This window comes from Streptomyces sp. NPDC036984, assembly GCF_055607665.1.
On sequence record NZ_JBVJRL010000003.1, the window covers coordinates 458530 to 515124 of the forward strand.

Here is a 56595-nt window from a genome sequence, read left to right on the forward strand (position 1 = left end):
CCGCCGGTCCCGGCGTTCACCGGGCACCTCCGCCGGCGGGCGGCTGGACGTCCCCGGGCCAGGACGTCCGCCCGTCCTCGCGCCGGCCGCGCCCGGCCAGCCGGCCCGCCAGCCGGCCCAGGGCGCCCGGCCGGTTCCACGCCCGGTAGGCGTCCAGCCGGCCCCGGCCCGTGCGCCCCAGCGCCTCCTCGACCGCGGCCCGGTCCCCGGCGGGCAGCGCCCGCACCACCGGCCGCAGCACCTTGGCCAGCAGCGCCGTGCGCGTCGCCTCCCAGTGGGGGTGGGTGTCCGGGTACGCGGTCCAGTCGCAGAAGCGGGCGGCCACGTACGCCGGCGCCGTACGCAGCCGTTCGGCCACCGTGGCACCGCGCGCCGCCCGCTCGTAGGCCGCCAGCATGACCGCGTCGCCCGAGCGGGCCAGCGCGTACAGCTCGCTCTCCGGCACCGGCACGGTCAGCAGCCGCCGGGCGAGCGCGTCGTACACCCGCCGGGTCACCTGCTCGGGCACGGGCTCGACCGCGCCGTCCCGCAGCGCCCGTACCCGCTCCACCCAGTTCTCCCCCTCGGCGTCGGTGCCGAGCAGCCCCGCGAACTCCAGCAGGAGAAGCGGCGCCCGGTGCGCCGGGTCCAGCTCCGTGGTGAAGCGGCGCAGCAGGTCGACGGCGAGCAGCGGGACGGCGGCGTCCTCGGCCGGGGCCGCGAGCGCGGCTCCCACCAGCAGGTCGCGGGTGCCGGCCAGCCGGTGCGCGTCCGAGCCCAGCTCGTTCAGCAGCAGGCTCGCCTCCTCGCCGGTGGGCAGGTCGTCGCGCCACACCAGCCGGACCGCCGTGTGCAGGACGGCCGGTTCGGCGTGCGGGGAGACCCCGGCTGTGCCCAGCACCGCGCGCAGCCGGCCGCGCCGGTCGCCGCCGGACCGGCCGGCCGGGTCGCCGAGGACGCACATCCGCAGATGCGGGACGCCGGGAGCCGACGCCACCGGCAGCCCGGATCCGGCGAGCCGCTCGGCGACGGCGACCGGCTGAGCCGCCGCGAGCGCGTTCAGCGCCCCGAACAGGGCGGCGCGCAGGGCGGGGTGGGCGTGCACGGCGTCGAGGAGCGCGGCACCCTGCGCATCGCTCACGGGCTCGTCGCTCACCAGTTCCCGGGCGGTCCGGCCCGCGAACTCCGGCAGCAGGTCCGTGCAGTCGACGTCGAGCAGGTCGGCGACGTGCAGCAGCTCCAGGGGCCGGCCGGTCGCCGGCTCGGCCGCGTCGGCGATGCCGTGCCGCAGGGCCGGCGCGAGATCCCGGGCCAGCGCGGCCCGCACCTCGGGGGTCAGCGACCCCGCGCTCAGCGCGGGCACCCGCCCCCGCCTCCGCCCCCGTACCGCCATGGTCAGTACCCGCGCGGCGAGCGGGGCAGACACGACCGTGGGCACCTGTCCGTCCAGCCGTGCCAACAGGCCGGCCAGCGCGCCCGCTTCGTCGTGCACGGCGCCTTCGTCGGCCGTGCCGTCGGCCTCCCGTGCCAACGCATCGAGCAGCGCCGTCAGGTGCGGCTCGGGCAGGCCGGCGGCGTGCTCCGCGGCCCAGCGGGCCGCCGCCGCGCGGGCGGCCGGGTTGAGGGCGATGCCCGCGGCGAGCGCGGCCGCGGCGAGCGCCCCGACATCGCCGACGGTGTCACCGGCGTCCCGGGAGGGGTCGCGGAACAGCTCCGGCCGTCCGGCCGCCCAGATCCGCGCGCACACGTCGGCCCAGTCGTCCGCCACGGGCTCCCCGGCCGCCCGGCCGGTGCAGTCGTGCACCCGGAACCGGTGGTCGTGCCCCACCGGCTCCGAGGAGGGCAGCGCCCCGACGATCTGCTGGCGCGCCTGCTGCGGCCGCCGGGTGTACGTCGTGAAGGTCAGCCGGTGTGCCTGCGCGCGCGGCAGGACCGTGCAGGCCAGGGCGATCCACTGGGCCACGTCCGCGCTGTCCCGCTCGACGAGGACGATCTGCCGGACGTCGCTGCCCTCGGCCAGTGTGCGCAGGTCGGCGAAGAACGCGGCGAGCCGGTCCGCACGGGACCGGGCGAATGCCACGAGCCCGTCCCGGCGCAGCAGCCCCGACGGCTCGAACCGGTCGATCGGCTGCGGCCGCCCGTCCGGGGGAGTCGCGTCCGCCCAGCGCGGCGACTCCCACGCCGTGATCGGCAGCGCCCCGTCCGGCAGCCGGGTTCCGGGCGGCAGATGCACGGCGTGGACGTGGAAGTTGCCCCACCGCCCGCTGTAGTCCGCCCCGGTGTACACGGACCGGCTCAGCAGGCGCCCGCCGTCGGACAGTTCGGTGCAGGTGAACGCCTTCGGGAAGGACTTCAGCTGCTCGGTGTCCGGCCGGTCGGGCAGATCGCGCGGTGGCTCGTACCCGATGAGCTGTTCGGCCTCCCGCAGCACGGTGGCCGGTACGCCGGGGCTGACGGCGGTGAAGCGGAAGCCGGATCCGTCCGGGCCGGGCGGGGCCGAGGTGTAATGCAGCTGTGCGAGGCTCACCGGACCCGCTCCTTTCCGGCCTTCGCCTTCACGGCCGTGCGCACGGGCAGCAGCCCGCGCAGGGACAGCAGCCACAGCAGCGGATCCTCCACCCGCACCGGCTGCGGCCCCGACTTCGGTACGTCCGCCGGCGCGTTCGCGGGCGGCGGCGCGCCCAGTGCCGACAGCCCGAACAGCGACAACTCGGCGAAATCGTGCTCCAGTTGGCGCAGCAGCGCGCCCGAGTCCCAGTCCGTCAGCAGGGCGCGCAGCTCCTCGTGTACGGCGAGCCGGTCCTCGGCGTCGTACGTGCCGCCCGGGTGCGGGGCGTTGCGCAGCAGCGGGGAGTGCGGGTCGAGCAGGGGTCTGAGCATGTCCGTCTTGGTGACGGCCACCGCGATCGGGGTGGTCACCCGGCCGCCCGCCCTGCCCTTGCCGTGGGCGCGCAGCTGTGTCGCGAGGTCGGCGGCGATCTGCCGGGGCGAGGTCTCCACCACGGGCAGCGGCGGGCCGTCGTGCACCGGCAACCGGTCGCGGACGGAGCCGAGCTGGAGCGGATCGACCAGCAGGATGATGCCGTCGGCGGCGCTCAGATAGCGGGTGTAGCGGTCCATGGCCTCGGCGTCCGCGAGGTCCTCGCCGGCCGCGTCGAAGAAGACCAGGGTGGTGTGCCGGCTGCCGGAGCCGCCCAGCAGGCTGCGTCTGGGCAGGCTGAGCCGGTACAGCAGCGGGTCGTTGAAGCCGAGCGCGGCCGGCCGGGTGGCGGCGGGCAGCCGCAGCCGCTCGTAGAGGTCCTCGGCCATCTCCTTGTCCCGCGCCTGCGTGTGCTGCCCCATCGCCGCCAGCGAGGCGTGGTACGCCTGCCCCACCCTGTGGTCCAGCTCGTTGCGCAGCACGGCCACGTAGGTGCTCTTGCCGGTGGCCTTGGCGCCGACCAGGGCGATGATCCGGCTGTCCTGGTCGCAGTAGTCGCTGGGCAGATCGCTGTGGCAGGTCCCGCACACCCGCACCGGCGTGGGCACCCCGCACGCGGGGCAGGTCACGCTGCTGCCGGCGCCGCCCGGCCCGCCGCGAGCGCTGAGCCCACCGCGAGCGCTGAGCCCGCCGAGCCTGCGCGCCGGGGTGAACACCGGGCCGCGCATCCGGGCCGCCGGAGGCACGCCGGGACCCATGAACGCGGCCCATATGTCGTCGGGTTCGGGCCCGCAGGGCGTGCCGCCCCGCACCCCGCTCGGGGTCATCAGGCAGCGGTACGGCAGTCTGGCCGCCGACGCGCGGGCGAAGCAGTAGGGGCAGATCACGGTCGTCATGGCTCAGCGCACCACCAGGCTGGCGAGAGAGGGTTCTTCGAGGCGGACCGAGGCGGCGTGCTCCCCGAGCAGGAAGCCGCGCAGGGTGTAGGGGGCCGGGCACGGGGCGGCCGGCAGTTCCCGTTCGAGGCTGCCGTGCCGGGCCAGTTCGGGTCCGGGGATCCGCAGGAGGGTCGTCCCGTCGGTGGCGTTCCGGGGGCGGAGGGTGCCGCCGCGTGCGACGCACACGAACTCCGGGACGTCCGCGAACCCGCCGGGCGCGGCGAGCGTGACGCGCAGCAGGGTACGGGCCCGCCCGAGCAAGCGCCGTGGAGCCCGCACCAGTTGGTAGGAGACGGCCGCGTCCGGCGGCACCCGCACCTCGGCCGCGTCGGGCACCACGACCACCGCGCCGGGCACCCGGGGCACCGACGCGGCCCGCACCCGGGCGGCCCCAGGGCCGACGGGCAGCCGGAGCCCGCCGCGCCGGTAGGCGTGCGCCGTGACCGTGCGTTCCCCGCCGCCGCCCGTGACGCCGTCCGGGGCCCAGCCGACCACGAGCTGCGGAACGTCCGCGGGCCAGTCCAGGACGATCCGCGCCTGCCCGTCCGGGAGCCGGTGCGCGGTCAGCCCGGGCACGGGTCGTACGGCCTCCACGCCCACCGTGGGCCCCGCGAGCGCCCGGGCGCCCCGCACGGCGACGGCGGTGACCTCGGCGTAGGTGCCGGGCGGCGGGCGCAGGGCGCCCGCCGGTCCGGGCCAGTCCAGCGGGGGCGGCAGCGCGTCGGTGCGCAGCTCGGCGCCCGGCTCCGGCGCCCCACCGGGCCACACCACCAGCCGGACCTCGGCGTCCCCGGCCCCCGTCCAGGCGAACCGTACGGCCCCGCCCTCGGACCGCGCGGTCAGCGTGCGTACGGGTTCCGGCCACGGGTGCACGGTGGCGGTGGTCCGGACGCCGGGGGAGGAGACGGTACGGCCGTCGGTCGTCCGGTAGTGACAGACGATACGGAAGGCGTGACGGCCGGCCGGCAGGCCGGTGACGGTGAACCGGCCGGAGCGCGCGGCGACTTGGCCGGTCCGGCCGTCGGGACCGGTGTGCTCGACGGTGACGTCGGTGGCGCCGGCCGGCCGCTGGAAGGAGCAGTCGATCCGCTCCGGCCCGTCCGTGAGCACCGGGCGCTCGACCTCGGGGGCGACGAGCAGCCGCCGGGACACCAGCGGGGGGCCGTCCGCCCGTCCGTCGCGCAGGGGCAGGGCCGCGTACCGGACCGTGCTGCCCGGCTCGGCCCCCGTGTCCCGGACCGTGCCGGCCGTGGTGGAGTCGAGCACGGTGCGTACGGCGGGCTTTCCCCGCCCGTCCCGGTACAGCCGGAGCAGCCGCCACTCACCGGGCGGGTCCCGGTCGTCCATCCAGACCAACTCGGTGTGCTCGGCGTGCAGTTCGGCGCCGAGCGCGGGGTGGCGGCCGTGCACGCGGACCAGTCCGCCGAGTGCCCGGCGGTCGTCGGCGGCCTCGCGCAGCGCCCGCAGGTACGCGGTGCTCGCCACCTCCCCGTCGCCCCGCTCCTCGGCCCGCCGCCCGGCCCCCAGGGCGTCCTCGGTGAGGCGCAGCCGCTCGGCCGTCTCGTCCCGCAGGGCTGTCAGCGCCGGGTCGGTGCCGCCCGCGGGAAGCCGGTCGAGGAGGGCGCGCAGCCGGTGCAGCCGGCCCTGTGCCCGGGCGTCGCTCAAGGACTCGGCGGCGTCCCGCTGCCGCCGGTCCAGCCGGGGGCGCAGCCGGGCCGCCGCCAGCAGCCCCGCCGCCTCCTCGCGGCGCACGCCCAACTCCGCCGCTGCCCGCGCGCGTTGGTCCCCGGGGTGATCCTGGAGGAGGTTGATCAGCTGGTAGAGGACGATCCGGCGCGGAGCCTGCGGGTCGGCGCGGTGCAGTGCGGCCAGGCGGGCGGCGAGCGGAGCCACGGCGGGACCCGAGGACTGGGCCAGCCCTTCCAGCAGCGGCGCGTCCACCCGGCGCCGACCGCGCGGCCCCGCGGGCACGTACAGCCCGTCCAGCACCCCTAATCCGCCGGGACCGGCCCCCAGCACCTCGCCGAGGTGGCGTAAGCCCGCCGCGTGCTGGGCGGCGGCTAGGGTGCCGTAGCCGGGCACGAGCGGGCTGAGCGGCAGACCCGACAGCGCCCTGGGCAGCCCCAGGTGATGCCCGAACTCCCGACCGGCCACTGAACCGCTCTCCCCCGATAGTGCTCAGGGGTCCATCCCAGCAGATCCGGACGTGACCAGGAAGGGTTTTCGGGGAAACCGAGCAGGTCGGAGCCTGCCGGGACGACCTGGCACCGCCCGGCCCCCCGAGCCCCTCCGGATGCGACCCGGCGGTCATGCGCCGAGCCCTCCCGGTGGAAGCCGTCGCAGCGAATGCCGAGCCCCTCCGGAGCAAGCCGGCACAGCCGTCCGCGGAGCTCTCTTGGAGCAAGCCGGCACAGCCGACCGCGGAGCCCTCCTGGAGCAAGCCGTCACAGCCGAGTACCCGCAAGGCCGCGCCCGGTGGTCACCCGCCGAGTACCGCAAGGCCGCGCCCGGCGGTCACGCGCCCAGCGCGGTCAGTGCCGGTCGCCGGGCCGCGTCGTATCGCTCCAGCAGCACCCGGGCCACCTCCGGCGCCGGGCCCAGCACGTCGGCCAGGACGTCCGCCCCGGCCGCGCCGCGCGCGATGCGGTCGGGCAGGAAGCCGGGGGCCAGGACGTACGGCGCCACGGCCACCCGCTCGCAGCCGAGCCGCCGCAACTCGCGCACCGCGTCCTCGGTGCGCGGAAGAGATGCGGAGGCGAACGCAGGCCGCACGGCGCACCAACCGGTGCGCCACCACTCCCGCGCGATGTCGGCGATCACTGCGATCGCCTCCGGGTCGGAGGATCCCGCCGAGGCCAGCACGACCCCGGTCGAGGACTTGTCGGCGGGTGTCAGCCCCGCCTCGTACAGGCGCCGTTCCAGCGCGGACAGCAGCAGCGGGGAGGGGCCGAGCACGTCCGCCTGCCGGATCCGCAGCCGGGCCGGCGCCTCCCGCAGCACGGCCGGGATGTCGGCCTTGGCGTGGAACGCGCGGGTGAGCAGCAGGGGCAGGGCGACGACGTCCCGTACTCCCTCCCGTCGCCCGCCACCACCCGTGCAACGAGGTGCTTCGCGCCGCACCTCCTCTGCCAGCGACTCCAGTACCCCGCTCACCGAAGGGACGTTGAAGTCCAGGAAGCCGGTCTCCACGCGCAGGCCCGGCCGCAGCGACCGTACCCGCTCCACGAGGGCGTGCACGGTCGCGGCGTGCCGGGGATCACGGCTGCCGTGGGCGATGACGAGGAGGACCGGCTCGCTGTGCATGAGACGTCAGCTCTTCACCAGAAGGCCGCGGCTGCGCAGCACCCGCCGCTCCAGGGGACTGAAGATCAGCAGGTCGATGGCGATGCCGACGAACAGGATGAGCAGGATGGCCTCGAAGATCATGGGCATGGAGCTGGCATTGCGGCCGTTCTCCAGCAGGGCGCCCAGCCCGATGCCCAGATCCGGCGAGGAGGCGATGATCTCCGCGGCCATCAGCGAGCGCCAGGAGAAGGCCCAGCCCTGCTTCAGGCCGGCCAGATAGCCCGGCAGCGAGGCAGGCAGGACGATGTGCAGGGCACCGCGCAGACCGGTCGCTCCCATGGTGCGGCCCGCCCGCAGGTACAGCGGGGGCACCTGGTCGATGCCGGAGACCAGCCCGTTGGCGATGGACGGTACGGCGCCGAGCAGGATCACCGCGTACATCATCGAGTTGTTCAGGCCCAGCCAGAGCACCGCCGGCGGAACCCACGCCACCGAGGGCAGCGACTGGAGCCCGGACAGCACCGGGCCGATGGCGGCGCGCACGAACTTCACCCGGGCCACCAGCAGACCGAGCGGGGTGCCGATGGCCAGTGCGAACAGGAAGCCCAGCAGACCGCGCGAGACGCTGGTCCAGATGTAACCCAGCAGCTTGCCCTCGAGCCAGGCGCGCTTGAACTCGTTGCCGACGTCGGCGGGGGACGGCAGTTTCGTCGGATCGTCGACGATCTTGAAGGAGATCAGTGCCTGCCACGCGATCAGCACCACCACGGTGGCGACGACCGGCGGCAGGATCTTGTTGACGAAGGTCTGCCGGAACGGCGTACGGCCGGTGGCGGAGGTCTCCAGGGCGTCCAGACCCGCCTCGACGCTTCCCGCGTCCGTGACGGTCGTCGTCCCAGTGGTCTCAGTGCTGGCCATGACGCCGGATCTCCCCACGCAGTACTTCGGTGATCTCTAGGGACAGTTCGGCGACCGGCGCGTCCTCGATGCGCCGCGGCTGCGGAATGTCCACCTGCCATTCGCGGGCCACCCGGCCCGGCCGGGAGGACAGCAGCACCACCCGCTGGGCGAGCCGCACCGCCTCGCGCACGTTGTGCGTGACGAACAGGACGGACAGGCCCGTCTCCGCCCAGATCCGGGTCAGCTCGTCGTGCAGCAGGTCACGGGTGATCGCGTCCAGCGCCGCGAACGGCTCGTCCATCAGAAGCAGCTGGCTGTCCTGCGCGAGCGCCCGGGCCATCGCCACGCGCTGCCGCATGCCGCCGGACAGCTCGTGCACCCGCTTGCCGTACGAGCCCTGGAGCCGCACCAGTTCGAGCAGCTGCTCGGCCCGCTCACGGCGGTCGGTCTTGGGAACTCCCCTGAGCTTCAGGGCGAGTTCGATGTTCTTGCCCGCGGTCAGCCACGGGAACAGGGCGTGCTCCTGGAACATCAGGGCCGGGCGCCCGCCTGTCGTGATGCTGCCGGCGGAGGGCCGGTCCAGCCCCGCCACCAGGTTCAGCAGCGTCGACTTGCCGCAGCCCGAGGCCCCCAGGAGGGTGACGAACTCGCCGGGTGCGACATCGAGGCTGATGTCGTCCAGGACGAGCTGCTGCCCGCCCGGTGTCGCGAAGGACTTCGAGACGTGCTCGATACGCGCCGCGTGCTCGACCGACTCGGCGGCCTTGGCGAAGGTCGTGGCCATGGTCGTCACCTCCTGGGAACTCATCGGCTGGCGAACTTACTTGGCGCCGAGTCCGGCGTCGCTGACGGTCGGCTCGCCCTCGGCCGCGAGGACCTTGTTCAGGAGGGTGAGGTCATAGATGCCGTGCAGCTTCGGGTCCTCCAGCAGACCGGCCTTGACGGCGTGCTGCGCCTCGGCGTCGAGGGTCGCGGCCAGCGGGTCGTCGGTGAGCTGGATGGACTTCCACGCCGGGTCCAGGACGTCGGCCGGCAGCTCCTTGCCGGAGTCGAGGCCCAGCCGCTTGTTCGCGGCGGCCTTCGCCTGGTCCGGGTTGGCCTGGATCCACTTGTTGGTCTCGACCGACGCCCTCAGGACCGCCTCGACGGCCTTCGGGTGCTCCTTCAGGAACTTCTGCGACACGATGATGTTCGTGATCACGAACTTCTTGTCGGGCCACAGGGAGGACTCGTCCAGCAGCACCTTGGCGCCCTCGGCGACCAGCTTGGACGCGGTCGGCTCCGGTACCCAGGCGCCGTCGATGGAGCCGGACTTGTACGCGTCCGGGGTCACCTTGTTGTCCGTGCGGACGACGGACACGTCACCCTTGCCGCTCTCCGCGTCGACCTTCCAGCCCTGATCCGCCACCCAGTTGAGGAACGCCACGTCCTGCGTGTTGCCCAGCTGAGGGGTGGCGATCTTCTTGCCCTTGACGTCCTTCAGGGACTTGATCTTCTTCGGGTCGACGACCAGTTTCACACCGCCGGACGCCGAACCGCCGATGATGCGCAGGTTCTTGCCGCCGGACTTGGTGTAGCCGTTGATCGCCGGGGAAGGGCCGATCCAGCCGATGTCGATGGAGCCCGAGTTCAGCGCCTCGATCTCGGACGGTCCGGCGTTGAAGATCTGGTAGTCGGCCTTGGTGGCGCCCAGCTCCTTCTGGAAGAAGCCCTTCTGATTGCCGACCAGCGCGGTCGCGTGGGTCAGGTTGCCGAAGTAGCCGATCTTGACGGAGTCCAGCCCGTCGATCTTCTTGGCGCCGGCGGCGACCTTGACGGTGTTGTCGTCCTTGGCCTCGGAGCCGTAGCCGCAGGCGGCCAACGTGAGAAGGGGGAGGGCGGCTATGACCGCGAAGGTACGGCGAAGAGCGGATGTAGCAGGCACGGGAGGTGTTCCTCTCGGAGGCCCGGCGGTCACGGTCTCTCAGGCCGTGGCCGGGAAGTCGGCAGGTCTTCGTCTACGGCGGTGGGGGGTGTGGGCGCGCGAGCAGTGCGCGTACGTCAGCACACACATCGCGCGACCCCACCCTGCCCGCTGCCGAGGGCGCCGCTGCCCACGCGGCCGCCCTCCTTCGCGAACATCGAGTAGGCGTCGGGGGATTTCATGCTCAGAAGTCCCAACCGTCTTCGTCGGCCGCGTCCTTGACCGGCTCGGGCGACGCGAACGACTCGCCGACCATGCCCGCGGTGAGCGTGGTGCCGTCGGCGGGATCGATCAGGATGAAGGAGCCCGTGCGGCGCGAGTCGGCGTAGGAGTCGACCGGCAGCGGCTCGGCGGTACGGATCTTCACCCGGCCGATGTCGTTGGCGACGAGCTGTCCCGGGTGCGGGTGCAGGGACAGGTCGTCGAGCGTGAGCCGGGACGGGATGTCCTTGACGATGGCCTTCACCGTGCGCGTGCCGTGCTTGAGCAGCACCCGGTGGCCCACGGTCAGCGGGGCGTCGGCGACATGGCAGACGGTCGCCTCCACGTCCTGCGTGGTGGCCGGCGCGTCCTTCGTCGGCACGATCAGATCACCGCGCGAGACGTCGATGTCGTCCTCGAGCAGCACCGTCACCGACTGCGTCGTCCAGGCCACGTCCACCGGCTCGCCCAGCAGGTCGATGCCCGAGATCTTCGTCGTACGGCCGGAGGGGAGGACGGTCACCTGCTCGCCGACCCGGAAGGTGCCGGCCGCGATCTGGCCCGCGTAGCCCCGGTAGTCCGGGTGCTCGGCGGTCTGCGGCCGGATCACGTACTGCACGGGCAGCCGCGCGTGGCAGTGCGCCAGGTCGTGGGTGACCGGCACGGTCTCCAGGTGCTCCAGCACGGTGGGGCCGCCGTACCAGTCCATGTTCGCGGACGGCTCCACCACGTTGTCGCCGGCCAGCGCCGAGATCGGGATCGCGGTGACCTCGGGGACGCCCAGATCGGTCGCGTACGCCGTGAACTCCTCGGCGATCGCCGCGAAGACGTGCTCCTCGTACCCGACGAGGTCCATCTTGTTGACGGCGAGGACGGCGTGCGGGACGCGCAGCAGGGCGGCGATGGCCGCGTGCCGGCGGGTCTGCTCGACCACGCCGTTGCGGGCGTCCACGAGGATGACGGTCAGCTCGGCGGTGGAGGCCCCGGTGACCATGTTCCGGGTGTACTGCACATGCCCCGGGGTGTCGGCGAGGATGAACCGGCGGCGCGGAGTCGCGAAGTAGCGGTAGGCGACGTCGATGGTGATGCCCTGCTCCCGCTCGGCGCGCAGGCCGTCGGTGAGGAGGGCGAGGTCCGGGCCCTCCTGGCCGCGGCTCGCGGAGGCGCGCTCGACGGCCTCCAGCTGGTCGGTGAGGACCGACTTGGAGTCGTGCAGCAGCCGCCCGACGAGCGTGGACTTGCCGTCGTCGACGGAGCCGGCGGTGGCGAACCGCAGCAGGGTGGTGGCCGAGAGTGCCTCGGTCGTGGACGTGCTCATGCTTAGAAGTACCCCTCGCGCTTGCGGTCTTCCATCGCGGCCTCGGACAGCTTGTCGTCGGCGCGGGTGGCGCCCCGTTCGGTCAGCCGGGACGCGGCGATCTCGGCGATCACGGCGTCCAGCGTGGTCGCGTCGGAGTCGACGGCGCCCGTGCAGGACATGTCACCGACCGTGCGGTAGCGCACGAGCCGCTTCTCGACGGTCTCGCCGTCCTTCGGGCCGCCCCACTCACCGGCGGTCAACCACATGCCGTTCCGCTGGAACACCTCACGCTCGTGCGCGAAGTAGATCTCCGGCAGCTCGATGCCCTCGCGGGCGATGTACTGCCAGACGTCCAGCTCGGTCCAGTTGGACAGCGGGAAGACGCGGACGTGTTCGCCGGGGGCGTGCCGGCCGTTGTACAGGTTCCACAGCTCGGGCCGCTGCCGGCGCGGGTCCCACTGCGAGAACTCGTCCCGCAGCGAGAACACCCGCTCCTTGGCGCGGGCCTTCTCCTCGTCCCGGCGGCCGCCCCCGAAGACCGCGTCGAACTTCTCCGACTGGATCTTCTCGGTCAGCGGGAGCGTCTGGAGCGGGTTGCGGGTGCCGTCGGGACGTTCCTTCAGCACACCGCGGTCGATGTAGTCCTGGACAGAGGCCACATGGAGGCGCAGCCCATGTGCGGCCACCACACGGTCCCGGTACTCAAGAACTTCCGGGAAGTTGTGTCCCGTGTCCACATGCAGCAGGGAGAAGGGGATCCCGGCCGGGGCGAACGCCTTCAGCGCGAGGTGCAGCATGAGGATGGAGTCCTTGCCGCCGGAGAACAGGATCACCGGGTTCTCGAACTCCCCCGCCACCTCACGGAAGATGTGCACCGCCTCGGACTCCAGCGCGTCCAGGTGCGACAGGGCGTACGGGCTGTCCGTGCCGTTCTCGACTGTGGCGATCGTGGTCATGCCAGTCCCCTCTCGCTGAGCAGAACGTACACGCTCGCCGCGGACTCCTGCACGGTCTGGTGCTGCGACTCGATCCGCAGATCGGGCGTCTCCGGCTCCTCGTACGGGTCGTCGACCCCGGTGAGCCCGGTCAGTTCGCCCGCGGCCTGCTTCGCGTACAGCCCCTTCACATCGCGCACGCTGCACACCTCGACCGGGGTCGCCACATGGATCTCCAGGTACGGCGTCCCGTTCTCCTGGTGCCGCTTGCGCACCGCGTCCCGGCTGTCCGTGTACGGCGCGATCACCGGCACCAGCACCTTGACGCCGTTACGGGCCAGCAGCTCGGCGACGAAGCCGATGCGCTGCACGTTGGTGTGCCGGTCCTCCCGGGAAAAGCCGAGGCCCGCGGAGATGAACTCGCGGATCTCGTCGCCGTCGAGCACCTCGACACGGTGGCCCTCGGCACGCAGCCGGCCCGCCAGCTCGTACGCGATGGTGGTCTTGCCGGCGCTCGGCAGACCCGTGAGCCAGACGGTGGCTCCGGTCGTCACGTGGTTCTCCTGAATCGAGTCGTTCGTCATCCGTGCAGCCCGCACTCGGTCTTGGCGCGGCCCGCCCAGCGGCCGGCGCGCGCGTCCTCGCCCTCCAGGACCCTGCGGGTGCACGGGGCGCAGCCGACAGAGGTGTAGCCGTCCATCAGCAACGGGTTGGTGAGCACGCCGTGTTCGGTGATGTACGCGTCCACGTCGTCCTGGGTCCAGCGGGCGATCGGCGAGATCTTGACCTTCTGCCGCTTCTCGTCCCAGCCGACGACCGGGGTGTTCGCCCGGGTCGGGGACTCGTCACGGCGCAGGCCGGTCGCCCATGCCTGGTAGCCCTGCAGACCCTCTTCCAGCGGCCGCACCTTGCGCAGCGCGCAGCAGAGGTCCGGATCGCGGTCGTGCAGCCTCGGGCCGTACTGCGCGTCCTGTTCGGCGACCGTCTGCCTCGGTGTGAGGGTGATGACGTTGACGTCCATCACGGCCTCCACGGCGTCCCGGGTGCCGATGGTCTCCGGGAAGTGGTAGCCGGTGTCCAGGAAGATCACATCCACGGGGGCCTCGCCCTTCAGCACGCGCGAGGCGAGATGGGCGACCACGGCGTCCTCCATCGAGGAGGTGACGCAGAACCTGCTGCCGAAGGTGTCCACCGCCCACTGGAGGATCTCCAGAGCGGAGGCGTCCTCCAGATCGCGGCCCGCCTGCTCGGCGAGCGCCTTCAAATCCTCGGTCGTACGGCCTTCCTGAGCCGTCGTCATATCCGGTCATCCCCTCCGTTGTCGGCTCGCTGAAGACCCCGGGCCAGCAGCCCGAGGAACTTCAGCTGGAATGCGCGGTTGCATGCTCCGCATTCCCAGGCGCCATGACCCTGTTCGTGCGGACGCAGGTCCTCGTCGCCGCAGTAGGGGCAGTAGAAGGGCGCGGCCCGCTCGCTCACGACAGCGCCTCCTCGGAAGCTCGCGCGGCCCAGGTCGCGAACCGCTCGCCGTCCTCGCGCTCCGCCTGGAACCGCTTGAGCACCCGCTCGACGTAGTCGGGCAGCTCCTCCGCGGTGACCTTCAGTCCGCGCACCTTGCGGCCGAAGCCCGCCTCCAGGCCGAGCGCGCCGCCGAGGTGCACCTGGTAGCCCTCGACCTGCTCGCCCTGGTCGTCGAGGACCAGCTGCCCCTTGAGACCGATGTCCGCGACCTGGATACGGGCGCAGGCGTTCGGGCAGCCGTTGAGGTTGATGGTGATCGGCTCGTCGAAGTCCGGCAGCCGGCGCTCCAGCTCGTCGATCAGCTGCGAACCGCGCTGCTTGGTCTCGACGATGGCGAGCTTGCAGAACTCGATGCCGGTGCAGGCCATGGTGCCGCGCCGGAAGGAGGAGGGCCGGGCGGTGAGGTCCAGCGCCTCCAGCCCCTCGACCAGCGAGTCGACCTGGTCCTCCGCGACATCGAGGACGATCATCTTCTGCTCGACGGTGGTACGGACCCGGCCGGAGCCGTGCGCCTCCGCGAGGTCGGCGATCTTCGTGAGGGTGGTGCCGTCGACCCGGCCGACCCGCGGGGCGAACCCGACGTAGAACCGGCCGTCCTTCTGCCGGTGCACACCGATGTGGTCGCGCCACTGCTGCACCGGCTGCTCGGGCGCGGGGCCGTCGACGAGCTTGTGCTTCAGGTACTCGTCCTCCAGCACCTGCCGGAACTTCTCCGCACCCCAGTCGGCGACCAGGAACTTCAGCCGGGCCCGGGTGCGCAGCCGCCGGTAGCCGTAGTCACGGAAGATGGAGATGACGCCCTCGTAGACGTCCGGGACCTCGTCGATCGGCACCCAGGCACCCAGTCGCACACCGAGCTTGGGGTTGGTGGACAGGCCGCCGCCGACCCACACGTCGAAGCCCGGGCCGTGCTCGGGGTGCCGTACGCCGACGAACGCGACGTCGTTGATCTCGTGCACGACGTCCAGCAGCGGCGAGCCCGAGATGGCCGTCTTGAACTTCCGGGGGAGGTTGGAGTAGGCCTTGTTGTTCAGGACGCGGCGCTTCATCTCCTCCAGCGCCGGCGTGGCGTCGATGATCTCGTCCTCGGCGATACCCGCCACCGGCGAGCCGATCATCACACGCGGGGTGTCACCGCAGGCGGTGACGGTGGACAGGCCCACGCCCTCCAGCCGGTCCCAGATCTCGGGCACGTCCTCGATCCGGATCCAGTGGTACTGCACGTTCTGCCGGTCGGTGATGTCCGCGGTGCCGCGCGCGAACTCCTGCGAGATCTCGCCGATCACCCGCAGCTGCCGCGTGGTGAGCGCACCGCCGTCGATACGGACGCGCAGCATGAAGTACTTGTCGTCCAGCTCCTCCGGCTCCAGGATCGCGGTCTTGCCGCCGTCGATCCCGGGCTTGCGCTGGGTGTACAGCCCCCACCAGCGCATCCGGCCGCGCAGGTCGTTCGGGTCGATCGAGTCGAAGCCCCGCTTGGAGTAGATCGTCTCAATGCGTGTCCGCACATTGAGACCGTCGTCGTCCTTCTTGAACTGCTCGTTGCCGTTGAGGGGCGTGAAGTGGCCCACGGCCCACTGGCCCTCACCGCGGTGACGACTCACCTTGCGGCGGGGCGCGGAGGCGGTGGGGTTCTGTGGGGTGGCGGCCATGTCACGTCCTTCGGGACTGGGTGGGAGTCGGCTCTGACCTGCACGGATACGCGCACGCGGGCAGGCGTGCGCGTCCTTGCGCAAGGAGATGGGGGTACGGGGGTTCGCGGCGGTGCTGGGAGGCTCAGCTCGCCGGACAGATGGCGCTGGACATGCGGCCGAGGTCGACGTGCCGCCGACTCACCAAGGCAATTCCAGTTCCAGGCATGGCGGAAGCGTGTCACGGCGATCTGGACAGAGTCCAGCTTCGTCCGTCATGTGGACACCCTTGTCTCGGAATGTGAAACAAGGGTGTCGTCGCTCACATGCGTGCCCGGGAGGCTTGTCCCGGCAGGTCACACCGGGTATGCGCCAGGCCACGGCCCGGGCGTGGGCACGTCCTGCTCCAGCTCCACCTTGGTGTCGAACAGCTTGAAGCCCCGCCGCTGGTAGTTGTCCATGGCGAACTCGCCGTCCTTGGTGCAGGTGTGCAGCCACACCCGCTTCGTCGGCGCCCGCCCCGGCCACCGCTCGGCCAGGTCCCAGGCGCGGGCCGTGCCGTACGACAGCAGGTGGCCGCCGATGCGCCGGCCGCGGAAGGCGGGGAGCAGTCCGAAGTAGGCGATCTCGACCACGCCCTCGTCCTGCGGGTCCAGTTCCACATAGCCGGCCGGGGTGCCCCGGTCGTATGCCACCCAGGTCTCCACGCCGGGCCGCTCCAGGTACTCCTGCCACCGCGCGTACGGCCAGCTCAGCCGGTCGGTCCAGCGGATGTCACCGCCGACGGACGCGTACAGGAACCGGCTGAACTCGGGGGAGGGCGCCTCGGCGCGGACGATCCGGACATCGCCGTCGGGTGCTGCGGCGGGCAGGAGATCGGCCGGGGAGGTCTGCTCCAGGGACCAGGTGGTGACAGGGACGCTGCTCATGCGGGCCAGGGAATCATCCCGCCGCCGGGTCTGTCGATGGGGTCGGGTCGCGGACGGACGCCGGCGGCTCCGGGTCGAGCGGTCCGGAGGGGAGCGGCCGGTACGGGCCGAAGGAGGCTCGGCCCAGGGTCGAGGGCGGCCGGTCGGGCCGGGCCTGCCCGTCGGGTCAGTCCGTGGACCCGTCGAGGTCGGCCAAGGGGAGTGCGAAGAGCATGCGGTCCGAGAGGGACCACACCTCGCCCGTCTCCTGCCAGTAGGAGAGGGAGCCGGACCCCTGGGCCCAGCAGCGGTCGGAGGCGTCGGCGCCGCAGCGGGCCGCCCGGGCTCCCGCGGTGTCCTGCCGCCACAGTCCGCCGTGTCCGTCCTGCGCACCGGGCAGCCGTCCCACATACCAGGACGCCCGGTCCGCCCCGGGCTTCCGGTACGACAGCACGCCCCGGATCCCGGTCGCCCGGGTCCGGTACGCCTCCACCGCGTCCGCCCGCCCCGCGGCATCCGTGGCGAGCAGCCCGGCCCGCGCCGGATCCGTACTGAACGCGTACCGCCACAGCCGGGCCCGCCGGTCGCCGCCGGGCGGGGTCGACTCCGCGGCGACCAGACTGTCGGGCGCCGTACTGCGGTCGATGGCGAGCGCGCCGGGGCAGGGCGGCCCGGAGGAGGCGCAGCGCCCGGAGGTGAAGCGGTACGAGCCGACCGCCGGCAGCACATAGTCGTAGCCGTCGGCGGACCAGCCGCCGGGTACCCGGCCGATCGCGGGCCCGTCGACCGTGGTGCGCTGGATGCGGTCCAGGTCGTAGACGTAGAGGGCGTCGGCGCTGCCGGCCGTGGTGGTGACCAGCAGCTTGTTCTCGTACCAGACCATGCCGGAGATGCCGGAGGCCAGGCCCCGGTAGTCCCGGCCGCCGTCGACCGGAACCACCAGGAGCGCCCAGCGGTAGGCGAGGTGCGCGGGGTCGTCGGCGTCGACGAAGGCGACCCTGGCGAGTCCCCGCTCGGCGGACCGGCCCGCGGTGGTGCTGTGGGTCCAGCCGGTGAGGACGACCCGGTGGGCACCCCAGACACCGTCGTCGTCGGCGTCTCCGGAGGTGGTCACCGAGGCCGCCCGCCAGGCGGTGCCGGCGGTGTCGGCCGGGTCCCAGCAGTAGGCGCGGGTGGCGGCCGGGTCGACGGGCAGGGACGCGCGGTCGTCGGCGGAGCAGTCTGCGGCCTCGCTCAGGACGCGGTCGGCGCTCTGGAGTACGGCGTCCACGCCGACCGGGCGGCCCATGGAGGCGGCGAGGCGGTCCAGCGTGCGGGCGGGGACCGGGTGCTCCTGGAGCCGGAGCCGGCCGGTGTCCGCCGGGGAGGTCAGCGGCTTGAGCGCGCCCGGGTCCTCGGCGACCTCTGCCTGGGACGCGCTGATCAGTGTGGCGGCGGCGGTGAGCGCCAGCGCGGTCCCGGTTAGGACGGCGCGCAGCGCTGCGCCCCGTCTGCGCCGGCGGTGTCTGCCGCGATGCTTCATCTCTCCTCCAGACGACGGCCAACTGCGCCTGATGGTCCGTACCTTGACGCGAGCAGCAGGTGGGCCGGCCCGTAGGGGATGCTACGGCAGGAAGGGGCCGGGCAGGGCCAAGACTGTGCAGACGGGCGGAATATGCGCGTGCCGGGCCCGGCAGGGCTGAGGAGCGGCCACCCGCCCTAGGTCAGTGCGCCCCGGTCGGGCCGCTCTCCGTGGCATTCCGTTTGCGGACCACCGTCGGTGCCGTCGACTGGGGGAGCAGGGCGCGCAGATCCTCAGGAAGGAGCACCTCCACTTCCGCATCGTCGCAGAAACGATACGGCCGATGCTGGAGAAGTTCCCCCAGATACCGCCGAATTCTGGACATCTCGGCACGTACGGTCACGGTCTTGGCGGCATCGCCGAACATGTCCTCGGCCAGCGCCGCCGCCCCGCGCCCGGTGCGGTGCTCGGCGAGCAGGAAGAGCAACTCGGCGTGCCGCGGACTGAGTTCCCGCGACCACGGACCCGCCGAGGCCATGACCGTCACCGTGCAGCGGCCCGGCCGCGCGAGGTCCAGCACGATCCGGCGGGCGGCGGTGGCGAGCGGCTCGTCCTCCACCCGCAGCAGCCAGCCCCCGGCCAGCGGCTCCACCGCGCAGGAACCCAGCGAGGGCAGCCACCGGCGGCCCGGCGCGAGCGACTTGGGCAGCGTCACGCGCCGCACGTACGGCATCCCGGTCACGGCCGCCGCCCAACCGTTCCGGTCCACCACCAGCGCCCGCCCGGCCACCCGCGCCAGCACCGGCGCCGCCACCGCCCGCAGTCCCTCCAGCGAGGTCGCGTGCAGCTCCCGCAGCCGGGCCTCGGCCAGCTTGGCCACCGAGTCCACCCAGGCCAGGGTGGCCGGATGCATGGTCTCCAGCGGCCCGCTGACGTCCACCACACCGAGCAGCCGGCCGTCCCGCGGATCCGTGATCGGGGCACCCGAACAGGTCCAGGAGGTCTGCGAACGTACGAAGTGCTCGGCGGCGAACACCTGTACCGGCCGCCGTACCACCGCCGGGGTGCCCACCCCGTTGGTGCCGACGACGTCTTCCCGCCAGTCCGCGCCGAGTTCCAAGCCGAGGCCGTCGGCCTTGCGCAGCACCGGAGCCGCTCCCTCCCGCCACAGCACGCGCCCGTCGGCGTCCGCGACGACCATGATGTGCTGGGCGACGTCCGCGACCGAAAGCAGCCCCTCCCGCAACACCGGCAGAACGTGCCGCAGCGGTGACTCCTCCCGCCGGTGTCGCACCTCGTCGGAAGGCAACAGCCTGGACCTGACGTCCCGTTCGGGGTCCACGCCACTGCGCAGCACCCGTCCCCACGACTGCTCGATCACCGGCCGGGGCGCGATCCGCGCACGCTGTCCGGCGAGCGTGGCCTCGCGCACCTCGTTCAGCAGCCGCGCCGCCTGCGCCGCGTCCACGGCGGCCAGGCGCGCCACGTTCATCGGCGGGTTCACCACTGCGGTCCTCCCGGAAAAGGGCGTCGAACACACTTGTCACGCCGTCCGGGCGGCGGTTTCCGGTCCGACTGTGCCTCTCATACTGCCGCTCCGCGCATGGCGGAGGCACAAACTCCGCGCACGTGCCCCCATAAGTTGCAACCCCCTGCAACCCTGGTGGACCGCCGAAGGGTGGCTGAGACTTGACCACGACGCGTTACGCGTCCGCGGGCTCGAACGGGCCCAGTTGCCGGGGGTGGTGCCGTGTCGGCGCAGCACCACCCCCTGCCTCCGGCGGTCGGCCGGGTTCGCGGCAGGGGGTGCGTCTCGGGGCGCGTCGGCAGCCGACGGTCCGTTGTGGCTGGTCGCGCGGTGCCCCGCGCCCCTTCAGGCAGGTCGTCGTGCTCGGGGTCAGCCCTCCGGCCGTGCCCGGTTCACCACCGACTCCAGGTCCAGGCTCGTCGGCAGGGTGCCGAAGGACGCGCCGTGGTCGCCGCCCAGCCGGGAGGCGCAGAAGGCGTCGGCGACCTCCGGCGGCGCGTGCCGCACCAGCAGGGACCCCTGGAGCACCAGCGCGAGCCGCTCCACCAGCCGCCGGGCCCGCCCCTCGACGCCCTCCAGGTCGGCGAGTTCCGTGAACAGGTCCTTGACCGCCCGGTCCAGCCGGTGGTCGGCGCCGTGCGCCCGGCCGATCTCGGTGAGACAGGCGTCCAGCGCGCCCGGCTCCCGCCGCAGGGCCCGGAGCACGTCCAGCGCCTGAACGTTCCCGGCGCCCTCCCAGATCGAGTTCAGCGGCGACTCCCGCACCAGCCGGGGCAGGCCGGACTCCTCGACGTACCCGTTGCCGCCCAGGCACTCGGCGGCCTCGACGGCCACGGGCGCGCAGCGCTTGGTGATCCAGTACTTTGCGGCCGGCACCGCGAGCCGCAGGAAGGCGCGCTCCTGCTCGCCGTCGTCGTCGCAGGCCGCGGCGAGCCGCAGGGCCAGGGCGGTCGCCGCCTCCGACTCCAGCGCGAGATCGGCGAGGACGTTGCGCATCAGCGGCTTGTCGACCAGCTTCCCGCCGAACGCCTCCCGGTGCGTGCAGTGGTGCACGGCCTGGGCCACCGCCTGCCGCATCAGTCCCGCCGAGCCGAGCGCGCAGTCCAGCCGGGTCGCGGCGACCATCCCGAGGATGGTGTGCACCCCGCGCCCCTCCTCGCCGACCCGGCGCGCCCAGGTGCCGTCGAACTCGACCTCGGCGGAGGCGTTCGAGCGGTTGCCCAGCTTCTCCTTCAGCCGCTGCACGAGGAAGACGTTGCGGCTGCCGTCGGGCAGGACCCGCGGGACCAGGAAGCAGGTGAGCCCGCCCGGTGCCTGCGCGAGCACCAGGAAGGCGTCCGACATGGGCGCCGAGCAGAACCACTTGTGCCCGGTGAGCACGTACGTGCCGTCCTCCGCGAGGGGCCGTGCCGCGGTGGAGTTCGCGCGGACGTCGCTGCCGCCCTGCTTCTCGGTCATGCCCATCCCGAAGAGCGCTCCGGGCTTCTGCCCGGCGGGCCGCAGCTGCTGGTCGTAGATCGTGGACGTCAGCCGGGGCTCCCACTCGGCGGCCAGCTCCGCGTCGGCGCGCAGCGCGGGCACGGCCGCGTGCGTCATCGACAGCGGACAGCAGGTGCCCGCTTCGACCTGCGTCCAGACCAGGAATCCGGCCGCCCGCCGCACATGCCCGGCGGGCCGGACCCAGGCGCCGGTCAGTCCGGCCGAGACGCCTTTGCCGAGCAGCCGGTGCCAGGCCGGATGGAACTCGACCTCGTCGATCCGGTGGCCGTAGCGGTCGTGGCTGCGCAGCCGGGGCGGGTGCTCGTTCGCCTGCACCGCCCACTCCTGGAGCTGCGCCGACCCGGCGGCCCGACCGAGCGCGGACAGCTCGGCGCGCACCTCGTCCAGCACGTCCGGGCCGGTGTACCGGTCGACGGCCTCGGCGAGAGCCCGGTCGGCGGTGAAGACGTCGTAGCCGACCAGCGGGGGCGGCTGGTTCGTCACGGTGTGGGTGGAGGTGCCTGCCATGACTGGGAACCTACCCGGGATGGCGGCGGTGATGGCCTCGAGAGCGGCACGACGGGGCGACGGGGTGGGTTCGGGGCTCATATCCGGGTCGGGTGGCCCGGAAGGTGGGGGTGGTCCCGTGTGACGGATACCTTTGGGTCGTGCAGCCAGCAAGTGATACCCCCGAGCAGCCGGCCGGCCGGCTCCACCGGGCCAGAGCCCTCTACCGGAACGTCTCCAAGCGCAGGACCGCCTGGCTGTTGCTCAAGGACACCGTCAACTCCTGCATGGAGTACCGCATCCTCGGCCTGGCGGCCGAGGCGGCGTTCTTCACCCTGCTGTCCGTGCCGCCGCTGCTGCTGAGCCTGATCGGACTGCTCGGCTACGTCGACGACTGGACCGGCGCCGACACCATCCACAGCCTGGAGACCAACCTCCTCGAGGCCTCCCGCACGGTGCTGTCCGACAAGGGGGTGAAGGAGATCGCCGAGCCGATCCTGCACGACGTGATGAAGGGCGGCCGGCCCGACGTCATCTCCATCGGCTTCCTGTTCGCCCTCTGGTCCGGCTCGCGCGCGGTGAACGTCTTCATCGACACCATCACGGTCATGTACGGCCTGGACGGCGTCCGGGGCATCGTCAAGACCCGGATCATGGCGTTCCTGCTGTTCATCGTGGCGCTGCTGATCGGCTCGGTGGCGCTGCCGCTGATGGTGGCCGGCCCGGACGCGGTCGTGCGGATCGTGCCCTGGTCGGAGACGGTCGTCCAGGTCCTGTACTGGCCGGTCGTGATCGTGCTGTCCATCGTCTTCCTGACGACCCTGTACCACGTCTCGGTGCCGGTCCGCTCCCCATGGATCGAGGACGTCCCCGGCGCCCTGGTGGCCCTGGCCATGTGGGTTCTGGGCAGCTTCCTGCTGCGCATCTACCTCACGAACACCATCGAGGGCGCCACCATCTACGGCTCCCTCGCCGCCGCCGTCGCCGTGCTGCTGTGGATCGGTGTGTCCGCCTTCGCCGTGCTCGTCGGCGCGGCCGTGAACGCGGCCATCGACCGGGTCTGGCCCGCCGCCGCCACGGCCGCCGCGCGCGAGGCCAATGATCGGATCCGCCACGCGCAGGTCGCCGAGTACGTCGCGCGTGCCGCGGCGGCCCGCGAGGCCGACCCCGACGACCCCGACATGCCCTCCGAGTTCCCCGAGCGCTGGTCCCGCTTCCTCCCCCCGGAGGACGTGACGGCCCGCCTGCGCACCCATGCGAAGAACCCCCACCACCATCCGCACAAGGTCAACGGCGGCAACGCGGGCAACGGGACCACACATCCGGAGGGCTGACCGGCCACGCCGACCGGGGTCCCGGGGCGGCTGAAGCCCGGGCAGCGTGCCGTCCTCGGGGTGGGGTGGTCGCGCGATGGCTCGGGGGTGTCCCCGAGGCTCGGGGTCGTCCCCGATGGGCGCGGTGCCCTGTCTCCACCCCTGGGTGTCGACCCTGCGGTGGAGAAGGCGGCCGCGCTTGTCCCTGGAATGTCCACCCGGCACTCCGCCCCTGCGCCGATCCGCCGGACAGCCTCGCCCGCCTAGCGTGATGGTGCAGGCCGGAGCGGTCCGGCCGCAGCAGAACGGCCGGGCGCCGCCACCGACGCACCGCCTGGTACGGCTTGAGTCACGGGCAGGGAGGCAGCGGACATGGCGGACACCACGGGACAGGGGCGCGGGGGCGGTCCGACGAGGAGGACGGCCGGGACAGGCGAGCCGACCGGGCTGACCGAGTCGACCCGGTCAGCCGAGTCAGCCGAATGGACGGCGTCGACCCAGTCGACCGAATCAGCCCAGTCGACCCCGTCGGCCGAGCCCCCTCGGCCGTCCAAGCCCTTCAGGCCCCCCAGGCCCCCCGGAACCGCCCGCGGCGCCCTGCTCTCCCTCGCCGTGGACCTCCTCCTCCCGCTCCTCGTCTACTACGCCGCCCGGGTGCTCGGCGCCGGCCAGGCGCCCGCCCTGCTGCTGAGCGGCGCGCCGCCGGCCCTGCGGCTGCTGGCCGGCGCGGTGCGGTACCGCAGGATCGACGGCATGGACCTTTTCTTCACGGCCCTGCTGGCCACCGCCGCGCTGGTGTCCGTGACAGGCGGCGGTCCCCGCGTCCTGCTGTTCAAGAACGCGGCCCTGTCGCTCGCGGTCGGCGGCTGGGCGCTCGGCACGGCGTTCACCAGCAGACCCCTGGCGTTCCGGTTGGGACAGCGACTGCACCGGGGAAACGCGGCCCGCACCCGGGGCAGGCTCTGGCAGGACAGCGCCCCGTTCCGCCACGGCCTGCGTGTCCTGACCCTCCTCTGGGGAGCGGAGCAGTTCCTCGACGGCGCCCTGAGCTCACTCGCCGCGGCCACGCTGCCGACCGACACGGTGCCGCTGCTCGACCGCGTCCTTTCCTTCTTCCTGCTGGGCCTGACCGCCGTGATCACCGCCGGCTACGCCCGCCGCTTCCGCATACGCCACGCCCTCCCGCTGTTCGGCGTCCCCGCACCGGCGACGGCACCCAGCGGCACACCCACCTCGGCGGCCCCGCCCCGGCCGGCCCCACGCCCGAGCTGACCGGGCCGGGACGGCACGGCGGACCACCGGGCGGGGCGGGCCGATCGGGCACCGCGTACCACCGGGCAAAGCCGACACGGCGGACACCGGCGGCCCGGGTCGGGGGGCACGGCGGACACCGACGGCGACGTAGGCTGGCTCCCGTGTACGCGGAACGGGCGTCCCGGCTGATCGGCGCGGTCGTGTGGACGAACTCCCCGACCGGCACCGGCTTCGGGCCCGTGCTGCCCGACGGTTGCATGGACCTGCTGTGGAGCGAGGGCCGGCTGCTGGTCGCGGGCCCCGACACCCGGCCCTACGCCCCCGTGGGCCCGGCCCGTTCCTGGGCGGGCATCCGCTTCTTCCCCGGCACCGCGCCCGCCCTGCTCGGCGTCCCGGCACACGAACTACGCGATCTGCGGGTGGAGCTGGCAGACCTCTGGCCCGCCGCGCGGGTCCGGGAACTGGGCGACCGCGTGGCGGAGGCCCCTGACCCGGCGAGCGCGCTGGAGGACATCGCCCTGGGCCGGGCGGTGCAGACGGCAGCCCCCGACCCGCTGCTGCGGCGGCTCGTGGAGTGCCTGGACAAGGGCCGCCCGGTCGCCGCGGCGGCCGCCGAACTGGGCCTCGGCGAGCGCCGGTTGCACCGCCTCTGCCTGACCGCGTTCGGGTACGGCCCGAAGACCCTGGCCCGCATCCTGCGCCTGCAGCGGGCGCTGGCGCTGGCCCGGTCCGGGACGCCGTACGCCGAGACGGCGGTCCGAGCGGGGTACGCGGACCAGCCCCACCTGGCGCGCGAGGTTCGGGAGCTGGCGGGCATGCCGCTCGGGAAGCTACTCGCCGGGAGCGGGTAGCGGGGCGAACAGGTCGATGCCGTTGCCGTCGGGGTCGTGCACGCTGGCGTACCGCTGGCCCCAGAAGGCGTCCCACGGTTTCAGCTCCCCGTGGTGGCCGGCCGCCACCAGGTCCTCGTACCGGGCGTCGACCTCGGCGGGGGAGTCGCACCGGAAGGCGAGCGAGACCCGTCCTGCGCCGGCGGGCGGCCGCCAGCCGGGGTGGAAGGAGCGGACGGTCTCCTCGGTGTCCAGGGCGAGCACCAGTCCGCCGGGCAACTCGGCCTCGACATGCGGCTGGTCCTCGGCGCCCTCGGGGAAGACCAGCCCGAGGCGGCGGTAGAAGGCGAGCGAGGCGGCCAGATCGGAGGCCACCAGGCCGATCACTGCGAATCGTACGGTCATGCGGGCACGGTAGGCAGCGGCCGGTCAGCCGGTCTTGAAGGAATCGGACACCGGCGGCGGACACCGGCCCGGTTCCGGGCGCCCGGCGCGGCGGTCCGGGCCGGCGGCCCCGAGGTGCTCCGCGAGGACGAACGTGACGCTGATCAGCAGGGACCACGCGCCGAACTTGGTCAGTGGCACCGGCTGCCACCCGCCGAGCTGCTGCGGGTAGCTCCAGGCGCCCGCATAGGTAGCCGCGTTCTCGGCGACCCACAGGAAGAAGCCGATCAGCACGAAGGAGACAGCCAGTGGCATGCGATAGCGATGTGCGCCCACGCTGAAACCCACCCAGGTTCCGGCGGTCGCGGCGGCCATGGCCAGGGCGAGCGGCCAGCGCAGGTCCGGTATCCAGTGGTGGGTGAAGAAGTTGGCGTAGACGGCGGCGGCCACCAGGGTCGTGGCGGCGGCGCGGTAGCGGGTGTAGCGCAGCCGCATCAGCCGCCGGGCCCGGCACACGTAACTGGCGACCGCCGCGTACATGAAGCCCCCGTACAGCGGCACGCCGCCGATCTTGGTGAGGGCGTCCTCCGGGTAACTCCACGACCCCAGGCGCACCTTGACCAGCTCGAACAGCAGCCCCAGCACATGGCACACGGCGATCACGGTGGTGTCCCGCCGGGTCTCCCAGCCCACCCGGCGGGCGACGAGGGTGAGCAGCACGCCGTAGCCGAGGACCAGGTCGTAGCGGGCCACGGGCAGTGGGGGCAGCAGCCGCGAGGCTCCGATCCCGGCCAGCAGCGCCACGGCGAAGGCGCAGGCACGAGCCTGCACCACGCCGAACCGCACCAGTTGCCCGAGCCCGTGCCGGATGCCTCTCGCGACGGACCGTTCCTCGCGGCGCATGCCCCCTCCTTCACGCCGACGGCGAGGGTCCTGATCCTAGAGGCACGATTGAACGCGTTCAAATATCCCGGGCGCTGCCGGGGCTCAGCCGAAGGCGACCGGTCCGTTCGGTGTGTCCACGGTGAAGGAGAACGCGGCCGGTCCGGTGGTCAGCGCCAGCGCTGTGTCCAGGGCGGCCAGCGGGCCGCGCACCTTCTCCGGGTCGGGGGCCGAGGCCGACATCGCCAGCAGCGGGGTGACCGGCAGTCCCGAGACGGCCGGATGCGGGGACTCTTCCCAGTCGATGAGGAACGGCACCAGACCCGAAGCGTCCTCCGAGCCGCCTTCGGTCAGCCGCCAGCGCAGCACGGTGCCGTCCGGGGTACGGCGGCTCATCGGCCGTACCGGGCCCGGGTCGTAGCCCCGCGCCCGGGCCGCCGCGATCGCCGCGTCCAGATCGGGCGGGCTGATCGCCCAGGTCCGCACGGCGGGTCCGGACGGCCGGTCGACGCCGAACGGCCGTGGCCCGGCGGGTTCGGGCTGCTCCGGATCGGGCCCGAGGATCTCCAGATAACTCCGGCCCCCCAGCCCCACCAGATGATTCCGCGTACCCAGCTCCGGGTGCACCCCGCCGGGCACCGGCGTGACCCCGGTGCGCCGTGCGAACTCCGCGACCGTCGCGCCCAAGTCCGGTGTGACCAGGACGAGATGGTCCAGCAGCGGTGGAATGGCGTTCATTCCGGAGGAGGTTACGGGATCCGGGCCGTCCTGGGGAGCGCCTGTGCGGCACCATGGGCGCATGATCCGTACCCCACGCGCCCTGCCGTTGCTTCTGCTCCTCCCCGCGCTGCTCACGGCGTGCGGCACCGAGAAGGCGGACGCGGGACACGCCCACAAGCCGTCGCCATCCGTCTCGAAGCGGCCCGAAACGGATGCCCGGCTGCGTGCGTTGGGCATCGCACCGGAACTCGTGTACGTCACCGACGTCCCGGGCTTCACGCTCGCGCAGCAGTCCGTCGGGGTGAACGGGGACGACGGTTTCTCCGTGGCGTACTGGGCGAAGAACGGGGCCGTGCTGCACCTCTACGCCGAGCGGGGCAGCGCCGCCGACTGCCCCGAGGGCTATGCCTGCCTGGCGCCGGTGAAGGGCAGAGTGGTGCGGCTCTACGGCGAGAAGGTCTCACCCGAGGTGCTCCGCGAGGCCGCGGACGCCGTGCACCGCCCCGCACCGGAGGAACTCGCCGCGATCATGCCCCCGGCCTCCACGGCGACGGCCCCGGTGGAGCGCGGCGACCTCCCCTCGTACGGCGACGGGGCGCCCGACAACAGCGTGGGTGAGGGGGGTTGACCGGCCCGTGCCGTTCCCCGGTGACCCGGCGTCGCAAGCCGGGTCACGCCGCCCGAGCCGAGCCCGGAGTCCCGTGACATGCCTCCTCGTCTCCTCCTGTACACCCGCACCGCGGACTACCGGCACGACTCGGGGCCTGAGGAACATCCGTGTCAGATCGTGCGCTAAGCGTTCTCCGGGCTGGTTGGTGCTTTGACCTGGGCTGATTGAGCGTCGGAGCCTTCGTGGGTCGTTGTTGTCGATCTTCGGAGAGCTGTTGTGGCGGTCGAGTTCCTGCGCCGGACGGCTTCGACGTCCGCGACGAGGACGCGGGCCGCCTCTCCCCGTTCGTCCGTCACCACATCAACATGCTGGCCCGGTACTCCTTCCAGCTCCCCGACCTGTCCGGCGGCCTCCGGCCCCTCCGGGACCCGGACGCCGCCGACGAGTAACGAGGCGCGGCGGGCGCGTCCGGCCGCGCCCGCCGCTCATGCCGTCGTGGAAGGCACGTGTAATCGGCTACCAACTTGGGCCGGCTTATGCGTTGGCTGCCTCGACGCGGACGGCTCGGGCGCGGACCACGAAGGACCGGGAGAGGACAGTGATGGCGACGGAGACTGCGGCCACAGCAGTGATGGCCGTGCCGGGGGTGAAGTGCTGGGCAACGCCGCCGGCGATCGCGGCTCCGATACCCTGCCACGTCATCCGTCCGGCGGACTCAACTCCCTGGACCTGGCCACGGACCGGATCGGGGGTCAACTCCAGAAGCCGCTCCTGGAGCGGCAGGGTGGCGGCGAACCCGGCACTGGCGATGAACACCGCGGCTGTCGCCACCAGCACGGGCGGGTGGATGGCGAACAGCAGATAAGGGATGGCGAGCAGCAGTCGCAGGGCGAATGCATAGCGGCGTCGCTGCTCGGCGGTGAGCAGCCGCCCGACAGCCAGGTCACCGAGGAGCATGCCTGCCGATCCGGCGGCCAGAAAGGCGCCAGCGTGATTGGGGGCGTAGGAGATGAACAGGGCCTCGCAGCCGACGATCAGGCCGTTGGGGACCCACAGGTTCAGCAGCAGCGCGCGTTGGCCGGAGTGGGAGAAGAGCGCGATGTTCGTGGTCCAGGTCTGGCGCAGTCCGGGGCGACGGGTCAGACGGATCGAGTGTTCCCGGACAGTCACCGCCACAATGATCAATCCAACTCCGGTCAGGGCTGTCGCGGCGGCGAAGACCTCTTGTGGGCTCAGGTACCGCAGAAGTACGGCCCCGATGGCGTAGCCGAGGATGGCCATGCCGCCCGAGGTGATGTTCATCAGCGAGCGTGCCAGTGCATACGTGGAGGTCGGCACCACCTCGGCGAGCAGCCCCATCCGCGTTCCGGTTCCCAGGGACTGGAAGAATCCCAGCACAAGGAGCAGGCCGAACCGGGCAGTGAGCGGCAGCCCCGGAACCGCCTGTGCAGCAACGCCTACGAGCGAGACGCACTGAAGCGCGACGAGGGTTCGGCGAGGCCGGTTTCCGTCCGCGACCGACATCAGCGTCAGCGCACCAAGCACCGTCGCGAACGTGGCGCCGTACATGCTCACGGCTGTCAGGAACGGGGACTTGGTCTGATGGTTGACCAGCGTACCGAGGGCGAAGCCCGACAAGGTGCTCGCGGCGACCGTCAGTGTGAAGCTGGCGTACAACCCGGCGAACTCACGGTTGCGGAGCAGGTCACGGTAGCTGGTGGTGGGAAGCGTGCTGGACGTAGATGTGTCAGAAGGCATGAAAAAAGCCTCCGGACACACCCGTTGGGGCGCCGAAGGCCAACACGCCCATTCTAGCAGCTGGCCCAGTTCGCCACGGCCCACCAACATCAGACCGTGGGCGGCATGGACGCGATGTTCACGCCGAGGATCTCCTCCGCACGGCCGGCGGTTTCATACAGCATCCGCCACAGGGTGTTCTCCCGCAGATGAACCTCGCGACGCGCGACCAGCCGGTCGATCGTCATCTTCGAGCGGGCCGGGGTCTCGGAGTCCGGCACCGCCAGCCGTTTCGCCCAGGCCGGGACCATCGGCCCTCATAGCCGCGCTCACGGCACCAGCCGAGCCAGGACAGCACACCCGCCCGGCGGGAGTTCCACGTGTTGACCGCCGCGGTGCCCCAGAGCAGTTCCAGGACCTCGCCGATCTCGTCGTCCGCGACCGATGCCAGCGGCCGGGCCTCGCCGATCCGTCGGCGCGCTTCGCCGGGGTGCACGCGGCGGCCTGCACCGAGTACGGGTGGCCGTACTACGGCGCACTCCTCGGTGCCCGCTTCACCCGGCACCCCGCCTGCCAGCCGGGCCGGGCCCTCGTCGCGGACCCCGGTCATCCCGCCACCCGTCAGCTGCCGGCCGTGTGGGAGTTCACCGACGAGTGGTACGACTTCGACCGCGCTCCGGGCGGCCGGACGCGGGTGCTGCTGCGCGCCGACGAGGCGTCGTACGACGGCGGCGGGATGGGCGCGGACCATCCGCTGGCCTGGTGCCGCGAGCGCGGCCCGGGAAGCGGACGGGTGTTCTATACGGCCCTCGGTCACGCGGCCGGCGCCTATCGCGATCCGCTCTTCCTGGCCCACCTGGACGGGGGTCTCACCTGGGCGGCCCGGCTCTTCGAGTGACGTTTCTGCGGTGAACCGGTTCCGCCGATGGGGTGAGTAAAGCTGGCGTAGGGCGAAGGTCACGTGACTATCTAGAGATGCTCTTGTCTTGGCAAAGGGCGTCGAGACGCGGTGGCCCATACCGCCCCGCGTCACCCACCCACAGGAGGAGCCGGACCTTGACTTACGGTAAGAAGCTGCGCGAGCGCATCGCCGGGCCCGGGACCACACCGCTGATCGGCGTGTACGACATGTACTCCGCGTCGATCGCGGCCAAGCACTACGACGGGATGTTCGTTTCGGGCTTCGGCTTCGCGGCCTCGTACTACGGGCTGCCGGACATCGGATTCATCGCCTGGCCCGACATGGTGGCCTTCGTCCAGCGACTGCGGGGCGCGTTCCCGCACCACCACCTGCTGGTGGACATCGACGACGGGTACGTCGACCCCGAGGTCGCCTGTCACGTCGTCGAGGGCCTGGAGCGCATCGGCGCCTCCGGGGTGATCCTGGAGGACCAGAAGCGGCCCCGCCGCTGCGGCCACGCCGACGGCAAGCAGGTGCTGCCCCTGGAGGAGTATCTGGAGAAGCTGGAGAAGGTCCTGGCCACCCGCCGCGACCTGGTCGTCGTCGCCCGTACGGACGCCACCGACGAGCACGACATCCTGCACCGCGCCGAGCGGCTGGCGGCCACCGACGCCGACGTGGTGCTCGTCGACGGGGTGCGCAGCGTCGAGTGGATCAAGCGGATCCGGGAGGTCGTCGGGGACAAGCCGCTGCTGTTCAACCAGATCGCCGGCGGCAAGTCGCCCCGCCTCTCCCTCGGAGAGCTGTCCGAGCTCGGCGTGGACGTCGCCATCTACAGCACCCCGTGCCTGTTCGCCGCGCACGAGGCGATGGACTCCGCGCTCGCCGGCCTGAAGGCGGCCGACGGCCGGCTGCCGGAGGTGGATCCCGCCGGCGGGGTCGGCGTGAAGGCCTCCACCGACCTGCTGGAGCGCAACATCGCCCGGGACCGGCTCACCCCCGAGGGCGTGGGCGTGTGACCGGCGCCGTACCCCGGCTCGGCATGGCCACGGCGGTCGCCGTCACGCTCCTCGGAGCCTGCGCCGCACCCGCCGTGGCGTCCGGGAGTCTGATCACGGTGATCGACAACTCCCACGCCGACTCCTGGCTGGAGATCGACCGCGCCGCCAACCTCCAGAGCGGCAGCGGCACCGCCGGCAGCGACCACGACGGCAGCGCCGTGGATGTCGTGGAGGCGTTCATGGGGGCCCCCGGCCGCGACGGGGAGGACTGAGAGGCCCGCACCGACGAGGGCGGACGAACAGAGCAGGACGACGGCCGGGCACCCCGTGCGGGAGGTGCCCGGCCGCCACCGTGTCACCGGTTTCCCCGGCGCCTCAGTCCTCTTTGAGGTCGGGGCGGCCGTTCTCGTCGACCTCGACGTCCTCCCTCGGGTCGTGCTCGTCGGCGGGCCCGGCCACCGTGGCGCGCTGCTGTCCGGGGGCGAGGGTGTGGCAGGCGGCGCGTGCCGTGCCGTAGGCGGTGACCAGGGCGACTGCGGCCACGGCGAGGGCCGCGGCGGTACGCGTGGTGTGGTTCATGCCCGGGCAAACGATCTCCACGGGGGCAGGGTCACCGTTCCGGACCCGAACCGGCCTCGCACATCACGCAGTTGGCCGCTGGCCGGCCACCGACGCGTAGGCCGCGGGGCGGTTCGCCGGGGGCGGGGCCGTGCTCGCCCGCTGCACCAGCCGTGTCGACAGCTCGGTCCGGGTGCCTTCGGGGTGTTCGCCGTGCATCATCCGCAGCAGCAGCCGCAGAGCCGTCGCGGACATCTCCGCCAGCGGCTGGCGGACGGTGGTCAGGGCCGGGGCGACCCAGCGCGCCTCGGGCAGGTCGTCGAAGCCCACCACGCTCATGTCGTCCGGCACCCGCACCTTCCGCTCGGCCAGCGCCGCGTACACGCCGAGCGCCATCCGGTCCGAGCACACGAAGACCGCGGTCGGCGGCTCCGGCAGGTCCAGCAGTTCGTGCATGCGCAGCCGGGCGGCGACCTCGTCGGAGCCCGCGTGCCGCACGTACTCGGCGCGGTGTCGTACGCCCGCGGTGGCGAGCGCCGAGCGGTAGCCGGCCACCCGGGCCTCGCCGGCCATCGTGCGCCGGTCCCCTGCGATCGCCGCGATGCGCTCATGGCCGAGCTCCAGCAGATGCTCGGTCGCGCTCACCCCGCCCTGCCAGTTGGCCGCACCGACCGACACCACCCCGGCCGGCGGTTCGTGCGCCGGGTCGATGAGCACGTACGGGATGTGGTGGTGGTCCAGCCAGGCGTACTGGGAGGCGGACAGCTCCGCAAGGTTGAACAGCACGCCCGAAGTGCCGCGCGCGGTCAGCCTGTCCAGCCAGCCGCGCTCCGGCCGGGCACCCCGGGTCCGGGTGGGCGCGGCCGAGACCACCACCTCCAGGCCCGCCTCGTACGCGGCCGCCTCCACACCGTGCAGCACCGCACCCGCGCAGGAACTCTCCAGCGAGTGCAGCACCAGGTCGACCAGGCCCGGCGCCCTCGCCGCGTCGAAGCGCGGCCGGCGGACATAGCCGAGCCGGTCGAGCGCCTCGGTCACCCGGCGGCGGGTCTCCGGTGCCACGTCCTCGCGGCCGTTGACCACCTTCGACGCGGTGGGCACCGACACGCCCGCCTCCCGGGCCACCACGGCCAGCGTCGGCCCGGCCGCCATGCTCGTGCTCCCCGCACGGACCATAGGAACCACCTCTCCGGCCCGCCCGTGGGCCACCGAAAATCGCGACCGGCGCTGCTTCCGCGGCCTGCTCGCCAGCCGTTCAGAAAGCGCTTCCTACGATAGATGCGCCGTAACACAGCGGGAAGACAGGGGGAATTCCCGGGATGGCGCCGACCGGAACTTTCGAAACCTCGAACCGCCGGGCCGTCGAAGGAGACCGGGCACCGTGCGGCGTGGTCCCGACCGGCGGACGGTCAGGCGCCGGCGCCGGCCGAGTCGCCCTGGCCGGCGGCCGCCAGCCGCCGGCCCCACGGCGTCCGGGCGGCCGCGGCCAGCACCACCCGCTCACGGGGCGGCTCCGGGCCGACCGGACGCCATACGAGGTCCGGGTCACCGGCCGAACTGCTCCGCGTCCGGAGCGCGACCAGATCGTCCTGGCCGATGAGCCGGTGGCGGAACAGCGTATGGCCGCCCTGGTCCTCGGGCACGGTGCCGGGAGTCCAGCCGTGCTCGCGCAGACGCGTGAGGACGGCATCCGCATAGCCGGGGGCGCGTTCCGAGGGGAACCACAGCAACCGCTGGCCGCACAGCTCCGGCCAGGCCAGTTCCGGCCGGCCGGCGAGTGGATGGCGGCCGTGCAGCACTACGCCCAGCGGCTCGTCGTTGACGGTGTGCAGCTCAAGGCCCGAGGTGTCCACGGGCATGCGCAGGATGCCGAAGGCCAGGGTGCCCGCGCGCAGCAGATCACCTTGGCGCCGGGAGTCGACCTGCTGATAGGCGAGCCGCAGGTCCCCACCGGCCGTCATGACCCGCTCCGCCCGGGCCAGCACGGACTGCGCCACACCCCGGCACACTCCCACCGTCGCCGCCGGAGTGGCGGCGCGTGCCGCAGCGATCGACGAACTCAGCTCGCCGAGCGCCCGGCTGACGCCGTCCAGCAGGAGCCGTCCGCCCTCGGTCAGCTCCATCCCCTGCGGCAGGCGCCGGAACAGCGGTGTGCCGACGCGCCGCTCCAGCAGCCGGATCTGCTGGCTGAGGCTGGGCTGAGCGATGCGCAGGCGCCGGGCCGCCTCGGTGACGGTGCCGGCCTCGGCGACGGCGGAGAAGTACCGCAACTGCCGCAGCTCCACGCCCGAAAGCCCGTCCACGCCCAGCTCACCCCCTCTGATCAGCCCCTATAGGCGCCAGCCTATAGGGGGGTCGGCAACCGGTCCTGGTGTCACGGGCACGGCTTGCCCTTGGCTGGGGGCATGTACGTGATTGTGCTCAGGTATCAGGCGCCGCTGGAGACTATCGACGCGCTCAAGGACGCCCACTACACCAACCCGCACGGTGTGTTCGCCCAGGGGATGGTGCGCTTCGCGGGCCCTCTGGAGCCCCGCACCGGCGGGGTGATCATCGCCGACGGCGAGCCGTCGGCGATCGATGCCGCCGTGGCTTCCGACCCGTTCGTCATCACCGGCGCCGCCACCGCCGAGATCCTCCGTTTCACCCCCACCTGGACGCCCGCGCGCACCGCCGGGGCGGCCACACACCCCGAGGCGTCGCCGCCCGGGCCGAGGGCGGCCACGACGCGGGAGGACTGAGCGCCGCTCCGGCGGTGGAGCGGGCCACCCCCACGGACGGAGGCGGCACGGCACCAGCCCGGATCCCTGGCCCTGAGGTACTCCGGACAGCCCAGTGTGCGGCCCCTGCACCGGAATACCTCCGCTCTCTGTGGTGCTCTGAGGTGAACGGCGCACGGCGCCGCTGGTGCACGTGCAGGTGCAGGAACACGGCGAAGGGCTGGTGGGCGATGTGACGGCAGACCGGACGGGTCCCGTGGCCGAAACGCCCCACGGGGCCGTACGCGGCCGGTACGAGCGGGGAATCGCGGTCTTCCGGGGCATCCCCTACGCCGCCCCGCCCTTCGGCCCCCGGCGGTTCCGTCCGCCCCGGCCGCCCGAGCCCTGGGACGGGATACGTGATGCCGGCGCCTTCGGGCCGACCGCACCGAAACCGCCGTACTCCGAGGCGTTCGCCCTGTACCTGTCCGACCCGGTGATCCCCGGTGACGACTGCCTCAACCTCAACGTGTGGACCCCCGAGCCGGGCCCCGGTGCCCGGCTCCCGGTGCTGGTCTGGCTCCACGGCGGGGCGCTGACCAGGGGCTCCTCGGCCGTCCCGGTGTACGACGGCAGCACCTTCGCACGCGACGGGGTCGTCTTCGTCTCGGTCAACTACCGGCTGGGGGTGGAGGGATACGGCCTGTTCCCGGACGCGCCCCCCAACCCGGGCCTGCGCGACCAGCTCGCCGCCCTGCGCTGGGTGCACGACACGATCGAGGCGTTCGGCGGCGATCCCGGCCGGATCACCCTGTGCGGCCAGTCGGCCGGCGCCATCAGCGCGGGTGCCCTGCTCGCCGCGCCCCAGACGCAGGGCCTGATCCGGCGCGCGGTGCTCCAGAGCGGCCCGCCCGAGGTCTGCGAGCGCGACAAGGTACGGCGGATGGTGCGCCGGATGGCGACCCGGCTGAAGATCCCCGCCACCGCCGAGGCGTTCGCCGCCGTCGACCGCGAGCTGCTGCTGCGCACCCAGGCCGAGGTCGGCCGGCTCAGCAGCCCGGTGCTGGGCGGGCCCGCCTTCGGCATCGTCGTGGACGGCGACCTCGTGCCCCGCGACCCGCTGAAGGCGCTGACCGAGGGCGCCGCCGCCCGGGACGTCGGGCTGCTGATGGGCTGGACCCGGGACGAGTACCGGCTGTGGCTGGCGCCCGGCGGCCTGCTGGAGCGCGTCGACCGGCTCGGCGCGGTCGCCCTGGCCGGGGCCATGGCCCGCTGCCACGCCGGCCACGAGGTGCCGCGCGGCTACCGTGCGCTGAACCCCGACGCCGGCGCCGCCGAGATCGTCGGCCAGATGGTCACCGACCACCTGCTGCGGATCCCGCTGCACCGGCTCGCCGACGCCCGCCCCGGCGCCGCCTGGCTGTACGAGTTCGCGTGGCCGTCCGGCCTTCCCGACCTCGGCGCCTGCCACGCCCTGGAACTGGGGTTCGTCTTCGACACCGGGGACGTGCCCGAGTCCAGGAAGCTGGCCGGCGAGGGCGCCCCGCAGGAGCTGTGCGACGCGATGCACGGTGCCTGGGTGCGGTTCGCGACGACCGGGGACCCCGGCTGGGCCGCCTGGGACGCCACCCGCCCGGTACGGATCTTCGACCACGGCGTCCCGCATACGGCGTACGGTCCACGCGATGCGGAAATCGGCCTGTGGTCGACGGCGTCCACCGTCCCGGAACCGCCGCGCACCTCCGTACCCCGCGCGCCCGGCGCCGAACTCGCCGCCGCGATGCGCCGGCTGCGCCGCTCGGTGAGCACGCTGCGCCGCTGACCGGCCCGGCCACACGCCGTAGCGCCTGCTCGCCGAGGGAGGTTCCGTGCGGCCGGCTGCGGATCTCGTGTGGTTGCCCGCGTGGTTCCCGGCGCCCCTTGCCGGGCGCTGATCACACCGCCTGGGATATTGCCGCGATCCCCTCCGGCCCCACCCGGCAGCACCCCCCGATCAACCGCGCCCCGGCCTCCCGCCACGCGGTGACCTGCGCCGCGCTGAACGTCGTGCGTCCCCGCCAGGCCCGCGCCTGCGCGTCCCAGCCCTCGCCGCTGTTGGGGTAGACCACGACCGGTCTGCCGGTGACCCGGGCCGCGATCTCCACGGCGGGCCCGACGTCCTGCGGGTCGCAGCAGTTCACCCCGACGGCGATCACCTCGTCCACGTCGGCGGCGAGCGCGAACGCCTCCTCCAGGGGCTGGCCGGCCCGGGTCCGCCGGCCGTCGACGGTGTACGACAGCCAGGCCGGCACGCCCAGCCCCCGCACCGCCCGCAGCAGCGCGGCCGCCTCGTCGGCGTCCGGGACCGTCTCCAGCGCCAGGACGTCGGGCGCGGCGGCGGCCAGCACCTCGATCCGCGGCCGGTGGAACCGCTCCAGCTCGGCCACGCTCAGGCCGTACCGGCCCCGGTACTCGGAGCCGTCCGCGAGCATCGCCCCGTACGGTCCGACCGACGCGGCCACCCACAGCGGCCGTTCGATGCCCGTCTCCGTCGCCTGCCGGGCGGCCGCGCGGGCCAGTTCCACGCTGCGGGCGAGCAGCCGCGCGGCCTCCTCCCGGCCGATGCCGCGCTTGCCGAAGCCCTCGAAGGTGGCCTGGTAGCTGGCCGTGATGGCCACGCTCGCACCCGCGAGGAAGTAGGCGAGGTGGGCCTCCGTGACCGCTTCGGGCCGCTCGGCGAGCAACCGCGCCGACCACAGTTCGTCGCTCAGGTCGTGCCCGGCCGACTCCAGCTGGTTCGACATGCCGCCGTCGAGCACGACCGTCCCGGCGGCGAGGGCGTCGGCGAGGCTGGGGGAGGTGTTGCTGGTCATGTCACGACGCTAGTGCAAGCGGGTGCGTACGGGTCCTCGCGTCCCGGCAGGTGGGCTCCCCGCCGGCCGGGGTCCGGTTGCGGCCGCGGGGCCGCCGGGAGCCTGCCGGGACGCCGGACCGCCGGGGCACAGGAGAAAGGGCTTTCCCCTCCTCCCGTCCAACCCATTGACCGCCTCCGGGCCCACCCTTACCTTTTCCGCGTTCGGGATCACAGATGCTGAACGGTATTTCGAACGTATGCTGTTCCCCACCGAGAGGCAGTCCGTATGAGCCGCGACCACGACCTGCCCGAAGTCCCCAGCCGCAGACTGGTCCTCAAGGGTGCCGCGCTCGCCGCCGGCGCCCTGGCCGCCGCCCCCGGGCCGGCCCAGGGGGCCCCCGTCCCCGCGAAGGCGGCCCCCTATGGGAACCCCCTGGTCCCGCAGCGCGCCGACCCCCACATCACCCGCCACACCGACGGCCTCTACTACTTCACGGCGACCGTCCCCGAGTACGACCGGATCGTCCTGCGCCGCGCCCGCACCCTGGGCGGCCTCGGCACGGCGGCCGAGTCGGTGATCTGGCGGGCGCACACCACCGGTCCGATGGGTGCCCACATCTGGGCGCCCGAGCTGCACCGGATCGGCGGCAAGTGGTACATCTACTTCGCCTCGGCCCCCGCCGAGGACGTGTGGGCCATCCGTATCTGGGTGCTGGAGAACGCCCACCCCGACCCCTTCCGGGGGACCTGGGTCGAGCGGGGTCAGATCAAGACCGCCTGGGAGACCTTCTCCCTGGACGCCACCACCTTCAAGCACCGGGGCACCCGCTATCTGGTCTGGGCCCAGCACGAGCCCGGCATGGACAACAACACCGCGCTGTGGATCTCGCGGATGGCCAACCCCTGGACCCTCACCGGCCCCCAGGTGCGCCTGTCCACGCCCGAGTACGACTGGGAGTGCGTCGGCTACAAGGTCAACGAGGGCCCGTACGTGCTCCAGCGCAACGGCCGTGTCTTTCTCACCTACTCGGCCAGCGCCACCGACTGGCACTACTGCATGGGCCTGCTGACCGCCGACGCCGACAGCGACCTGATGGACGCGCGCAATTGGGCCAAATCGCCCGCTCCCGTCTTCACCAGCAACGACACCACGAAGCAGTATGGGCCCGGCCACAACTGCTTCACCGTCGCCGAGGACGGTCGTACCGACGTCCTCGTCTACCACGCCCGCCAGTACAAGGAGATCACCGGCGACCCGCTGCACGACCCCAACCGGCACACCCGGATCCAGAGGTTCGGCTGGAAGCCGGACGGCACCCCGGACTTCGGCGTCCCCGTGGCCGACACCGTGAAGGAGGGTGTCTGAGATGAGACGCGCGTACGCGATCCTGCTGGCCCTGTGCTGCGCGCTCGCCGCCGCGCCGGCGACGGCCGGACCGGCCCAGGCGGCACCTCAGGCGATCACGAACGGCACCCAGTTCACCGACACGTCGGGCAGCCCGGTGCACGCCCACGGCGGCGGGGTCCTCAAAGTCGGCGCCTATTACTACTGGTTCGGCGAGGACCGCAACGCCGACAACACCTTCCGGTACGTGGACGCCTACCGCTCCACCGACCTGAAGAACTGGGAGTTCCGCAACCACGTCCTGACCCAGTCGTCCGCCTCGGAGCTGGCCGGCGCCAACATCGAGCGTCCGAAGGTCGTGTACAACGCGTCCACCGGCACGTTCGTGATGTGGATGCACAAGGAGAACGGCACCGACTACAGCGAGGCCCGCGCCGCCGTCGCCGTCTCCGCCACGGTGGACGGCACCTACACCTGGCAGGGCAGCTTCCGACCGCTCGGTCAGCACATGAGCCGTGACATCACGGTCTTCGTCGACACCGACGGAACCGGGTACATGGCCTCGGCCGCCAACGAGAACTACGACCTGCACATCTACAGGCTCACCGCCGACTACACCGGCATCGCGAGCCTCGTCGCCAACCCCTGGCCGGGCGGCCACCGCGAGGCCCCGGCCCTCTTCAAGCGCAACGGCGTGTACTTCATGCTCACCTCGGGCGCCACCGGCTGGAACCCCAACCAGCAGCAGTACGCCACGGCCACGAACCTCGCCGGTCCCTGGACCGCGATGAAGAACATCGGCGACTCCACGGCCTACGGCTCGCAGACCGCCTACGTCCTTCCCGTGCAGGGCACTTCGGGCACCTCGTACCTCTACCTGGGCGACCGCTGGGGCAACTCCTTCGGCGGTACCGTCAACGACTCCCGTTACGTCTGGCTGCCGCTGACCTTCCCGTCCTCGACCTCCATGTCGATGTCCTGGACCCCGGAGGTCACCATCGAAACGGCCACCGGGTCGGTCGGCGGCACGAGTGCCACGTACAACACGCTGATCGCGCGGCACAGCGGCAGGTGTGCCGACGTCACCAGCCAGTCGGTGTGGGCGGGTGCCCAGATCAAGCAGTACGACTGCAACGGCGGCACCAACCAGAAGTACTGGTTCAAGCCCGTCGGGAGCGTTTACTACCAGCTGGTGACCCGGCACAGCTCGCTGTGCGTCCAGGAGAACGCCGGCACGGTGACGCAGGAGAACTGCGATGCCTCGGCGACCAGCCAGCAGTGGTCGGTCACCGCCGGCGGCTCCCACGTGAACATCGAGTCCCGCGCCACCGGCAAGTGCCTGGACGTGAGCGGTGCGTCCACCGCCGACTCCGCCGCGATCATCACGTACACGTGCAACGGAGGGACCAATCAGCAGTGGACGCGCGGGACATGAGGATCCCTAGGCCAGCAGGTCGATCGCGTCGATCGACGTGCCCGCGCTGAGATAGGACGTCGTCCCCGAGCCGCTCGCCACATAGATCTTCAGCTGGTTGTACCGACTGGTGTCCGTGAGCCAGGCGCTCGCCGGAACGGTGAAGCTGAAGGTGTGGTTGTTGCCCCGGTACGAGCCCACGGTCAGTGACCGGGTGCTCGGCTGGGTGGGCGGCGAGGGGATCGGCGAGGTCCAGTCGTTGACGGCGATCTGCGGCCGGCCGTTGGCGTAGGCCGTCGTCACGCCGATGCGCAGGGTGTGCGCGGCGGCGGCCTGGGCCGCGGTCAGCTTGAAGTAGACGATGATCCCGCTGTTGACGTCCTTCCAGAGATAGCAGGGGAAGGACGCCGTCTCGCCGTTGCCGATCACCACGTTGCCGGTCCAGGACGCGGCCCGGACGTCGGAGGGGTGGGCGTACGTCATCAGGTCGGCGTTCTTGAAGCCGCCGGGCGTGCCGTCCCAGTCGCCGATCCGCCAGATCGCGCCGGCGTTGCCGGGGTCGTTGGAGGAGGGGATGGCGATCGTGTTGAGGGTGGTCGTGCCGCCCGCGGAGACGCTCACCGACGTGGTGTACACGGCCAGCTCGCCTTTGTGGACGGTCAGCGTGTACGTCCCCGGCAGCACACCCCCGATCGAGAAGTAGCCGTCCGACGAGCGGGCCGCACCCCAGTACTGGGCCGCCGAGTTGGCGAGCCCGACGGTGTACGGGTAGGCCGTGTTGCGCCCGGAGATCCCGACGCCCGCGACCTTTCCGCGCCCGCTCGCCGGCACGTACCCCACGATGCCGAGCGAGTCCGCCCACGAGGTGGTGAGCGCGCCCGGGAACAGCGACGAGGAAGGCGCCCCGCCGTCCGTGAAGGCGATGACGTACGGGCCCTGGAGGCCGAAGCGCTGGGCCTCGGTCTGGTTCTCGCCGTAGTAAAGGATCTCGTACAGGCCGCCGCCGTCCGCGCTCTGGTGGCGCAGCAGCGAGCGGTAGAACGGGCCGCCGGAGGCCTTCTCGTGGTTGCTGCGCACGATCCACAGACCGACGCTGCCGGTGGACCAGCCGACATAGTCGTAGTCCATCACGCGCAGCCTGGAGTAGTGCTTCGAGCGGGTCTGGCCGTCGGCCTTCCTGAAGACGTCCGAGGCCTCGATGGTGGTGGGTGCGTAGGTGTAGGAGTCGGGCTCGTCGTTGAGGAACTTCCCCGCCTTGACGCGCAGGATGTAACGGGTTGCGGAAACCGAGTCGTCGGCCTTGTTGGTCCACAGGTAGACGTTGTTCTCGCCGCTGCGGGCCGCGTAGTAGTGCCGAAGTGTGCCGTGCGCGACGGAGATCAGGATCGTCGAACCGGACTGCTTGATGCTGACCGTGGAGCTGCCGAGGCCGGACTCGATGTGGGAGTTCTTGCCGCCGTAGCCCTGGTATTCGGTGCCCTTGTAGACCAGCGAGGTCAGGTCGCCGTTGGTCTTGCCGACCTTGAACACCAGGTTCGCGCCGGTGTCGACGACGTAGTTCGCGCCGTCGTCGCTCCAGCCGAAGCCGGCCGCCGCCGCGGGGCGTGCGAGGGGGCCGGCCAGCGCGGCCGAGGCCGTCGCGGCCGCGGAGCCGAGGACGAAGGTACGGCGTCGGACCGATCTGCTCCCGGATCCGGACATGGGGTGCCTCCTTCGGAAGCCGTGGGGGTTGCGGGTGTTGGCAGAGTGGCAGGCGAAGCGACTCGGCGAAAGCCCTTTCACGCGGGTCAAGTTGAAAGTTGAGCGAAATTGCCCCGCATACTAGAAAGCGCTTGCCGGAAGCGGTACGGTCTCGGGTCGGCCGAGGTAGCACCGATGGAGGAGCCGCGCATGAGACGTGTCACAGCCGCATCCCTGGTGGCGGCCGCCCTGGGCGCCGCACTGACCGCGACACCCGCCCAGGCTCACGGCGGCCGGTCGCCCGGTATCGCCGACTGCACCGCCACCGCCTGCCACTTCGACGTTCCGCCGGGCAGCTACGACGTGACCGTCCGGCTCGGCGGAGTGGACGCGTCCAGCACTGGCATCACCGGGGAGACGCGCCGCGCCCTGCTGCCCGAGACCGCCGTCGCGCCCGGGGGGCACGTCACCCGCAGCTTCACCGTGGACGTCCGCACCCCTGAGGGCGAACCGACCGGCGCGGACGGAACTCCCGGCCTGGACCTGGCCCTCGGCGGATCCGCTCCTGCCCTGGCCGGCATCCGGGTCACCCCCGCGCGGCACGACCGGCGGATCGTCCTCATCGGTGACTCCACCGTCTGCGACCAGCCCGCCGCCCCCTACTCCGGCTGGGGCCAGCAGCTCCCGCAGTACCTGGGCAAGGGCCTGTCCGTCGCCAACTACGCCGACTCCGGGGAGAGTACGGTCAGCTATCTGGAGAATCCGCGGCTGTGGGCCACCGTCCAGCCGCTGATCCGGCCCGGCGACCTGGTCCTGATCCAGCTCGCGCACAACGACAAGACCACCGACGAGGCCACCTACCGGGCCAACCTGGAGAGGCTGGTGGCCGGCGTCCGGGAGAAGGGCGGCGAGCCGGTGCTCGTGACACCGATCGTGCGCCGCTGGTTCAACGCCGACGGCACCCTGAACAACGGCACCGCCCTGCTGGTCAACGGCCTCGGCGTCGACCACCCGGCCGTCATCCGCGCGGTCGCCGCCGCCGGGCACGTCCCGCTGATCGACCTCACCGCCCGGACCAAGGCGCTGGTCGAATCCCTCGGAGTCGAAGGCTCGAAGGCGGTCTACCTCTACAACGAGAAGCGCGACAACACGCACACCTCCGTGCACGGTGCCACCCTCTACGCGAGCCTGGTCCGTGACGAACTGCTCGCCCTGCGTCTGGTGCCCGAGGGCAAGGTACGGGCGGGATGAACCCCCGGGGCGCCCCGACCGGAACCGGGGCGTCCCGGGTTCCCCGAGGAAGGACAGCCACCGCCGTGATCCACCTGGCCGCCGACGAGCGCGCGTCGAGCCCGTACACCGGCTACACCCGTGCCCACTGGGAGTCCGCCGCCGACGCCCTGCTCGCCGCCGTCGAGCCGTACGCCACCCCCGACCGCGCCCTCTACCACCTGCCCGGCGACCACGTGAGCCACGCCGGCCGGCTCTCCGACGGCCTGGAGGGGTACGCCCGCACCCTGCTGCTGGCCGCGTTCCGACGTGACGAGACCGCGCTCGGCCGGTATGCCGAGGGCCTCGCGGCCGGCCCCGGCGGCGTCTGGCCGCGGATCACGGACCGCAGCCAGCCGCTGGTCGAGGCCGCCTCGATCGCGCTCGCCCTGCGGCTCACCCGGCCCCTGCTGTGGGACCGCCTGGACGACAGCGTGCGGCAACGGGCCGCCACCTGGCTGGCGGACGCGCTCGCCGCCGAGGCGTGGCCGTGCAACTGGGAGCTGTTCCCGGTCACCGTCGGCGGCTTCCTCGCCGAGATCGGCCACCGGGAGGAGGCGGCGCGCAAGGCGATCGACCGCGGGCTGGAGCGGATCGAAGGCTGGTACCTCGGCGACGGCTGGTACACCGACGGCGACGGCCGCAAATTCGACTACTACAACGGCTGGGCCATGCACCTCTACCCGGTCCTGCACGCCTGGCTGGCGGACGACGCCGACCTGCTGTCCGTGTACGGCCCGAGGCTCTCGCGCCACCTCGCCGACTACGCCCACCTGTTCGGCGCCGACGGCGCCCCGCTCCACCAGGGCCGCTCCCTGACCTACCGGTTCGCGACGACGGCCCCGCTCTGGCTCGGCGCGCTGACCGGACACACTCCGCTGCCCCCGGGCGAGACGCGCCGCCTCGCCTCCGGCGCGCTGCGGTACTTCCTCGACGGCGGCGCGGTCGACGCACGCGGCCTGCTCCCGCTCGGCTGGCTCGGCCCCGACGAGTCGCTCGTGCAGGACTACTCGGGCCCCGCCTCCCCGTACTGGGCGAGCAAGGGCTTCCTCGGTCTGCTGCTCCCACCGGACCACGAGGTCTGGACGGCACCGGAGGAGCCGGGACCGGTCGAGCGGGCGGACGCGCTGCGGTCGGTGCCCGCCCCCAACTGGCTGCTCCAGTCCACCCGTTCCGACGGCTTGGTCCGACTGCACAACCACGGCAGCGAGGACGTCCGCTACGACCCCTACTACACCCGGCTCGCCTACTCGACCGCCACCACGCCCGTGCCGTCGTACGACAACAGCGTGATCGTCGGCGGCGATCCGAGCCGTACGCAGATCGAGCCGCTCGGCACGGGCGAGGGATGGATCGCCTCCCGGCACACCGTACGGGCCGGGACCACCGTCACCAGCCTGGTGGTCGCCCGGGGTGCGGTGGAGGTGCGGGCCCATCTGGTGGCGGGTGCGGCGCCCGGGACCCAGGTGCGGGTGACGGGCTGGCCGGCCGGGGAGAACGCACGGGCCGAACTCGCCCCGGTCCACGGCCTGTCGGCGGATCTGACGGGGCCGACCGGGGACGACGGCGGCACGCTCTTCGTGGCGCTCGCCCGGCTCACCGGGGAGCCGGACCCCGTGCCCCTGCCGCAGCTGGTCTCCGTGGCGGTGCGGGCGGACGACGGCGAGCACCAGGGCTACGAGGTGCGGGTGACCTGGCCCGAGGGCCCGGTCGCCGCCTTCCGGTTCACGGCGGCGGACGGGCGGCCCACGGGCCCGTCGTGGTCGGTGACGCCCCGCTGAGGGGCGCCTGAGCGCTCTCCACTCGCCCGCCGGGCCCATGCTCGACCGCCTCGCCGGTCTCGGCGTGCGCCGGGGCGGCCTCGGCTCGCTGCTGTACCGGCGGGCGCCGGGCGCGGCCCAGGACGCGGTGGCCGACATCGCGGCCGGGCGCGCCCCGGGCGGTACGACCCCCTCCTACGCCGACGTCCGCGCGCTGGAGAGCAGCGTCTCGGTGAGCAGGTCCGCGAACTCCACGGTGTGATCCAGGGTGCCGAGGTGACCGCCCGGGAACTCGGTGCAGCCGCACCCCAGCCGCTCGGCGACCGACTCGGCCGTCCGGTGCAGGAGTTCACCGCGTGCATCGGCACCGAAGGCGAGCGTGAGCCGGCCCGGCGGCGGGGTGACGGCGGGTGCGTAGGCCGTGAACGGACGCAGGACCCGGGCCAGGAAGACACCCATCGGGGTCGCCGACCCGCCCTCGGCGGCCGGTCGTCCGGGCCCGTCCAGCTGCTCGATCAGCTCGGCCCGCCGCGCCGCCCCGTCGGGCAGGAGCGTCACGCACGGCGGCTCGTGCGCGACCACGTGCGCCAGCCGCTCGGGGTGCCGGGCCAGCAGGTCCAGGGCCGCGATGCCACCGGAGCTGGTGCCGAACACGAACGCCGACTCGCCCGCCGGCAGCACCGCCTCCAGCACCCGCCGGGCCCCCTCGCTCCAGTCCGCCACCCGCTGCTCGGGGACCGGCCGGCCGAGCCGGCCGTGCGCGAGGCCCAGCGGGTCGTACGTCACCACGGTGAAGCGGGTCGCCAGCCGCTCGGTCAGCGGTCCGAGCCCCATCGGATGCCCGGCCCCGCCCGGCACGAGCAGCAGCACGGGACCGCCGCCCGTGACGTCGAAGTGCGGGGTGTCAGTCATCGCTCCTCCGCTCCCTGGGCCAGTGTTCGAGGGTGATGTGCAGGGCGTCGACCGCCTTGTCCCAGGAGGCCCGCACGTCCCGGTCCGCGCCGAAGCCGCCCGCGCTCTCCAGGACGCAGTAGCCGTGGAAGGTGCTGCGCAGCAGGCGCACCGCGTCCGTCAGGTCCGGTTCGTCCAGGCCGTACGCGCGCAGCATGCCGTAGGTGATCTCCGCGGTGCGGCGCAGTGCGGGGGAGTCGGCGATCAGGGCCTGGTCGATACGGATCTGGGTGGCCGCGTACCGGCCCGGGTGCCGCAGGGCGTAGTCCCGGTAGGCGTCGGCGAACGCCGTCAGCGCCTCCTTGCCCGCGCGCCCGGCCACGGCCGCCGCGATCCGGTCGATCAGCTCGCCGCCGGCGTGCAGCGCGAGCCGGGTGCGCAGGTCCTGGAGATTGCGGACGTGCGAGTACAGACTCGCGTCCTTGACGCCGAAGCGGCGGGCCAGCGCGGAGATGCCGACCTGTTCGAAGCCGACCTCGTCCGCGAGCTCCGCGGCGGCTGCCACCAGCCGCTCGGCGGTGAGTCCCACCCGGGCCATACGCCCCCCTCCTTGGATGTCTAGGATGAATCCTAGAGCATCTAGGAAACGGGCGCGCGGCGGATCAGCTGATCGGCGCGTACAGCACCCCGAGCTTGTCGATCTCGTCGCCGGAGCGGCCGGTGAAGCCGACGATCTGCCGGCCGGTGGGGGCCGTGAAGGTGACACCGTCCGCGGTCGCCGTGCCCGTCGACAGCGTGCGGCCCCGGTCGGTGGTGAACGCGGCCGAGAAGATCCGGGTGCGGCCGTCCTTCCGGCCCTCGGTGAGCCGCACCGAGGTGAGGTGCTCGCCGGCGGCGAGGCTCAGGGAGGCGGGCGTACCGCCCGTGCCGCCGTGTCCGAGGACCGCTCCGCCGTCGTGCGTGAGGGATACGGCGTCCAGGCGGGCGCCGCCGCGTAGGGTGAGCGTGCGCGGGGCGGGCGCGGCCGGCAGATCGTCGGCGTCGTTGAACGACGTGCCGTGCGGGCCGCCGAAGAAGTCGCTCGCCCGGAGCCGCGGGTTGACCGTGTAGGAGAAGTCGACGGTGTGCGGGAAGTGGTCGGAGAGGTTGCCGCCGTTCGCGTCCAGGAACCTCGCCCACTCGTCGTGGTAGCGGGTCGCGGTCAGCGAGACCAGGTCGCTGCCGCGGTAGAGGACCTTGTCGACCACCTCGCAGTCGTCGGGCGGCGCGGCCGCCGGGCACAGCAGCGGATCGGCGCCCTGCGCGGGGGCCGTACCGCCCTTGACCAGCTGTACCCAGGCGTCGGTCAGGCCGTTGTCGCGGACGAGGGTGTGGATGGTGTCGCCGGTCCGGGTGTACCGGGTGTTGGTGTCGCCCATCACGATCACCGCGTTGCCCGCAGAGTCGGCCTGGATGAAGGCCGACAGCTGGGCGAGGTTGGCGCGCCGGGCGGCCAGTGCGTCCGCGGTGTCGTCGGCGTTGGGGTGCAGGTTGTACAGGTCGAGGTAGACGCCCTCGGCCAGTCGCACCCGGGCGAGGGTGAAGCCCTTCGGGGTCAGGCAGTCGGTACCGGTGCAGTCGTGCCACTTCACCCGCTCGAAGTCCTCGAAGGGGTATGCCGAGAGGGTGTTGAGGCCGTCCCCGATGCCCGCGCCGCCGCTGGTGGCCGTGCGGTACGGGTGGTGGTCACCGGCGTAGAGCGCCGCGTGGTAGTTGAAGTCCTCCTGGACGTTGACGATGCCGTAGTCCGCCAACCGCGGTGAGATCAGCGGAGTGTCGGCGGCCGGATGGCTGGAGCTGAGTCCCTCCGGCAGCCCGGCCACGTTGTACGTCAGGACACTGAAGCTCCCCGAGTCCGCGGCCCGGGCCGTACCGGCGGAGGCGGTGAGCCCGGACACGGCCAGCAGGCCGGCGGCGAGGGCGCCGAGGAATCGTCTCATGGGTCGCATGTGACCATGCTCACGTCAACTCTGCCGGTTGTGAAGACGGCGGGGAAAGCGGTTGCGGGAACAGCCGGGGACAGGAGCCGCCGCCCGGCCCGTCGGCCCGCTCCCTCCCCGTCCGCCCCGGTCGGCCGGATCAGCGCGACCGTCACCAGCAGCGACGCGGCCGACAGCACGGTCAGCAGCACGGGAACGGCGTGCGTTCCGGACGCCTCGATGCCGGCGCCCAGCAGCGGCGGCGCCACCCCGACGCGACCGCGGCCGGCCGGGTGAGGAGGTGTCCGGGGGAGGTCCCCGGATCTCCGAGCCGGCCGGCGGCGGGCGTCAGGGCCGTGTCGGTCAACCGGTCTTTGCGGCAGAGGTGGTGGAGAAGACGAACGAGAACTGGGCCGGCTCGGCCCGCAGGTGGTACCGGGGCAGCGGGCCGGGGCCGCAGGACTGGGAACCGATGCCGTGCTGGCCGTGGTCGAGATTGACCCAGACCGCGGTGCCGGAGCCGGTGTCGGCTGCGGCGACGGGCACCAGGTCGGTGCGGTGGTCCGCGGCGTCCAGCTGCTCGGTGGTCCAGCGCCGGGCGGTGAGGAAGAACGCCGGGTCGCCCTCGACGCGCAGACCGCCCAGCTCGGCCCAGCGGACGTCGATCCGGGCGCCGTTCTCCTGGGGGCGGACGTACGGCGTCTGCAGCTCGTCCACGGTCGACTCCCAGCGGCCGACGGCGGCCGCCGTCCGGGTGTCCGGATACGCCTCGCCCGGGCCACCGCCGTACCACCGCACACGGTCGGCCGCGGACAGCCCGAAGCGGATGCCGAGGCGGGGCAGCGGGACGGTCCAGTCGCCCTCCGGGGCGGTGGACACGGTCAGCCGGAGACGGTCGCCGTCCGACGTCCAGCGGTACACCGTCGCCAGCCCCAGCTCCCGGGCGGCCGGCGCCACCCGGGAGCGGACCGTCAGCGCGTCCTCGCCCACCTCCACCGCGTCCAGCCGGTGCCGCATCCGGTGCAGGCCGAGCCGGCGCCACAGCAGCCCGTAGCGCAGGTCGGACTGCCAGGCGGCGCCGTCGTCGTTGTCGGTGCTGGCCCGCCACACGTCCAGGCGCAGCCCCGTGACGGGCACCTGGCCGATGGTCCGCAGCGCCCCGGTGCGGGCGTCGAAGGCGGCCGGGCCGAGAGCGATCAGCCCGTCGCCGCGCGCCGGCCGGGCGGTCGTGGCGACGTACGGCACCCGGCGCGCCGTCACCGGGATCTGGCCCCAGGCGACGGCATGGCCCCGCCGCGCCCACGAGGTGCCGGCGGCGAGCCGTGCGCGGATGGTCCAGTGGGCCTCCCCGGCCGGCGCCCCGGCCGGCACGGCGGGCAGCTTGACCTCGGCGGACTCGCCGGGCGCCAGCGCGGGCACCGACAGGGTGCCGGACTCCACCGGCTCGCCCTCGACGTCGTACGACCACGAGAAGGCCAGTGCCGACAGGTCCGCGAAGTCGTACTTGTTGGTGACGCGCACCGTGCCGTCCGTGCCGTCGCCGGTCAGGGACACCGGCTCGATCACCTTCTTGAACTCGATCAGCCCGGGGGAGGGCCGGCGGTCCGGGAACAGCAGGCCGTCGCAGACGAAGTTGCCGTCGTGCAGCTCCTCGCCGAAGTCGCCGCCGTAGGCGAAGCCCAGGTCGGGATGGGCGATGCCGTGGTCGATCCACTCCCAGACGAAGCCGCCCTGGAGCCGCTCGTGGGCCTCGAAGAGCCGCTGGTAGTCGAGGAGTCCGCCGGGGCCGTTGCCCATGGCGTGCGCGTACTCGCAGAGGATGAACGGGAGGTGGCGGCGCCGGTGCGGTCCGCCGTCCCGGCCCTGGCCGATGTGCTCGACCTCGGCGTGGTCCGCGTACATCCGTGAGTAGACGTCCGTGTCCCGGCAGGTGAGGTCGCCCTCGTAGTGGAGCAGCCGGGAGGAGTCCCGTCCGCGGATCCACTCGGCCATCGCGGTCAGGCCCCGGCCGGTGCCGGCCTCGTTGCCGAGGGACCAGATGACGACCGACGGGTGGTTCTTGTCCCGCTCGACCATACGGGCCGCCCGGTCGAGCAGGGCCGGAGTCCAGCGGTCGTCGTCGACGGGGTTGTCCCGCCAGCCCTGCTCGGTGAAGCCGTGCGTCTCCAGGTCGCACTCGTCGATCACCCACAGGCCGTACTCGTCGCACAGGTCGAGGAAGGCCGGGTGCGGCGGGTAGTGGGAGGTGCGGACCGCGTTGATGTTGTGCCGCTTCATCAGCAGCACGTCCTCGCGCATGGTCGTGAGGTCGAGCGCCCGGCCCTTCTCGGGGTGCCACTCGTGCCGGTTGACGCCCTTGAAGAGCACCGGGCGGCCGTTCACCTTGATCAGGCCGTCCGACAGCTCCACCGTGCGGAAGCCGATGCGCAGCGGCACCCGCTCGCCCTCGGTGGCCAGCACGCCGTCGTAGAGCCGGGGCGACTCGGCGGACCACGGTTCGACCGGCACGGTCTCCGACTCGCCGGTCTCGATGTCGATGCCCAGGTCCGGCACGGTCACCCGGCCGTCCACGTCGGAGTCAACCCGCAGCGTGCCCTCACCGGTGGTGTGGTCGAAGGAGGCGCGCACGAAGAAGTCGAGGACACTGCCCGCAGGGCGGTGCAGCAGGGTCACGTCCCGGAAGATGCCGGGCAGCCACCACTGGTCCTGGTCCTCCAGGTACGAGCCCGCCGACCACTGGTGGACGCGGACGGCCAGGACGTTGCCGCTCGGCTTCAGCAGGTGCCCGACCGCGAACTCGTGCGGCAGCCGGGAGCCCTTGAACTCGCCGAGGTCGGTGCCGTTCAGCCAGACGCGGGCGCAGGACTCCACGCCGTCGAAGCGGAGCACCGATCCGCCGTCGGCCGGCCAGTCCTCGGGCAGGTCGAACAGGCGCAGGTGGTCGCCGGTCGGGTTCTCGGTCGGGACCCGGGGCGGGTCGACCGGAAACGGGTAGAGGTGGTTGGTGTAGATGGGGGAGCCGTGCCCCTGGAGGACCCAGTGGCCGGGGACCGACACCTCCGCCCAGGCACCGGCGTCGTACCCCTCCTCCGCGAAGGAGTCGTCCTCGGCGTCGGCCGTGTCCGACAGTCTGAAGCGCCAGCTGCCGTTGAGCGAAAGGGCCTTGGCGTCGGAGGACGCGTACCAGGTCCGGGGCGGCAGGGCGCCGAATCCCGGCGAGACGTCCTCGACGTAGTCGGTGGCTGTGGTGGTGCGGAAGGACATCGGTCTCCTAGCTCAGCCCTTGATGCCGGTCTGTGCGATCCCCTGCACCAGCCAGCGCTGGAGGAAGAGGAACACGAACAGCAGGGGCAGGATGGAAATGGCGGTCGCCATGAAGATGAGGTGGTAGTTGACGGTCTGGTTGGTCATGTACGACGACAGCGCGACCTGGACGGTCCAGGCGCTCGGGTCCTGGCCGATGACCAGCGGCCACAGGAAGGCGTTCCAGCCGTTGATGAAGGTGATGGTGGCGATCGCCGCGAAGAAGTTCAACGAGTTCGGTACGACGACCCGCCAGTACGCGCCCCAGTAGCCGAGCCCGTCCACGCGCGCCGCCTCCTCCAGTTCCTTCGGGAACCCGAGGAAGTACTGCCGGAACAGGAAGCAGGTGAAACCGCTGAACAGGCCCGGGACGATCAGGCCGCGGTAGCTGTCCACCCAGCCGAGGGACGACACCAGCACGAAGCTGGGGACGAAGGTGACCGCGGCCGGGACCATCAAGGTCACCAGGACGGCGTAGAAGATCTTGTCGGCGTGCTTGTAGGGGATGCGGGCGAGGGCGTAGCCGGCCAGCGAGCAGACGAAGAGCGTGCCGAGCGTGTGCAGGACGCCGACGACCAGCGAGTTCCACATCGACCGGCCGAAGTCGACCGTCGGGTCGTCGAACGGCTCGGTGATGTTGCCCCACTGGATGTGGGTCGGGAAGAACTTCCAGTTCTCGCCGGTGATCTCAGGGTCGGTGGACAGGGCGTTGCGGATCAGCAGGTAGAAGGGGACGAGGAAGAGGAGCGCGGCGACACTGGTGGCGAGGTACAGGCCGGTGGAGCTCATCACCCCGCCGCGCCGGGCGCGCTTGCCGGCGTCGGGTGCGGTCGTGGTCACTTGGACTCCTCCCCCCTGCCGAATCCCATGATCTTCCCCTGGAACAGGGTGACGACACAGATCAGCACGGTCAGCACCACGGCTCCCGCGCTGCCCTTGCCGTAGTTCTGGTCCTGGCCGAGGGCGGTGTAGTACAGCTCGACCAGCGGCGGGCGGCCCCAGGTCGTCTTGGACAGCAGGTTGAAGAACTCGTCGAAGGCCTGGTAGGCGGCCACGAGCAGCAGCAGGATCACGGCCGTGGAGGTGGCCCGCAGCTGCGGCAGCGTGATGTAACGGAAGGTCTGCCAGCCCCGCTTGGCGCCGTCGATGGCGGCGGCCTCGTACAGCTCCTGCGGGATGTTCTGGAGCGCGGCCAGGAACAGGATCATGTAGAAGCCGGACTGGAGCCACAGCCGGGCGGTGATGACGACCAGCCAGTACCAGGGCGGGTCGGGGTTGGCGAGCCAGGCGGTGTTGTCCACGCCGAACAGCCCGAGGACGGTGTTCGCCAGGCCGAAGCGGACGCCGTTGAAGACGGACATCTTCCAGATCAGCGAGGCGGCGACATAGCTGCACGCGGTCGGCAGGAAGAACACCGACCGGTAGAACGCCCGCATGAAGCGCAGCCGGTTCACGAGCAGGGCGAGGCCCAGGGAGAGCGCCCAGGTGGTGGGCACGATGAAGGCGGCGAAGACGGTGAAGGTGCCGAGCGAGCCCATGAACCGGCTGTCGGAAAGGATCTCCCGGTAGTTGCCCAGACCGACGAAATCGCTGGGCGTGACCGTGAAGCGGGCCTCGAAGAAGCTGAGGTAGAGGCTCCAGCCGATCGGGACGTAGACGAAGACGATCAGTCCGATCAGGAACGGGCTGGTGAAGAGCCAGAAGTTGAAGGTGTGGCTGCCGCGCAGCCCCCGCCGCGGCCGGGCCTTGGGGACCTTGGCCGGGGCGGGGCTCGCGACACCGCGCGTGGTGGTCGTCGACATGTCGGTATCCGTCCGGCGGCCTATCCGAACAGCTTCTTCAGCTCGGCGTTCACCGTCTTGTCGCACGCGTCGAGCGCGGCCTCGGGGTCACCGCCCTTGCGGACGCAGTCGGCGAAGAGGTTCTCCGTGGCGGTGATCATCGCCTGGGTCCAGCCGATGTTGTCGAAGTGCCCGTACTCGTTGAAGAGTTTCACGCCCTCCGCCGGCAGGCCCGACTTCAGCTTGCCCGCCGACTGCGCGAGGGAGGTGCGCGGCGGGATGTGGAAGCCGTAGGAGGTCGCCCAGTCCTCCTGGTACTTCTGCTGGTCGGTCCACAGCCACTTCACGTACTCCTTGGCCGCGTCGACGTGTCGGCCCTTGGCGTTGACGAACATGGACCAGCCGCCGTTGTAGACGGACGGCTTGCCCGCGTCGCTGACCTTCGGGAACGGCATGATGCCGAGGTCGTCGCCGAGGGTCTGCTGGAACTGCGGCATGGCCCACATTCCGCAGAACTGGATCGCGCACAGGCCCTGGTTGAGCGCCGAGGGGTCCCAGAAGTCGGCCGGGGCGTCCAGCAGCAGATGGCCGCTGGTGAACAGCCCCCGCATCTTCTTCAGCCCCTCGATCACGCCGTCCGTGTGGTAGGCGATCTCGTTCTTCTCGTTCAGGGTGTCCGCGCCGGCCGACCAGATCAACGGGTTGATCACCGCGTGCAGGTCGTTGCCGAGGAACAGGCCCTTGACCTTGCTCGTGGTGAGCTTGGCGGCCGCCTCGATCAGCTCCTCCAGGGTGGTGGGCGGCTCGATGCCCGCCTTCTCCAGCAGGGACTTGCGGTAGAAGAAGAACTGCGGGTCGTCGATCATCCGGACGCCGTAGATCTTGCCGTCGACCGTGTGGGACCTGATGTCGGCCTGGTTGAAGTCGTCCTTGACCGGCTCGACGATGTCGGTCAGGTCCGCCACCTGGCCGCTGCGGACGAGCTGGATCTGCGGGTGGAACTCGAACAGGTCCGGCGCCTGCGAGGTGAGCAGGGACGCGAACAGCTTGCTCTCGAAGTTCGACCCGGTGATCCACTGCGTGGTCACGTCCGCCTTCGTGTACGCCTTCGCGTAGCGCTTGATCGCCTGCTCGGTGCCCGGCTCCCCGTACGCGTGGAAGTACTGGACGAGCTGCTTGCCCGAACCGGAGCCGCCGCCCCGGCCGTTGTTGCCGCCGCATGCGGCGAGCGGGCCGGCGGCGGCCAGGCCCGCGGCGGCCCGGAGTATCGATCGGCGGTCCCAGGTGCTGCTCTGTGCCGACATGCTGACGTCCTTCTCTGTTCGAGTACGGCTGTGGCTCTCACGCCCGGCGGCCTGCTGGCCCGACGGGGGCGTGGTGCGGGACGCTAACCTTCGGCTAAGGCTTCGGCAAGGGGTTGGACGAAGCCCGCACGAGTTGTTGTACGCGGTTCGGAATCACGAACGGGCAGGCCGGGCAGGGGAGATGAGGGCCGCCGGGTCAGGGGAGTGGCCGGCGGCCCTCGGTCAACGGAGGGGCGGGTCTACTGCCTGGTCCAGCTCTCGTCGGCGCCGCCGTCGCACCGGTGCAGGACGACCTTGCTGCCGTCGGCCGTCGCCTGGCCGCTGACGTCCAGGCACGTGCCCGACGCCTCGTTCACGATCTGCCCGTTGCCGTTCAGCAGCCAGCGCTGTGTGCCGTCACCGCGGTAGGAGGCCGTCGTGGCAAGACCCGAACTCCCGGCCGTCAGATAGCCGCTCGCGCCCTTGAGGGTGCCCCGCGCGTCGTACGACCAGGACTGCCCGGCCGCGCCCGTGCAACCGGCGATGGCGGCACCCGAGGCATCGGCGGTCAGGCACTTGCCCGACTGTCGGCCCACCAGGGCGCCGGTCAGCGCAGAACGCCCGTGCCCCTGCTGCCGAAGGACATAGGTCGTCACCGAGCGGGCGGCGAGCGTCGCCGACACCGTGCCGCCGGCCACCGAAGGCTTCGCCACCTTCGCCCAGTTCTCCTCGGCGGAGGTCCGCACGGCCTGCGTGGCCCGCACCGGCGTACGGCTGTTGAAGTGCAGGTTCAGCGCGGTGTCGGAGGTGTTGTGGTTGTTCACCACGACGACCCACGTCCCGTCCCGGTCGTACGCGGACACCTCCACGCCGTCCGGCACACCGGTCACGTTGTGCATGACCGCGCCGGGCCGCACGAACTTGCTGTACTGGCCCAGGGCGTAGTAGCGCTTGGTGAAGTACAGGGTCTGGTTGCCGTCGGCCGCGTAGTCCGGGTCGTAGTAGATCAGGCCGTCGTTCCAGCCGTCGTCGTTCCGGGCGTTCGGGTCGCTGCCGATCATCTCCGACAGTGCCACCCACCACTGGAACGCCGAGTCATGGGCGGTCGCGAAGTCCTTGTAGATGATCCGGGACAGATTCAGCCCGCCGTCGATCGTCGGGTCGTACTCCTGCGCCCAGCCGGTGCCGCCCTTGCCGAAGCAGCAGATCTCCGTCGACCAGGACGGCTTCCCGGCCGCCCTGGAGGTCTCGTACACCTGGGCCCGGTCGGCGTCGCCCGGGTTGTCGTACGTGTGATGCGCCAGCTTGGTGACGTACGGGGCCGTGCCCGGCTGTGAGATCCACTGCGGGACCTCGGAGTTGAACTTGACCGTGCTGGTCGACTCGTCGGCGATGATCGTCGTCTTCTGGTGCCGGACCCGCTGCTCGGCGCCGAGCGCGCGCACGATGTCGTCGCGCTGGGAGACGTCGACGAGCATGCCCTCCTGACCGCACGAGTCGAAGCTGTTCGTCGGCTCGTTGAACGGGCTGATGTAGTCCAGGCGTATGCCCTGTTGCGCGAAGTGGTCGGTGACGTCGGCCATGTAACGTGCGAAGTCCTGCTCGTTCTCGGTCTTCAGGTGGCCGCCGCAGCTCTTGCCGTTCGTCTTCCACGCGGCGGGCGCGCTGTTGACGAAGCCGATGAGGTCCTCGACGCCGTATGCGGCGGCGGCGCGGAGGAAGGAGCGGCCGGCCTTGTCCTTGCTCCAGTCGTAACCGCCGCCGGCGTTCAGGAAGTCCTCGGGGGCGCGGGGCGCGTAGGTCACGCCGGTGCCGCCTCCGCCGATGTTGTAGCGGTACGCGCTGAGGTCCAGGCCCTGCCGGGAGAACAGCAGCCGGGCGACCCGGTCCTGTACCGCGGGGTCGAAGTGCTGGAGGTCGTTGACCCACCAGGCGCCGGACGCGCCGATGTTGTCGATGGTCTGGGCGGCGTGCGGGGAGACCTCGGCGGCGGCCGGGGGAGCGGCGCTCGCGGGCGGGGAGGTGAGCAGGGCTCCTGTGACGGCCAGTACGGCCGCGGCCGCCGGCAGGAGCGCTCTGATGGTGCGGGGCTCGGACACGTGCAACCCTTCCGTCGTCATGAAGGCGGTGCGGTACGGCTCCTTGCGGTGGTGCGCCTCGCTGCGCGGTGCCCCACCGACTGCAGCGCCCCCTCCAGCGCGAACGTGGCCGCGCCGAGGGAGACCGGGTCGGTGGGGATGGGGGAGAGGACGATCTCGGTGGCGGCCAGCGGCCGGCGCAGGGCGTGCCGGGCGACCGCCTGGCGGACCTCGTTCAGCAGTGGCTCGCCCAGCCGGGAGGCCACCCAGCTGCTCAGCACGACCACTTCGGGGTTGAGGAGATTGATCAGGTCGGAGATGCCGGCGCCGAGGTAACGGGCGGTGTCCCGGACGACCTTGAGCGCGACCGGGTCGTCCTCGGCGACCGCGCGGGCCAGCGCGTCGATGGTGGCGGTCTGGTCATCGGGGTGCAACAGCGGCGAGCGCGGGCTGAGTTCGCGCAGGTTCTGCATGATGCCGGGCGCCCCGACGTACGTCTCCACGCACCCGTTGTTGCCGCAGTGGCACAGCCGCCCGTCCAGGACGAGCGTGGTGTGCCCCCACTCGCCGGCGCTGTTGCTCACCCCCCGGTGCAGGCCGCCGCCGAGGGCCAGA

General features: G+C 72.3%; 50 protein-coding genes and 2 pseudogenes (2 of these 52 cut by a window edge). 14 read left to right on the top strand and 38 right to left on the bottom strand.

Annotated elements, in window-relative coordinates:
• The 19 genes from ACZ7DL_RS08735 to ACZ7DL_RS08825 all read right to left on the bottom strand — a co-directional run.
• On the bottom strand, positions 1–20 hold the beginning of the coding sequence (locus ACZ7DL_RS08735; RefSeq protein WP_470772556.1) for a TRAFAC clade GTPase domain-containing protein. Its footprint begins 1654 nt before the window's first position; only the first 20 of its 1674 coding nucleotides appear in the window; the start codon lies at positions 18–20; its stop codon lies off the left edge, out of view.
• Positions 17–2506 (bottom strand): GTPase-associated protein 1-related protein, encoded by a 2490-nt coding sequence (locus tag ACZ7DL_RS08740; RefSeq protein ID WP_470772558.1) that lies wholly within the window; start codon positions 2504–2506, stop codon positions 17–19. The genes ACZ7DL_RS08735 and ACZ7DL_RS08740 overlap by 4 nt, the downstream gene beginning before the upstream one ends.
• Positions 2503–3795, bottom strand: a complete 1293-nt coding sequence (locus ACZ7DL_RS08745; RefSeq protein ID WP_470772560.1) for a TRAFAC clade GTPase domain-containing protein — start codon at positions 3793–3795, stop codon at positions 2503–2505. Before ACZ7DL_RS08745 ends, ACZ7DL_RS08740 begins: the two co-directional genes overlap by 4 nt.
• A 3-nt stretch (positions 3796–3798) precedes the next feature.
• Positions 3799–5991: a hypothetical protein gene (locus ACZ7DL_RS08750; protein WP_470772562.1), complete on the bottom strand. Its 2193-nt coding sequence runs from the start codon at positions 5989–5991 to the stop codon at positions 3799–3801.
• 360 nt (positions 5992–6351) lie between these two features.
• The gene (locus ACZ7DL_RS08755) at positions 6352–7140 is read right to left on the bottom strand and encodes a sirohydrochlorin chelatase (RefSeq protein ID WP_470772563.1); all 789 of its coding nucleotides are present in this window, start codon (positions 7138–7140) and stop codon (positions 6352–6354) included.
• A gap of 6 nt (positions 7141–7146) precedes the next feature.
• On the bottom strand, positions 7147–8040 hold the full coding sequence (locus ACZ7DL_RS08760) for an ABC transporter permease (RefSeq protein ID WP_470772565.1): 894 nt from the start codon (positions 8038–8040) through the stop codon (positions 7147–7149).
• Complete coding sequence (locus ACZ7DL_RS08765) at positions 8027–8806, bottom strand: ABC transporter ATP-binding protein (protein WP_470772566.1); 780 nt, start codon at positions 8804–8806, stop codon at positions 8027–8029. Before ACZ7DL_RS08765 ends, ACZ7DL_RS08760 begins: the two co-directional genes overlap by 14 nt.
• A 36-nt stretch (positions 8807–8842) precedes the next feature.
• Positions 8843–9946, bottom strand: coding sequence for an aliphatic sulfonate ABC transporter substrate-binding protein (locus tag ACZ7DL_RS08770; protein WP_470772567.1), 1104 nt, complete (start codon positions 9944–9946; stop codon positions 8843–8845).
• 223 nt (positions 9947–10169) lie between these two features.
• Complete coding sequence (locus ACZ7DL_RS08775) at positions 10170–11504, bottom strand: sulfate adenylyltransferase subunit 1 (RefSeq protein WP_470772568.1); 1335 nt, start codon at positions 11502–11504, stop codon at positions 10170–10172.
• A gap of 2 nt (positions 11505–11506) precedes the next feature.
• On the bottom strand, positions 11507–12442 hold the full coding sequence (gene cysD, locus ACZ7DL_RS08780; protein ID WP_470772569.1) for a sulfate adenylyltransferase subunit CysD: 936 nt from the start codon (positions 12440–12442) through the stop codon (positions 11507–11509).
• Positions 12439–12975, bottom strand: a complete 537-nt coding sequence (cysC, locus tag ACZ7DL_RS08785) for an adenylyl-sulfate kinase (RefSeq protein WP_470772570.1) — start codon at positions 12973–12975, stop codon at positions 12439–12441. The genes cysD and cysC overlap by 4 nt, the downstream gene beginning before the upstream one ends.
• 26 nt (positions 12976–13001) lie before the next feature.
• Positions 13002–13721: a phosphoadenylyl-sulfate reductase gene (locus tag ACZ7DL_RS08790; protein WP_470772572.1), complete on the bottom strand. Its 720-nt coding sequence runs from the start codon at positions 13719–13721 to the stop codon at positions 13002–13004.
• Positions 13718–13900 (bottom strand): hypothetical protein, encoded by a 183-nt coding sequence (locus ACZ7DL_RS08795; protein WP_358641148.1) that lies wholly within the window; start codon positions 13898–13900, stop codon positions 13718–13720. Before ACZ7DL_RS08795 ends, ACZ7DL_RS08790 begins: the two co-directional genes overlap by 4 nt.
• The gene (locus tag ACZ7DL_RS08800) at positions 13897–15594 is read right to left on the bottom strand and encodes a nitrite/sulfite reductase (RefSeq protein ID WP_470772575.1); all 1698 of its coding nucleotides are present in this window, start codon (positions 15592–15594) and stop codon (positions 13897–13899) included. The genes ACZ7DL_RS08795 and ACZ7DL_RS08800 overlap by 4 nt, the downstream gene beginning before the upstream one ends.
• A gap of 124 nt (positions 15595–15718) precedes the next feature.
• Positions 15719–15802 (bottom strand): putative leader peptide, encoded by an 84-nt coding sequence (locus ACZ7DL_RS08805; RefSeq protein WP_310739661.1) that lies wholly within the window; start codon positions 15800–15802, stop codon positions 15719–15721.
• 127 nt (positions 15803–15929) lie between these two features.
• Positions 15930–16502, bottom strand: a complete 573-nt coding sequence (locus ACZ7DL_RS08810; protein ID WP_470772577.1) for a GNAT family N-acetyltransferase — start codon at positions 16500–16502, stop codon at positions 15930–15932.
• A gap of 166 nt (positions 16503–16668) precedes the next feature.
• A complete protein-coding gene (locus tag ACZ7DL_RS08815) occupies positions 16669–18003 on the bottom strand; it encodes a hypothetical protein (RefSeq protein WP_470772579.1) in 1335 nt (444 codons plus the stop codon).
• A gap of 181 nt (positions 18004–18184) precedes the next feature.
• Positions 18185–19474 (bottom strand): GAF domain-containing protein, encoded by a 1290-nt coding sequence (locus ACZ7DL_RS08820; RefSeq protein ID WP_470772581.1) that lies wholly within the window; start codon positions 19472–19474, stop codon positions 18185–18187.
• 405 nt (positions 19475–19879) lie between these two features.
• Positions 19880–21517, bottom strand: a complete 1638-nt coding sequence (locus ACZ7DL_RS08825; RefSeq protein ID WP_470772583.1) for an acyl-CoA dehydrogenase family protein — start codon at positions 21515–21517, stop codon at positions 19880–19882.
• A gap of 140 nt (positions 21518–21657) precedes the next feature.
• On the opposite strand from ACZ7DL_RS08825, the gene ACZ7DL_RS08830 reads away from it, so the two are divergent.
• The 3 genes from ACZ7DL_RS08830 to ACZ7DL_RS08840 all read left to right on the top strand — a co-directional run bounded on the left by ACZ7DL_RS08830 (position 21658) and on the right by ACZ7DL_RS08840 (position 24914).
• Positions 21658–22830, top strand: a complete 1173-nt coding sequence (locus tag ACZ7DL_RS08830) for a YihY/virulence factor BrkB family protein (RefSeq protein ID WP_470772585.1) — start codon at positions 21658–21660, stop codon at positions 22828–22830.
• A gap of 351 nt (positions 22831–23181) precedes the next feature.
• Positions 23182–24081: a VC0807 family protein gene (locus ACZ7DL_RS08835; protein WP_470772588.1), complete on the top strand. Its 900-nt coding sequence runs from the start codon at positions 23182–23184 to the stop codon at positions 24079–24081.
• A gap of 143 nt (positions 24082–24224) precedes the next feature.
• Complete coding sequence (locus ACZ7DL_RS08840; RefSeq protein WP_470772590.1) at positions 24225–24914, top strand: helix-turn-helix domain-containing protein; 690 nt, start codon at positions 24225–24227, stop codon at positions 24912–24914.
• On the opposite strand, the gene ACZ7DL_RS08845 is transcribed toward ACZ7DL_RS08840, so the two are convergent.
• The 3 genes from ACZ7DL_RS08845 to ACZ7DL_RS08855 form a co-directional block, all read right to left on the bottom strand.
• The gene (locus tag ACZ7DL_RS08845) at positions 24894–25298 is read right to left on the bottom strand and encodes a VOC family protein (protein WP_470772591.1); all 405 of its coding nucleotides are present in this window, start codon (positions 25296–25298) and stop codon (positions 24894–24896) included. The two genes, ACZ7DL_RS08840 and ACZ7DL_RS08845, sit on opposite strands and share 21 nt — an antisense overlap.
• 24 nt (positions 25299–25322) lie before the next feature.
• Complete coding sequence (locus ACZ7DL_RS08850) at positions 25323–26180, bottom strand: DUF817 domain-containing protein (protein WP_470772593.1); 858 nt, start codon at positions 26178–26180, stop codon at positions 25323–25325.
• Between the two features lie 84 nt (positions 26181–26264).
• A complete protein-coding gene (locus ACZ7DL_RS08855; RefSeq protein ID WP_470772595.1) occupies positions 26265–26897 on the bottom strand; it encodes a VOC family protein in 633 nt (210 codons plus the stop codon).
• 61 nt (positions 26898–26958) lie between these two features.
• On the opposite strand from ACZ7DL_RS08855, the gene ACZ7DL_RS08860 reads away from it, so the two are divergent.
• Positions 26959–27507, top strand: coding sequence for a membrane lipoprotein (locus tag ACZ7DL_RS08860; RefSeq protein ID WP_470772597.1), 549 nt, complete (start codon positions 26959–26961; stop codon positions 27505–27507).
• Between the two features lie 516 nt (positions 27508–28023).
• On the opposite strand, the gene ACZ7DL_RS08865 is transcribed toward ACZ7DL_RS08860, so the two are convergent.
• Positions 28024–29247, bottom strand: coding sequence for an MFS transporter (locus tag ACZ7DL_RS08865; protein WP_470772798.1), 1224 nt, complete (start codon positions 29245–29247; stop codon positions 28024–28026).
• A gap of 104 nt (positions 29248–29351) precedes the next feature.
• A pseudogene (locus tag ACZ7DL_RS08870) lies at positions 29352–29791 on the bottom strand (hypothetical protein); the annotation flags it as partial.
• On the opposite strand from ACZ7DL_RS08870, the pseudogene ACZ7DL_RS08875 reads away from it, so the two are divergent.
• The 3 genes and pseudogenes from ACZ7DL_RS08875 to ACZ7DL_RS08885 form a co-directional block, all read left to right on the top strand.
• A pseudogene (locus ACZ7DL_RS08875) lies at positions 29708–30124 on the top strand (ThuA domain-containing protein); the annotation flags it as partial. The pseudogenes ACZ7DL_RS08870 and ACZ7DL_RS08875 overlap by 84 nt on opposite strands.
• A gap of 158 nt (positions 30125–30282) precedes the next feature.
• Positions 30283–31146, top strand: a complete 864-nt coding sequence (locus tag ACZ7DL_RS08880) for an isocitrate lyase/PEP mutase family protein (RefSeq protein ID WP_470772598.1) — start codon at positions 30283–30285, stop codon at positions 31144–31146.
• Positions 31143–31400: a hypothetical protein gene (locus tag ACZ7DL_RS08885; RefSeq protein WP_470772600.1), complete on the top strand. Its 258-nt coding sequence runs from the start codon at positions 31143–31145 to the stop codon at positions 31398–31400. Before ACZ7DL_RS08880 ends, ACZ7DL_RS08885 begins: the two co-directional genes overlap by 4 nt.
• Positions 31401–31503: 103 nt before the next feature.
• On the opposite strand, the gene ACZ7DL_RS08890 is transcribed toward ACZ7DL_RS08885, so the two are convergent.
• From ACZ7DL_RS08890 to ACZ7DL_RS08900, 3 genes are all read right to left on the bottom strand, one after another.
• Complete coding sequence (locus ACZ7DL_RS08890) at positions 31504–31707, bottom strand: hypothetical protein (RefSeq protein ID WP_470772601.1); 204 nt, start codon at positions 31705–31707, stop codon at positions 31504–31506.
• A 63-nt stretch (positions 31708–31770) separates the two neighbouring features.
• Complete coding sequence (locus ACZ7DL_RS08895) at positions 31771–32862, bottom strand: LacI family DNA-binding transcriptional regulator (RefSeq protein WP_470772603.1); 1092 nt, start codon at positions 32860–32862, stop codon at positions 31771–31773.
• Between the two features lie 233 nt (positions 32863–33095).
• Positions 33096–33989: a LysR family transcriptional regulator gene (locus tag ACZ7DL_RS08900; RefSeq protein WP_470772604.1), complete on the bottom strand. Its 894-nt coding sequence runs from the start codon at positions 33987–33989 to the stop codon at positions 33096–33098.
• 102 nt (positions 33990–34091) lie between these two features.
• Between ACZ7DL_RS08900 and ACZ7DL_RS08905 the strand changes: the two genes are divergently transcribed.
• Together ACZ7DL_RS08905 and ACZ7DL_RS08910 are read left to right on the top strand one after the other, a co-directional pair.
• Positions 34092–34427 (top strand): YciI family protein, encoded by a 336-nt coding sequence (locus ACZ7DL_RS08905; protein WP_470772606.1) that lies wholly within the window; start codon positions 34092–34094, stop codon positions 34425–34427.
• 235 nt (positions 34428–34662) lie between these two features.
• Entirely contained in the window at positions 34663–36207 is a 1545-nt protein-coding gene (locus ACZ7DL_RS08910) for a carboxylesterase/lipase family protein (protein ID WP_470772608.1), read from the top strand.
• A gap of 112 nt (positions 36208–36319) precedes the next feature.
• Here the strand turns inward: ACZ7DL_RS08910 and mmuM are convergent, their stop codons facing one another.
• Complete coding sequence (gene mmuM / locus ACZ7DL_RS08915; protein WP_470772610.1) at positions 36320–37237, bottom strand: homocysteine S-methyltransferase; 918 nt, start codon at positions 37235–37237, stop codon at positions 36320–36322.
• Between the two features lie 267 nt (positions 37238–37504).
• Here mmuM and ACZ7DL_RS08920 point away from each other — a divergent pair, with 267 nt between their 5' ends.
• On the top strand, positions 37505–38584 hold the full coding sequence (locus ACZ7DL_RS08920) for a glycoside hydrolase family 43 protein (protein ID WP_470772611.1): 1080 nt from the start codon (positions 37505–37507) through the stop codon (positions 38582–38584).
• A gap of 1 nt (position 38585) precedes the next feature.
• Positions 38586–39998: an RICIN domain-containing protein gene (locus ACZ7DL_RS08925; RefSeq protein ID WP_470772613.1), complete on the top strand. Its 1413-nt coding sequence runs from the start codon at positions 38586–38588 to the stop codon at positions 39996–39998.
• 6 nt (positions 39999–40004) lie between these two features.
• Here the strand turns inward: ACZ7DL_RS08925 and ACZ7DL_RS08930 are convergent, their stop codons facing one another.
• Positions 40005–41678, bottom strand: a complete 1674-nt coding sequence (locus tag ACZ7DL_RS08930; RefSeq protein WP_470772614.1) for a rhamnogalacturonan lyase B N-terminal domain-containing protein — start codon at positions 41676–41678, stop codon at positions 40005–40007.
• A 189-nt stretch (positions 41679–41867) separates the two neighbouring features.
• Here ACZ7DL_RS08930 and ACZ7DL_RS08935 point away from each other — a divergent pair, with 189 nt between their 5' ends.
• The 3 genes from ACZ7DL_RS08935 to ACZ7DL_RS08945 all read left to right on the top strand — a co-directional run bounded on the left by ACZ7DL_RS08935 (position 41868) and on the right by ACZ7DL_RS08945 (position 44948).
• Positions 41868–42908 carry a rhamnogalacturonan acetylesterase gene (locus ACZ7DL_RS08935; protein ID WP_470772616.1) on the top strand — a complete coding sequence of 347 codons (1041 nt, stop codon included), beginning with the start codon at positions 41868–41870 and terminating at the stop codon, positions 42906–42908.
• A 65-nt stretch (positions 42909–42973) separates the two neighbouring features.
• Positions 42974–44707, top strand: a complete 1734-nt coding sequence (locus tag ACZ7DL_RS08940) for a DUF2264 domain-containing protein (protein ID WP_470772618.1) — start codon at positions 42974–42976, stop codon at positions 44705–44707.
• Positions 44708–44744: 37 nt separating this feature from the next.
• Entirely contained in the window at positions 44745–44948 is a 204-nt protein-coding gene (locus ACZ7DL_RS08945; RefSeq protein WP_470772619.1) for a hypothetical protein, read from the top strand.
• Here the strand turns inward: ACZ7DL_RS08945 and ACZ7DL_RS08950 are convergent.
• The 9 genes from ACZ7DL_RS08950 to ACZ7DL_RS08990 form a co-directional block, all read right to left on the bottom strand.
• Positions 44882–45598, bottom strand: a complete 717-nt coding sequence (locus ACZ7DL_RS08950) for an alpha/beta fold hydrolase (RefSeq protein WP_470772620.1) — start codon at positions 45596–45598, stop codon at positions 44882–44884. The genes ACZ7DL_RS08945 and ACZ7DL_RS08950 overlap by 67 nt on opposite strands.
• The gene (locus ACZ7DL_RS08955; protein ID WP_470772622.1) at positions 45591–46175 is read right to left on the bottom strand and encodes a TetR/AcrR family transcriptional regulator; all 585 of its coding nucleotides are present in this window, start codon (positions 46173–46175) and stop codon (positions 45591–45593) included. The genes ACZ7DL_RS08950 and ACZ7DL_RS08955 overlap by 8 nt, the downstream gene beginning before the upstream one ends.
• Positions 46176–46239: 64 nt before the next feature.
• Positions 46240–47556 carry a jacalin-like lectin gene (locus tag ACZ7DL_RS08960; RefSeq protein WP_470772624.1) on the bottom strand — a complete coding sequence of 439 codons (1317 nt, stop codon included), beginning with the start codon at positions 47554–47556 and terminating at the stop codon, positions 46240–46242.
• 342 nt (positions 47557–47898) lie between these two features.
• A complete protein-coding gene (locus tag ACZ7DL_RS08965; protein ID WP_470772626.1) occupies positions 47899–50799 on the bottom strand; it encodes a glycoside hydrolase family 2 TIM barrel-domain containing protein in 2901 nt (966 codons plus the stop codon).
• Positions 50800–50811: 12 nt separating this feature from the next.
• On the bottom strand, positions 50812–51678 hold the full coding sequence (locus ACZ7DL_RS08970; RefSeq protein WP_470772627.1) for a carbohydrate ABC transporter permease: 867 nt from the start codon (positions 51676–51678) through the stop codon (positions 50812–50814).
• Positions 51675–52640, bottom strand: coding sequence for a carbohydrate ABC transporter permease (locus tag ACZ7DL_RS08975; RefSeq protein ID WP_470772629.1), 966 nt, complete (start codon positions 52638–52640; stop codon positions 51675–51677). Before ACZ7DL_RS08975 ends, ACZ7DL_RS08970 begins: the two co-directional genes overlap by 4 nt.
• A gap of 20 nt (positions 52641–52660) precedes the next feature.
• Entirely contained in the window at positions 52661–53923 is a 1263-nt protein-coding gene (locus ACZ7DL_RS08980) for an ABC transporter substrate-binding protein (protein WP_470772631.1), read from the bottom strand.
• Between the two features lie 239 nt (positions 53924–54162).
• Entirely contained in the window at positions 54163–56022 is a 1860-nt protein-coding gene (locus tag ACZ7DL_RS08985) for a glycoside hydrolase (protein WP_470772633.1), read from the bottom strand.
• Positions 56019–56595, bottom strand: partial view of an ROK family transcriptional regulator gene (locus tag ACZ7DL_RS08990; RefSeq protein ID WP_470772635.1) — the final stretch only. The gene runs 665 nt beyond the window's last position; 577 of the gene's 1242 nt are visible here — the last part of the coding sequence; the start codon falls outside the window, past its right edge — the gene reads right to left on this strand; its stop codon occupies positions 56019–56021. Before ACZ7DL_RS08990 ends, ACZ7DL_RS08985 begins: the two co-directional genes overlap by 4 nt.

Coding starts and splice junctions, on each gene's coding strand:
- ACZ7DL_RS08980 (WP_470772631.1), bottom strand. CDS start 53,923: ATGTCGGCACAGAGCAGCACCTGGGACCGCCGATCGATACTCCGGGCC.
- ACZ7DL_RS08945 (WP_470772619.1), top strand. CDS start 44,745: ATGCTCGACCGCCTCGCCGGTCTCGGCGTGCGCCGGGGCGGCCTCGGC.
- ACZ7DL_RS08800 (WP_470772575.1), bottom strand. CDS start 15,594: ATGGCCGCCACCCCACAGAACCCCACCGCCTCCGCGCCCCGCCGCAAG.
- cysD (WP_470772569.1), bottom strand. CDS start 12,442: ATGACCACGATCGCCACAGTCGAGAACGGCACGGACAGCCCGTACGCC.
- ACZ7DL_RS08765 (WP_470772566.1), bottom strand. CDS start 8,806: ATGGCCACGACCTTCGCCAAGGCCGCCGAGTCGGTCGAGCACGCGGCG.
- ACZ7DL_RS08790 (WP_470772572.1), bottom strand. CDS start 13,721: ATGACGACGGCTCAGGAAGGCCGTACGACCGAGGATTTGAAGGCGCTC.
- ACZ7DL_RS08855 (WP_470772595.1), bottom strand. CDS start 26,897: ATGAACGCCATTCCACCGCTGCTGGACCATCTCGTCCTGGTCACACCG.
- ACZ7DL_RS08965 (WP_470772626.1), bottom strand. CDS start 50,799: ATGTCCTTCCGCACCACCACAGCCACCGACTACGTCGAGGACGTCTCG.
- ACZ7DL_RS08950 (WP_470772620.1), bottom strand. CDS start 45,598: ATGACTGACACCCCGCACTTCGACGTCACGGGCGGCGGTCCCGTGCTG.
- ACZ7DL_RS08820 (WP_470772581.1), bottom strand. CDS start 19,474: ATGAACGTGGCGCGCCTGGCCGCCGTGGACGCGGCGCAGGCGGCGCGG.
- ACZ7DL_RS08975 (WP_470772629.1), bottom strand. CDS start 52,640: ATGTCGACGACCACCACGCGCGGTGTCGCGAGCCCCGCCCCGGCCAAG.
- ACZ7DL_RS08810 (WP_470772577.1), bottom strand. CDS start 16,502: ATGAGCAGCGTCCCTGTCACCACCTGGTCCCTGGAGCAGACCTCCCCG.
- ACZ7DL_RS08825 (WP_470772583.1), bottom strand. CDS start 21,517: ATGGCAGGCACCTCCACCCACACCGTGACGAACCAGCCGCCCCCGCTG.
- ACZ7DL_RS08850 (WP_470772593.1), bottom strand. CDS start 26,180: ATGCGCCGCGAGGAACGGTCCGTCGCGAGAGGCATCCGGCACGGGCTC.
- ACZ7DL_RS08745 (WP_470772560.1), bottom strand. CDS start 3,795: ATGACGACCGTGATCTGCCCCTACTGCTTCGCCCGCGCGTCGGCGGCC.
- ACZ7DL_RS08955 (WP_470772622.1), bottom strand. CDS start 46,175: ATGGCCCGGGTGGGACTCACCGCCGAGCGGCTGGTGGCAGCCGCCGCG.
- mmuM (WP_470772610.1), bottom strand. CDS start 37,237: ATGACCAGCAACACCTCCCCCAGCCTCGCCGACGCCCTCGCCGCCGGG.
- ACZ7DL_RS08805 (WP_310739661.1), bottom strand. CDS start 15,802: ATGCCTGGAACTGGAATTGCCTTGGTGAGTCGGCGGCACGTCGACCTC.
- ACZ7DL_RS08815 (WP_470772579.1), bottom strand. CDS start 18,003: ATGAAGCATCGCGGCAGACACCGCCGGCGCAGACGGGGCGCAGCGCTG.
- ACZ7DL_RS08930 (WP_470772614.1), bottom strand. CDS start 41,678: ATGTCCGGATCCGGGAGCAGATCGGTCCGACGCCGTACCTTCGTCCTC.
- ACZ7DL_RS08920 (WP_470772611.1), top strand. CDS start 37,505: ATGAGCCGCGACCACGACCTGCCCGAAGTCCCCAGCCGCAGACTGGTC.
- ACZ7DL_RS08890 (WP_470772601.1), bottom strand. CDS start 31,707: ATGAACCACACCACGCGTACCGCCGCGGCCCTCGCCGTGGCCGCAGTC.
- ACZ7DL_RS08905 (WP_470772606.1), top strand. CDS start 34,092: ATGTACGTGATTGTGCTCAGGTATCAGGCGCCGCTGGAGACTATCGAC.
- ACZ7DL_RS08755 (WP_470772563.1), bottom strand. CDS start 7,140: ATGCACAGCGAGCCGGTCCTCCTCGTCATCGCCCACGGCAGCCGTGAT.
- ACZ7DL_RS08865 (WP_470772798.1), bottom strand. CDS start 29,247: ATGCCTTCTGACACATCTACGTCCAGCACGCTTCCCACCACCAGCTAC.
- ACZ7DL_RS08860 (WP_470772597.1), top strand. CDS start 26,959: ATGATCCGTACCCCACGCGCCCTGCCGTTGCTTCTGCTCCTCCCCGCG.
- ACZ7DL_RS08760 (WP_470772565.1), bottom strand. CDS start 8,040: ATGGCCAGCACTGAGACCACTGGGACGACGACCGTCACGGACGCGGGA.
- ACZ7DL_RS08985 (WP_470772633.1), bottom strand. CDS start 56,022: ATGACGACGGAAGGGTTGCACGTGTCCGAGCCCCGCACCATCAGAGCG.
- ACZ7DL_RS08935 (WP_470772616.1), top strand. CDS start 41,868: ATGAGACGTGTCACAGCCGCATCCCTGGTGGCGGCCGCCCTGGGCGCC.
- ACZ7DL_RS08835 (WP_470772588.1), top strand. CDS start 23,182: ATGGCGGACACCACGGGACAGGGGCGCGGGGGCGGTCCGACGAGGAGG.
- ACZ7DL_RS08845 (WP_470772591.1), bottom strand. CDS start 25,298: ATGACCGTACGATTCGCAGTGATCGGCCTGGTGGCCTCCGATCTGGCC.
- ACZ7DL_RS08960 (WP_470772624.1), bottom strand. CDS start 47,556: ATGAGACGATTCCTCGGCGCCCTCGCCGCCGGCCTGCTGGCCGTGTCC.
- ACZ7DL_RS08895 (WP_470772603.1), bottom strand. CDS start 32,862: ATGGTCCGTGCGGGGAGCACGAGCATGGCGGCCGGGCCGACGCTGGCC.
- ACZ7DL_RS08775 (WP_470772568.1), bottom strand. CDS start 11,504: ATGAGCACGTCCACGACCGAGGCACTCTCGGCCACCACCCTGCTGCGG.
- ACZ7DL_RS08925 (WP_470772613.1), top strand. CDS start 38,586: ATGAGACGCGCGTACGCGATCCTGCTGGCCCTGTGCTGCGCGCTCGCC.